At 37.9% G+C, this 57,671-nt stretch carries 48 protein-coding genes (2 of these 48 cut by a window edge); 7 read left to right on the top strand and 41 right to left on the bottom strand.

All coding sequences use genetic code 11. The annotated features are described in order from the left end of the window. From H8700_RS08335 to H8700_RS08410, 16 genes are all read right to left on the bottom strand, one after another. On the bottom strand, positions 1-498 hold the start of the coding sequence (locus H8700_RS08335; protein WP_249305037.1) for an efflux RND transporter permease subunit. 1,629 nt of this gene lie to the left of the window's left edge; only the first 498 of its 2,127 coding nucleotides appear in the window; its start codon is at positions 496-498; the stop codon falls past the left edge of the window. Positions 499-765: 267 nt separating this feature from the next. After that, the gene (gene htpG / locus H8700_RS08340; protein WP_249305039.1) at positions 766-2,850 is read right to left on the bottom strand and encodes a molecular chaperone HtpG; all 2,085 of its coding nucleotides are present in this window, start codon (positions 2,848-2,850) and stop codon (positions 766-768) included. Between the two features lie 426 nt (positions 2,851-3,276). Continuing rightward, entirely contained in the window at positions 3,277-4,206 is a 930-nt protein-coding gene (locus H8700_RS08345) for a calcium/sodium antiporter (protein WP_249305042.1), read from the bottom strand. 30 nt (positions 4,207-4,236) lie between these two features. Then, the gene (locus H8700_RS08350; protein ID WP_249305044.1) at positions 4,237-4,812 is read right to left on the bottom strand and encodes a manganese efflux pump MntP; all 576 of its coding nucleotides are present in this window, start codon (positions 4,810-4,812) and stop codon (positions 4,237-4,239) included. Positions 4,813-5,222: 410 nt separating this feature from the next. Beyond that, on the bottom strand, positions 5,223-7,640 hold the full coding sequence (gene leuS / locus H8700_RS08355; protein ID WP_334299645.1) for a leucine--tRNA ligase: 2,418 nt from the start codon (positions 7,638-7,640) through the stop codon (positions 5,223-5,225). A gap of 59 nt (positions 7,641-7,699) precedes the next feature. Next, positions 7,700-8,206, bottom strand: coding sequence for a phosphatase PAP2 family protein (locus H8700_RS08360; protein WP_249305046.1), 507 nt, complete (start codon positions 8,204-8,206; stop codon positions 7,700-7,702). Further along, positions 8,203-10,002: an aspartate--tRNA ligase gene (gene aspS, locus H8700_RS08365; protein ID WP_249305049.1), complete on the bottom strand. Its 1,800-nt coding sequence runs from the start codon at positions 10,000-10,002 to the stop codon at positions 8,203-8,205. The genes H8700_RS08360 and aspS overlap by 4 nt, the downstream gene beginning before the upstream one ends. A 182-nt stretch (positions 10,003-10,184) precedes the next feature. After that, positions 10,185-10,847, bottom strand: coding sequence for an HD-GYP domain-containing protein (locus H8700_RS08370; RefSeq protein ID WP_022140860.1), 663 nt, complete (start codon positions 10,845-10,847; stop codon positions 10,185-10,187). Positions 10,848-10,889: 42 nt separating this feature from the next. Beyond that, the gene (gene hemZ, locus H8700_RS08375; RefSeq protein ID WP_249305051.1) at positions 10,890-12,464 is read right to left on the bottom strand and encodes a coproporphyrinogen dehydrogenase HemZ; all 1,575 of its coding nucleotides are present in this window, start codon (positions 12,462-12,464) and stop codon (positions 10,890-10,892) included. Next, complete coding sequence (locus H8700_RS08380) at positions 12,457-13,098, bottom strand: MBL fold metallo-hydrolase (protein WP_022140858.1); 642 nt, start codon at positions 13,096-13,098, stop codon at positions 12,457-12,459. Before H8700_RS08380 ends, hemZ begins: the two co-directional genes overlap by 8 nt. Positions 13,099-13,223: 125 nt before the next feature. Then, on the bottom strand, positions 13,224-15,533 hold the full coding sequence (locus tag H8700_RS08385; RefSeq protein ID WP_334299646.1) for a RelA/SpoT family protein: 2,310 nt from the start codon (positions 15,531-15,533) through the stop codon (positions 13,224-13,226). A 41-nt stretch (positions 15,534-15,574) separates the two neighbouring features. Then, positions 15,575-16,516, bottom strand: coding sequence for a C39 family peptidase (locus H8700_RS12335; RefSeq protein WP_249305053.1), 942 nt, complete (start codon positions 16,514-16,516; stop codon positions 15,575-15,577). A gap of 24 nt (positions 16,517-16,540) precedes the next feature. Then, positions 16,541-16,714 carry a hypothetical protein gene (locus H8700_RS08395; RefSeq protein ID WP_022140855.1) on the bottom strand — a complete coding sequence of 58 codons (174 nt, stop codon included), beginning with the start codon at positions 16,712-16,714 and terminating at the stop codon, positions 16,541-16,543. Between the two features lie 109 nt (positions 16,715-16,823). Further along, positions 16,824-18,536 (bottom strand): CDP-glycerol glycerophosphotransferase family protein, encoded by a 1,713-nt coding sequence (locus H8700_RS08400; RefSeq protein ID WP_249305056.1) that lies wholly within the window; start codon positions 18,534-18,536, stop codon positions 16,824-16,826. Positions 18,537-18,744: 208 nt separating this feature from the next. Next, positions 18,745-20,637: a fibronectin type III domain-containing protein gene (locus H8700_RS08405; protein WP_249305059.1), complete on the bottom strand. Its 1,893-nt coding sequence runs from the start codon at positions 20,635-20,637 to the stop codon at positions 18,745-18,747. Between the two features lie 28 nt (positions 20,638-20,665). Continuing rightward, positions 20,666-21,907: a CDP-glycerol glycerophosphotransferase family protein gene (locus H8700_RS08410; RefSeq protein WP_249305061.1), complete on the bottom strand. Its 1,242-nt coding sequence runs from the start codon at positions 21,905-21,907 to the stop codon at positions 20,666-20,668. Positions 21,908-22,172: 265 nt separating this feature from the next. Here H8700_RS08410 and H8700_RS08415 point away from each other — a divergent pair, with 265 nt between their 5' ends. Next, on the top strand, positions 22,173-23,138 hold the full coding sequence (locus tag H8700_RS08415; protein ID WP_249305063.1) for a S8 family peptidase: 966 nt from the start codon (positions 22,173-22,175) through the stop codon (positions 23,136-23,138). A 17-nt stretch (positions 23,139-23,155) separates the two neighbouring features. Here the strand turns inward: H8700_RS08415 and H8700_RS08420 are convergent, their stop codons facing one another. The 6 genes from H8700_RS08420 to H8700_RS08445 form a co-directional block, all read right to left on the bottom strand. Further along, a complete protein-coding gene (locus tag H8700_RS08420; protein ID WP_249305065.1) occupies positions 23,156-24,238 on the bottom strand; it encodes a hypothetical protein in 1,083 nt (360 codons plus the stop codon). A gap of 156 nt (positions 24,239-24,394) precedes the next feature. Next, entirely contained in the window at positions 24,395-25,309 is a 915-nt protein-coding gene (locus H8700_RS08425; protein WP_249305067.1) for a chemotaxis protein, read from the bottom strand. Positions 25,310-25,546: 237 nt separating this feature from the next. Then, the gene (locus tag H8700_RS08430; protein ID WP_249305068.1) at positions 25,547-25,990 is read right to left on the bottom strand and encodes a GtrA family protein; all 444 of its coding nucleotides are present in this window, start codon (positions 25,988-25,990) and stop codon (positions 25,547-25,549) included. A 165-nt stretch (positions 25,991-26,155) separates the two neighbouring features. Further along, on the bottom strand, positions 26,156-26,401 hold the full coding sequence (locus H8700_RS08435) for a hypothetical protein (protein WP_249305069.1): 246 nt from the start codon (positions 26,399-26,401) through the stop codon (positions 26,156-26,158). Between the two features lie 55 nt (positions 26,402-26,456). Beyond that, on the bottom strand, positions 26,457-26,717 hold the full coding sequence (locus H8700_RS08440) for a hypothetical protein (protein WP_249305072.1): 261 nt from the start codon (positions 26,715-26,717) through the stop codon (positions 26,457-26,459). A gap of 55 nt (positions 26,718-26,772) precedes the next feature. Next, positions 26,773-27,681 carry an Rpn family recombination-promoting nuclease/putative transposase gene (locus H8700_RS08445; protein WP_249305076.1) on the bottom strand — a complete coding sequence of 303 codons (909 nt, stop codon included), beginning with the start codon at positions 27,679-27,681 and terminating at the stop codon, positions 26,773-26,775. Between the two features lie 1,199 nt (positions 27,682-28,880). Here H8700_RS08445 and H8700_RS08450 point away from each other — a divergent pair. The 6 genes from H8700_RS08450 (at position 28,881) to H8700_RS08475 (ending at position 35,488) form a co-directional block, all read left to right on the top strand. Beyond that, positions 28,881-30,476, top strand: coding sequence for a glycosyltransferase (locus H8700_RS08450; RefSeq protein WP_249305078.1), 1,596 nt, complete (start codon positions 28,881-28,883; stop codon positions 30,474-30,476). Continuing rightward, positions 30,477-31,580, top strand: a complete 1,104-nt coding sequence (glf, locus tag H8700_RS08455) for a UDP-galactopyranose mutase (protein WP_022140519.1) — start codon at positions 30,477-30,479, stop codon at positions 31,578-31,580. Positions 31,581-31,655: 75 nt separating this feature from the next. Next, entirely contained in the window at positions 31,656-32,363 is a 708-nt protein-coding gene (locus H8700_RS08460; protein ID WP_249305082.1) for an IspD/TarI family cytidylyltransferase, read from the top strand. Between the two features lie 6 nt (positions 32,364-32,369). After that, complete coding sequence (locus H8700_RS08465) at positions 32,370-33,458, top strand: glycosyltransferase family 2 protein (RefSeq protein ID WP_249305084.1); 1,089 nt, start codon at positions 32,370-32,372, stop codon at positions 33,456-33,458. Between the two features lie 15 nt (positions 33,459-33,473). After that, entirely contained in the window at positions 33,474-34,421 is a 948-nt protein-coding gene (locus H8700_RS08470; protein ID WP_022140522.1) for a LicD family protein, read from the top strand. A gap of 26 nt (positions 34,422-34,447) precedes the next feature. Further along, positions 34,448-35,488, top strand: coding sequence for an NAD-dependent epimerase/dehydratase family protein (locus H8700_RS08475; RefSeq protein ID WP_249305086.1), 1,041 nt, complete (start codon positions 34,448-34,450; stop codon positions 35,486-35,488). Between the two features lie 51 nt (positions 35,489-35,539). Here H8700_RS08475 and H8700_RS08480 read toward each other — a convergent pair whose 3' ends face one another. From H8700_RS08480 to H8700_RS08570, 19 genes are all read right to left on the bottom strand, one after another. Beyond that, positions 35,540-37,378, bottom strand: coding sequence for a glycosyltransferase family 2 protein (locus H8700_RS08480; protein WP_249305087.1), 1,839 nt, complete (start codon positions 37,376-37,378; stop codon positions 35,540-35,542). Between the two features lie 19 nt (positions 37,379-37,397). After that, positions 37,398-38,153, bottom strand: a complete 756-nt coding sequence (locus tag H8700_RS08485) for an ABC transporter ATP-binding protein (protein WP_022140525.1) — start codon at positions 38,151-38,153, stop codon at positions 37,398-37,400. 88 nt (positions 38,154-38,241) lie between these two features. Beyond that, entirely contained in the window at positions 38,242-39,033 is a 792-nt protein-coding gene (locus H8700_RS08490; RefSeq protein WP_022140526.1) for an ABC transporter permease, read from the bottom strand. Positions 39,034-39,312: 279 nt separating this feature from the next. Further along, positions 39,313-39,906, bottom strand: coding sequence for an HAD family hydrolase (locus H8700_RS08495; protein ID WP_249305089.1), 594 nt, complete (start codon positions 39,904-39,906; stop codon positions 39,313-39,315). Continuing rightward, entirely contained in the window at positions 39,884-40,924 is a 1,041-nt protein-coding gene (locus H8700_RS08500) for a glycosyltransferase family 2 protein (protein WP_249305092.1), read from the bottom strand. Before H8700_RS08500 ends, H8700_RS08495 begins: the two co-directional genes overlap by 23 nt. 53 nt (positions 40,925-40,977) lie before the next feature. After that, positions 40,978-42,186, bottom strand: coding sequence for a glycosyltransferase family 4 protein (locus H8700_RS08505; RefSeq protein ID WP_249305094.1), 1,209 nt, complete (start codon positions 42,184-42,186; stop codon positions 40,978-40,980). A gap of 89 nt (positions 42,187-42,275) precedes the next feature. After that, the gene (locus tag H8700_RS08510; protein ID WP_249305096.1) at positions 42,276-43,709 is read right to left on the bottom strand and encodes a sugar transferase; all 1,434 of its coding nucleotides are present in this window, start codon (positions 43,707-43,709) and stop codon (positions 42,276-42,278) included. A gap of 162 nt (positions 43,710-43,871) precedes the next feature. Further along, positions 43,872-45,497: a hydroxymethylglutaryl-CoA lyase-like TIM-barrel protein gene (locus H8700_RS08515; protein WP_249305098.1), complete on the bottom strand. Its 1,626-nt coding sequence runs from the start codon at positions 45,495-45,497 to the stop codon at positions 43,872-43,874. A 291-nt stretch (positions 45,498-45,788) separates the two neighbouring features. Then, the gene (locus tag H8700_RS08520) at positions 45,789-48,623 is read right to left on the bottom strand and encodes an ArnT family glycosyltransferase (protein WP_249305100.1); all 2,835 of its coding nucleotides are present in this window, start codon (positions 48,621-48,623) and stop codon (positions 45,789-45,791) included. 30 nt (positions 48,624-48,653) lie between these two features. Next, complete coding sequence (locus tag H8700_RS08525; protein ID WP_022141017.1) at positions 48,654-48,992, bottom strand: EamA family transporter; 339 nt, start codon at positions 48,990-48,992, stop codon at positions 48,654-48,656. Further along, a complete protein-coding gene (locus H8700_RS08530; protein ID WP_022141018.1) occupies positions 48,982-49,359 on the bottom strand; it encodes a hypothetical protein in 378 nt (125 codons plus the stop codon). Before H8700_RS08530 ends, H8700_RS08525 begins: the two co-directional genes overlap by 11 nt. A gap of 36 nt (positions 49,360-49,395) precedes the next feature. Then, on the bottom strand, positions 49,396-50,574 hold the full coding sequence (locus tag H8700_RS08535) for an ATP-grasp domain-containing protein (RefSeq protein ID WP_022141019.1): 1,179 nt from the start codon (positions 50,572-50,574) through the stop codon (positions 49,396-49,398). A gap of 20 nt (positions 50,575-50,594) precedes the next feature. Further along, positions 50,595-51,551 carry a glycosyltransferase family 2 protein gene (locus H8700_RS08540; protein WP_249305102.1) on the bottom strand — a complete coding sequence of 319 codons (957 nt, stop codon included), beginning with the start codon at positions 51,549-51,551 and terminating at the stop codon, positions 50,595-50,597. Beyond that, the gene (locus tag H8700_RS08545) at positions 51,551-52,450 is read right to left on the bottom strand and encodes an NAD-dependent epimerase/dehydratase family protein (protein WP_249305104.1); all 900 of its coding nucleotides are present in this window, start codon (positions 52,448-52,450) and stop codon (positions 51,551-51,553) included. The genes H8700_RS08540 and H8700_RS08545 overlap by 1 nt, the downstream gene beginning before the upstream one ends. A gap of 2 nt (positions 52,451-52,452) precedes the next feature. Continuing rightward, positions 52,453-53,409 carry an acyltransferase family protein gene (locus tag H8700_RS08550; RefSeq protein ID WP_249305106.1) on the bottom strand — a complete coding sequence of 319 codons (957 nt, stop codon included), beginning with the start codon at positions 53,407-53,409 and terminating at the stop codon, positions 52,453-52,455. Positions 53,410-53,422: 13 nt separating this feature from the next. Further along, on the bottom strand, positions 53,423-54,181 hold the full coding sequence (locus H8700_RS08555; protein WP_022141023.1) for a CDC27 family protein: 759 nt from the start codon (positions 54,179-54,181) through the stop codon (positions 53,423-53,425). Positions 54,182-54,201: 20 nt separating this feature from the next. Then, positions 54,202-55,329 carry a dTDP-4-amino-4,6-dideoxygalactose transaminase gene (gene rffA / locus H8700_RS08560; protein WP_022141024.1) on the bottom strand — a complete coding sequence of 376 codons (1,128 nt, stop codon included), beginning with the start codon at positions 55,327-55,329 and terminating at the stop codon, positions 54,202-54,204. A gap of 108 nt (positions 55,330-55,437) precedes the next feature. Continuing rightward, complete coding sequence (locus H8700_RS08565; RefSeq protein WP_249305107.1) at positions 55,438-56,487, bottom strand: acyltransferase family protein; 1,050 nt, start codon at positions 56,485-56,487, stop codon at positions 55,438-55,440. A gap of 52 nt (positions 56,488-56,539) precedes the next feature. Next, a protein-coding gene (locus H8700_RS08570) for a hypothetical protein (RefSeq protein ID WP_249305110.1) crosses the window boundary here: on the bottom strand, positions 56,540-57,671 show its 3' portion. 557 nt of this gene lie beyond the right edge of the window; only the last 1,132 of its 1,689 coding nucleotides appear in the window; the start codon falls outside the window, past its right edge; the stop codon is at positions 56,540-56,542.

Here is a 57,671-nt window from a genome sequence, read left to right on the forward strand (position 1 = left end):
AATGTCTGTTACGACACCGGACATTCCGCTGGCGTACACATTCGATGATACGGTAGAACGGATCTTTTCGATCGCTCCCATTGTTTCATCTGTTGATGTCGTTGAATCGAAAAAAGCGATCATCATCTTGGCATCACCGTTAAAGAAAGCTTTTCTTAAGTCCTCAGGAATCATTTCCGTTGGTACCGAGATGTCTAATGCATCATCATAGAATAATACATCCTTGACATGATCAATCTTTTCAAGCTTATTCTCAAGTTTGACGGCATCTTTCATATCCATGTCTTCGACAATGATCATGGAGAAAGCACCCATTCCAAACTCATCTACCATAATGTCCTGTCCTTTTACCGTTTCTAATGACTCCGGCAAATAACTGAGTACATCATAGTTGACACGGGTTGATACATAACCGAATGCTGCCGGTATCAGAAGCAATACCGTCAAAATTAAAATGATGTTCTTATGTTTTGTAATCCACTTACCTATACGAATCATTTTCTCTCTTCCCTTCGTTAATAATAAATTTTATCAAAATGACTAATGGTCATTTTTACTATAGCCTAGTATAGTAAAAAAATGACCATTAGTCAATAATTATTTTTTCAATTAAGATTTCTTTAAGATTTGTATGAAAAATCTTAAAAATCCAAAGCAATTTCGGTGAATATACCACTATTGCACAAGCAGTTTCCTATTCAAAAAAGGGCAAAGCCAACGCTTTGCCCCAACCGGCTGCTTATAAAAAGCAACTCTGCTTTCTATTTATTTTGCAAGTAACATCATGATCTCATTACTTCTTGCTACAAAATCTGTCATTTCCTGTGCAGATAATGGCTTATGTGCCAACATGGCAAGATCATAAAGCTGTTTACAGAACATATCAACATATTCACCATCTTTGTTTTCTAAGATATATTGTACAAGCTTATTTGATGAGTTTAAGACCAAAGTCTCTCCGCCGCCAAACATACTCATATCCATGCCACCCATTCCACCGGCACTATACATCTTCATCATATCCTGCATACGACGTGTTTCTTCGGAAAGTGTCATCATAGACGATACATTTTCATTCTTTAACTTCTCGACTTTGACTTCTAACTGTTCTTTGCCTAAAGCTTTCTTAAAGACTTCTGTCAATGTTTCTGTCTCTTTCTTGATTGTCTCTTCGTCAGCTTCCTGCGTCATTGTTTCTGAGAGATCCGCATCAATACGCTGGAATTTTACTTTTAGGTCACCCTGCTCTAACTGTGTGATAAACGGCTGGTCAATGCTGTGCTTTAAGATGATCGCATCGATATTCTGTTCTTTGAACATATTGATATACTGGCTCTGCTGCTGCATATCGGTTACATAATATACTATCGTAGGCTCTTCTTCCTTGTCAGCCTCTGCTTTTTCGCTGTTTTCGGAAGTATCGTCCTTTGCATCTTCCTCTTTCGTCTGCTCTTTGCCTTCGGCTTTCTTTCGCTCTTCCACATATTCCGGCAGAGTAATAAACTTATCTTCTAAGTTTCTAAAGATAATGAAATCTTCCATCTTCTCACGGAACTTCTGATCCTTTAAGCAGCCATATTTGATGAATGGACTGATATCATCCCAGTATTTCTCATAATTCTCACGTTCCACTTTATACATGCCTGATAATTTATCAGCAACTTTCTTCGTGATATAATCCGAGATTTTCTTTACAAAGCCATCATTCTGTAATGCGCTACGTGAAACGTTCAAAGGAAGATCAGGACAATCGATCACACCCTTTAAGAGCATTAAGAATTCCGGAATAACTTCTTTAATATTATCTGCAATAAATACCTGATTGTTGTATAACTTGATCACGCCTTCTAAGTTATCGTATTCGGTATTTACTTTAGGGAAATACAGGATACCTTTTAAGTTAAATGGGTAATCCATATTCAAATGGATCCAGAAAAGAGGTTCTTTGTAGTCATTGAATACTTTTCTGTAAAATTCTTTGTACTCATCATCTGTACAATCATTGGGATGTTTCATCCACAATGGCAATGTATCACTGATCGAAACCGGACGTTTGTTGATCTTAACTTTTTCTTTACGCGGAGATACTTCTACGACTTCTTTTTCTCCGTTTTCATTTTCACGTTCTTCGGTCTTTGCTTCTTCTACGATATTTTCAACGACAACATCATCTTCTCTAAGATCTGCAGCGTCAATCGTTTCGTATTCCTGCTCGGCATTTGCTTTTGATAAAAAGATCTCTACCGGCATGAATGAACAATATTTATTCAGCACTTCACGTACACGATATTCATTTGCAAATTCTACGCTGTCTTCTGACAGATATAATGTGATCGTTGTACCGATCGTGTCTTTCGAACCATCTGTGATCTCAAAGTTGATGCCGCCTTCTGATTCCCAATGAACTGCTTTTGCGCCATCCTGCCATGACAATGTATCGATCGTCACACGATCAGCTACCATAAATGCAGAGTAAAAACCAAGTCCAAAATGACCGATGATCTGCTCTTCATTTGTCTTATCTTTATACTTCTCTAAAAAGTCTGTTGCTCCGGAAAAAGCCACCTGATTAATGTACTCTTGCACTTCATCTTCTGTCATACCAATTCCGGTATCGGTAAAGCTGATCGACTTTCCTTCGGTATCTACAACAACCTGTATCTCAGCTTTAAAATCATCAGGAAGTGTATATTCTCCCATAATATCTAATTTTTTTAATTTTGTGATCGCATCACAGCCGTTTGAGATCAATTCACGGATAAAAATGTCATGATCCGAGTATAACCACTTCTTAATGATCGGAAACATATTTTCAGAATCAATTGATAAACTACCTGTTCTTGTTGACATATTCATCTCTCCTATCTTTTTGCTTCTTATTATAATGTGACAACATGTACTCTGAATCAAAAAGCTTTCGTTTTTCCTTTCCTAGTCTTGTGTGGTTTACCACCGGAACGGATATTCATTCGTATCATGTCTTTATGTTCTCTTTTTCGGATTTGTATTAGCAATCAACAAACTAGAGTGCTAATAACCCATGCAAAACATACTATAATACTCTTTTTCTAAAAAGTCAAGGGTATTTTAGCACTCTTTTTATCAGAGTGCTAAAATACCCTTATCATATAAAAGATTTCGTTCTTTCCTGTTTTATCTTAGAATTTCTTCTTTCGACCTCTACATCCATTTTTCATGCTTTTTTATATCACAAAAATCCAGCTATTCATTTACTTAAAAATCCGTTTTTTATAATAAGCTTCCTAACGATCTTTCCTAACGATTACAGATATATACCACATATCCTGCATACAGCACTAGCATAATGATTCCTTCGGTGCGGTTGATCGTCTTTTTGGTTGCTGCAAAGATCAGTACCAGAATGCTCATAATCACTAAAACGATTATGTCAATAATATTTTGCATCGAAAATGTGATCGGAGAAATTGCCGCAGCTACACCAAGGACCAGCAAAATATTAAAGATATTTGAACCGATCACATTACCAAGTGCCATATCCACCTCATCTTTTCTTGCGGCTACGATCGATGTCACAAGTTCAGGAAGACTTGTTCCAAATGCTACGATCGTAAGACCGATCAATGTATCTGTCATGCCGAAATTTTTAGCAATCGTTGAAGCACTGTCTACTACCATATCTCCGCCAAACTTGATTGCAATGATACCGCCTGCGATAAAAAGAAAACATTTCCAGACAGGAAGAATCTCATATTCTTCTTCATCGGACGCTGTCGCTCTCGCTTTTCTTGCTGATTGGATCATCCAGATCAAAAAGCAGGCAAAGAGAAATAACATTACAAACCCTTCCATATGACCGACTAACATTCCGGTAAATCCAAATCCTAACAGAAGTAATGCTGCTACAATAGAAAACGGAAATTCTTTCTTTAAAGTTTCTTTCTGAACCGCTAACGGACAAAATAATGTACAGGCACCACAAACCACCATCAGATTAAAAGTATTTGATCCAACTGCATTGCTGATAGCAAGTCCGTTCTTATGTGCCAGTGCAGCCGTAATACTAACAGAACATTCCGGAAGACTTGTCCCCATTGCGACAATCGTAAGTCCAATGATCATGGATGGCACACGAAGCTGTTTTGCAACACTCGAACTGCCTTCCACAAAAAAATCTGCTCCCTTGATCAACAATACAAATCCGATAATTAAAATAATATACTCCATATCAATCCTCCATTACTCTTTTTCTCTCTCTTAAAATGGCAACACGCCTAAATGTTCCAATAAAATCTTGATGCCAAGCACGATCAGGATCACACCGCCTACGATCTGCGCTTTTTTTTCATATTTATTTCCAAATCGAAAACCGATGCCGACTCCGGCAAAAGAAATCATAAATGTAGTACACCCGATCAATGCGATTGATGTCCAGATATTTACACCCGGCAGTAATGCAAAAGTAACACCGATCGCTAATGCATCAATGCTGGTTGCAATCGCCATCAAAAAAAGCTGTCCGATATCCAGCTGGTCTCCTTCTGTCTCAACTTCGTCTTTCTCCTTCAGACTTTCATAGATCATCTGTCCTCCAATAAAAACAAGAAGTCCGAATGCGATCCAATGGTCAAACTGCTCAATATACTTTTGAAAACGCGATCCGATAAACCAGCCAAGCCATGGCATCAATGCCTGAAAACCGCCAAAGAAAAGCGCGATCAGAAAAGCATTTTTCTTATTCAGCTTCGTCATTCCCAGTCCTTTACAGACTGATACGGCGAAAGCATCCATCGATAAACCGATTCCGATCAATAATAATTCGATAATACTCATAATCTTCCTCCGTTTTGTATAAATGTCCCATATACATCTTATGTCAAAAATCCTTTGATTTCGCTCCATAAAGTAAGAAAAACAGGTACAATTCCGTACCTGTTTTTCAAAAACCCAGCACAGAAAAATACTGTGCATGAGTCTTGTTATTTAAGATTAAGCCAGACCTTTCGGACGAGTTTGTTGACTTAGTCACGCTTCTTTCGTATTACGCTAACTACTCCCTCAATGCTTTTGTCAGTATAGCAATAATGAGAAATTTTGTCAACCAGCCACCCCTAAATTCCTCTTCCCCCTTGGCATCCTATCGTTTATAACTAATATCATGCGTCATATTTGTAAATATTGTATTCGCATTTTTGATTTGGTTTCCTTTTGGGGCACTGTTTCGATTGCTAGGTATTTCTTTCTTATTTTGCTACGATATTCACAATTCTTCCCGGAACATAAATCTCTTTGATAATATTGCCCGAAAGCTTATCACCTAATGCTTCTTTTGCTTTTGCAAGCACATCATCTTTTGGATCATCTTTACCGATTGAAATCGTTGCTTTTGTCTTACCATTGATCTGAACAGCAATCTCAACAGTAGATTCTACGGTCTTTGCTTCTTCATACTCCGGCCATGCTGTCTGATACAATCTGCCCTCTCCACCAAGAATAGACCAAAGTTCTTCTGTCATATGCGGAGCAACCGGATTTAATAATGTGATCAACGTCTTGTATTCACCCTTTGTTACGGAATTCTTTTTATAGAATTCATTGATCAGAGACATCATTGCTGCGATTGCTGTATTAAACTTCAGGTTTTCAAAGTCATTGCTTACTTTTTTGATCGTCTGGTGCATCTTTGTCTCTAAATCTTTGGAATATCCTTCGTCCTCTGTCATCATAGACTGTAATTTCCATACACGTTCTAAGAAACGACGGCATCCTTTTACACCATCTTCTGACCATGATGCACTCAGATCAAATGCTCCGATAAACATTTCATATGTTCTAAGCGTATCTGCACCATAATCATTGACAATATCATCCGGATTGACAACGTTACCACGGGATTTACTCATCTTCTCACCGTTTTCGCCAAGGATCATACCATGAGAAGTACGTTTCTGATAAGGTTCCGGTGTTGGAACGATCTTCTGGTCATAAAGGAATTTATGCCAGAAACGTGAATATAACAGATGAAGAGTTGTATGCTCCATACCACCGTTATACCAGTCTACCGGAAGCCAGTATTCCAATGCTTCTTTGCTTGCAAGTGCTTCTGTATTCTTGGGATCGGTATAGCGCAGGAAATACCATGAAGATCCTGCCCACTGAGGCATGGTATCTGTCTCTCTCTTAGCAGGACCGCCACAGCATGGACAAGTTGTGTTTACCCAGTCTGTCATCGCTGCGAGTGGAGATTCTCCATTGTCTGTCGGCATATAGCTCTCTACTTCCGGAAGAAGAAGCGGAAGTTCACTTTCATCTAACGGTACATAACCACATTTATCACAATGAACGATTGGAATCGGTTCACCCCAGTATCTCTGTCTTGAGAATACCCAGTCACGAAGCTTGTAATTGACTTTACGATTACCGATCTTGTTTTCTGTCAGGAAATCTTTTACTTTTTCTTTTGCTTCTTCTACACTAAGACCTGTCAGAAAACCGGAATTGATCATCTTACCGGTTGCAACATCGGTAAATGCTGCTTCATTGATATCGACAGGACCGTCTTTTCCTTCTACTACCTGGATCATTGGAAGATTAAACTTCTTAGCGAATTCCCAATCACGGTCATCATGTGCCGGAACTGCCATGATCGCACCTGTTCCGTATGTCATTAATACATAATCAGAGATCCAGATCGGAATTTCTGTATTGTTGATCGGATTGATCGCTGTCAGTCCGCCAAGGACAACACCGGTCTTGTCTTTTGCAAGCTCCGTACGTTCAAAGTCAGACTTCTTAGCAGCCATCTCACGATATGTCATGATTTCATCCCAATTAGTGATCTCATCTTTATATTTGTCGATCAGAGGATGCTCCGGAGAGACTACCATGTAAGTAGCACCAAATAATGTATCCGGTCTTGTTGTATAAACTCTTAACTTATCTTCTTTTCCGGCAATTGCAAAGTCAACTTCCGCACCTTCAGAGCGTCCGATCCAGTTGATCTGTGATGTCTTAACACGCTCGATATAATCTACATCTTTTAACCCTTCAATCAGTTTATCTGCATAATTTGTAATCTTTAACATCCACTCGCTCTTTACTTTACGAACGACAGGAGAACCGCAACGTTCACAGACACCATTGACTACTTCTTCGTTGGCCAGACCAACTTTACAAGATGTACACCAGTTGATCGGCATTTCCTTTTTATAAGCAAGTCCTGCTTTAAAAAGTTTCAAAAAGATCCACTGTGTCCATTTATAATATCCCGGATCTGTTGTATTGATCTCACGATCCCAGTCAAATGAATATCCTAAAGAATGAAGCTGCTCTTTAAAATGTGCTACATTGTTCTTTGTAATGATCTTTGGATGGATCTTATTCTTGATCGCATAATTCTCTGTTGGCAGACCAAAAGCATCCCATCCCATTGGATATAATACATTATATCCCTGCATGCGACGTTTTCTTGCTACGATATCCAAAGCAGTGTATGGTCTTGGATGACCTACATGAAGTCCCTGTCCTGATGGATATGGAAATTCTACCAAAGCATAAAACTTAGGCTTTGTATAATCGTTTTCTGTCTTGAATGCTTTTTCATCATCCCAGATCTTTTGCCACTTTTTTTCCACTGTATGGTGGTTGTACATTTCCATGATTCTTTCCTCCTGAATATATTCTATACTGCCTAAAAAGGTATTCTGTTTATAATGTCAGATCATAAGAGCCAAAATAATATATTTGCAACCGCACCGCAAAGTATACCGATCAGTCCACCTACAATCACGTCTTTCGGAAAATGAACTCCCGTGATCACGCGGATCGCCGCTAACAGACAGCCCATATATAAGATCAAAACACCGGTAAACGTATAATGATATAAAAGCGTTGTTCCGATCACAAAGATTGAAAACACATGACGGCTCGGAAATGACTTTCCAATCGTGTCTTTTGGTATCAACGGTTTGAAATCATATATTTCATATGGTCTTTTGGCATTGTAGCATTTTCGAAAAATGCTGACTGCAACAAAAGAGATTCCCGGTATAGCAAGATAAATGATAAGCTCCTGCCATAACCGTCCCCATATACAGCCTGCCGTGATAAACAGATAGCACGCTGCCGTAATGAAAGTAAACAGTTTTCCTAAATTGTTGACGATCACTACACCACTGGGCGTTGATCGAATAAAATCCATGCATTTTACATATGTTTCTTTCTTCATTCCTGCTCCTCTTTCGGAAGTACAACGTCAAGACTAAGCTCTTCTAATTGCTTATCATCTACAACATCCGGTGCATTCGTCATAAGACATGATGCATCTTTTACTTTTGGGAATGCAATGACATCACGGATACTGTCTTCTTTTGCCATTAACATCACAAGACGGTCCAGACCATATGCAAGTCCTGCATGTGGTGGTACTCCATACTTAAATGCATCTAAAAGGAAACCAAACTGTTCATGTGCTTTTTCATTTGTAAAGCCAAGTGCACGAAGCATTGTTTCCTGTACATCATCCTGATGGATTCGGATTGATCCACCACCGATCTCTGTACCATTTAAGATAATATCATATGCTCTTGCACGTACTTTTTCCGGATTCGATTCCAGATAAGGAATGTCTTCTTCAAAAGGCATGGTAAACGGATGATGCATTGCTAAATATCTGCCTTGTTCTTCCGAATATTCAAACTCAGGGAATTCCGTTACCCATAAGAATTTGTATTCGTCTTTCTTTAAGAGATCTAAGTTCTTAGCAATCTCTAAACGGAGATTTCCAAGCACATCCCAGACGATCTTATTCTTATCGGCTGCAAAGAGAAGCAGATCGCCGGCTTCTCCGTCCATCGCTTCTACCAAATGCTTTAACTCTTCTTCTGTCATGAATTTTGCAAAAGAAGATTTGTAGCTTCCATCTTCATTGATGCAAAGATAAGCAAGTCCTTTTGCACCAAAATCTTTTGCTGTCTTAACAAGAGCATCAATTTTCTTACGCGGCATTGCTCCCTGTCCTTTGGCATTGATACCACGAACAGATCCGCCATTTTCAAGTGCTCCGGTAAATACGCCAAAGCCACAGCCTTTAACAACATCTGACACATCTTTTAATTCCATGCCAAAACGCAGATCCGGCTTATCTGATCCGAAACGGTCCATTGCTTCCTGCCATGTCATACGCTGGATCGGAAGCTCGATATCTACATCTAATACTTCTTTGAAAAGCTTCTGTAACAGACGTTCGTTGACATCCATAACATCATCTTCATCTACAAAAGAAAGCTCCATATCGATCTGTGTAAATTCCGGCTGTCTGTCCGCACGAAGATCTTCGTCACGGAAACATCTTGCAATCTGGAAATAACGATCGTATCCTGAACACATCAACAACTGCTTAAAAAGCTGTGGTGACTGTGGAAGTGCATAGAAATGTCCCGGATGGATACGACTTGGTACAAGATAATCTCTTGCACCTTCCGGTGTACTCTTCTGTAAAATAGGAGTTTCTATCTCTAAAAAGCCCTCATCGGCAAGGAACTGTCTTACCAATGTCATGACTTTACTTTTCATCATAAGATTTCTTTGCAAATCAGGACGGCGAAGATCCAAATAACGATATTTCAAACGCAATTCTTCTTTTGTCTTACTGTCTGCTTCGATAGGAAATGGAGGAGTCTCTGATTCCGACAAGATACGGATGCTTTTTGCACGCACCTCGATCGCTCCTGTTTTTAATTTATCATTGACAGCTCCGGAACGTTTTGTAACTTCACCGGTTACTGCAATTACAAACTCACTTCTAAGCTTTTCTGCCTTTGCAAAACCTTCTTTATCAATCTCACCATCTTCAAAGATTACCTGCAAGATTCCCGAACGGTCACGCATATCGACAAAAATAATACCGCCCTTATTACGCTGTTTTTGTACCCAGCCCATTACAGTAACTTCACTGCCTACATTTGCCTCACTTAACTCCGCACAACGACATGTACGTTTCAGGCCCTTCATTGACTCAGCCATCTTATTCCTCCATTCTGCCGTTTCATATCTTTACGGCATGTTTGCTCTCTGTCACCCGATTTGACCTCAGGCGACACCAATCTATATTTTACAACGAAATACGAAATATAGCAAGATTGAGTTCTCTTCTGCACAAGTCCTGCTTTTACAAACCTTTGTCTTTTCCGACAAAAAACAATCTGTCAGTTCCCCGTATGCTGCATTTCTTTCACAAAAAGCTTTAGCGGTTCTAACTGTCTTTCATCTCTAATCTCCTTCAAGCTTGCAATCCCCTCCTGAAAGACATCTCTATGAACAACTCTTTGAAACGCTAAAAAAACATGCATATCATAATCTCCCACTTCATCGATCATAATCTCTAAAGCAGACTTCGGATCAAACGCATTGCGGTAAACCCTTTTGGAAGTCAATGCGATAAAGACATCACATACCCGTAAGATCCTTGCCATATACGGAATATCTTCTCCACGCAGATTATCGGGATATCCCGAACCGTCAAAATTTTCATGATGATGAAAAACAGCGTTTGCAAGTATTTCATCGTAACCGGCATCCCGCATCATCTCATAACTTTGTGCTGTATGCTGTCTGACATATTTCATCTGTTCTACGATCAGCCCATCCTGTGAATATAGATATTTCATTAATTTCAACTTACCGATATCATGTAATATTCCCGCAATTTCAATATTCCGGCAAAATTCTTCTTTTTCATTTAACTCTTTTGCAATCAATACAGCCAGATTGCTGACTTCTACTCCATGCTGCATTTCTTCACAGACCGTATCCCGCATCGCTTTTGGTATCTTTTCTATTTCCATTACATCACTTACATATCTTTCCATGAACACCCTCACAATCTAAGCATTCCTGACAGGTTTTGACTGTCACAAAAATACCCCTTTTTTTCTATCGATCATTTCTTCGATCCGATCAATATAATCCGTAATACTCTTCACATTTTCCACACGGCTTACGATCTTTTTATCAGGATGATAGATTTTAGTGGAAGCACCGGCCCCAACTGCTGCGATCGTTTGCATTTCCTCCATGATCAAAATGTTATATAAGCATTCTTTTCCTTCTCTTGCATAACCGATATTTTCCTGTCCCGTACTGCCATAATGACCTGCTGAATTCTTCTGGCGATACATATAATACGGTGCGTATCCTTCTTTTTGGGCAAAGCTTTGAGCCATCTCCAGCATTTTTTCCATTTGAAGGAAACGTTTTTTCTCTTCTTCATAAAGATCACCTGACTCTTCTAATACCGTTCTAAGCCTTGATGCTCTCTTGATCACCAGTGAATGTACCGTAACACTGTCAGGATCAAGCTTTTTGATCTGCTCTAAAGTATCCGCGAAATCCTTTGTCGTTTCTTTTGGAAGACCGATGATCAGATCCATATTGATATTGGAAAATCCCAATTCTCTTGCCAGATAGAATGCTTCCTTTGTCTGTTCCACCGTATGTCTTCTTCCGATCAGATCTAATGTCTTTTGCTGCATGGTCTGCGGATTGACTGAAATTCTTTCGACATGATACTTGCGTAATACGGCAAGCTTTTCTCTTGTAATGCTATCCGGCCGTCCGGCTTCTACCGTAAACTCATATTGATCGTCTGTCGGAAAACACTGCCTGATATGTGTAAGCACTTCTTCAAGCTGTTTTGCTGTCAATGTCGTAGGTGTCCCCCCACCCATATAGATGCTGGTCAGCTTACGGTTCTTACACTCTTTTGAAACTGCTGTAATCTCTTTTTTCAGTGCTTTCACATACGCATCCGCCAAATAACCGAATCTTTCGTATGGATAAGACGGAAATGAGCAATACAGACAAGTTGTCGGACAGAATGGTATCCCAATATATAAACTATATCCACCTTCAAAGGAAATGTCTTTTAATAATGCCGCTTCTTTGATTGCAATCTGAAGTCCGAGCTGAAGCTTTTCATTCGTACAGCAATACCATTTTCGCATCTGCTCTTCTACTTCCTGCTTCTCTTTGCCCTGTAGCAACTGATTCATCGGTATCTTTGTCGGACGCACACCTGTCATCGTTCCCCATGCAGGAATCCTTCTTTCTAATCCTGCGTCTGTCAAAATGTCTTCTGTCAGGTCACACAACATCAAAAAAAGAAGCCGTTTTAATTCGTTTTTATAATAAGTGCGGTATGGATGTGCCGACTTATCTTCATGCTTATGCCAGTCTTCATTACCGGATATTGCAACTTCTTTTTGTACAAAATACTCATTGCAATACAGACCAATCGTAATCTTTTCCATTCGAAAACATATACCGATCACAAGTTTCTCTTTTTTTTCAGAGAGGATTTCTTTCATCGAAGAAGCCGTAAGCTCCTGTCCTACTTCAACACTACTTCTCTGTCCTGAAAAAAAACTGTTGACCAATGCCTGTAGTTCATAATCAAAATCCAGCTCTGATAAAATGATCTTAATCATCGCTGCCTCCTGCATATGGATTATACATTTTCTCTTCTCCGATCGACGTTGTCATACCATGTCCCGGATATACTCTAACAGCCGGTGGCAGGATTAAAAGTTTTTCTCTGATCGAATGAATGATCTGACTCATGCTGCCGGTAGGAAAGTCCGTTCTTCCAACGGATTCCTGAAAAAGCGTATCTCCCGAAAAAAGAATGCCGGCCTTTGGGAAATAAAAGCACATGCCACCGATCGTATGTCCCGGTGTCAAAATACAGCGGACTGTCTGCCCCAGAAGCTCGATTTCCTGACCATCTTCTAAATATTCATCTACAGAAGTCGTACATGATGCACTCATTACAGAAGAAAGATTATTTGTTGTACTTTCAATAATAATCTTTTCTGCACGCGATGCCATTACTTTTGCACCGGTTGCTTTTTGCACATCCGATACTGCCTGAATATGATCAAAATGTCCATGTGTCAACAAGATTGCTGTCACCTTTAATTGCTTGTTCCGAATATATCGTAATATTTTTTCTGCTTCATCTCCCGGATCAACGATCACACACTCTTTTGTTTCTTTATCAAATAAAAAATAACAATTTGTCTGAACCGGTCCTACTACTCTGAAATCACATACTAAACTCATGTCACTCTCCATTTCTTCTTTCTTTCACATCAAACATTCTAAAAAGAATATATTCCTGCCATCTTCTTTTATATCGTCGTCTCTTTCAACCATATCTTCTATTAACCCTTAATATCCTCTGAGTTTTATGACTGCGTTCTCTGGATATCTTTGATACCGTCAATCTGCAGCAATTTCTTTGTCAGATCATGTAACGAATCTTTACTTCGGATTGCGAAGCCTACATTGATCGTAGCAATGCCCTGTTTGCTCGTTCTGCTGTTGATCGATTTTACATCAATCTTGTTTTCAGTAAGGATTTTTGTAATATCTAACAGAATACCCATTCTATCATATGCATAGATAATAATCTCTGTATCATATAATTCATCCGGCTTTCCATCAGCACTTGTCTCCCATTCGGCTTCAATAATACGCTGTCTATCCTGCTCTGACAGATTCATCATATTAATACAGTCTGTTCGATGAATAGATACGCCACGTCCTCTTGTAACAAAACCTATGATCTCATCACCCGGTACAGGACTACAACATTTTGAAAAACGAACTGACACGTCATCAATGCCTGCGACAACAATACCGCTTTTTGATTTGACTGCTGCAGGTTTGGTTGAACTGCCATTTTGTCCTTGTAACTGGTTTTCCTTATTGACAGCTTCCAAAATCTGTTTATCTGTTGTATGGACAGGATTTTTCTTACGGTAGGCATCCTGCAATTTATTCACAACCTGCCCTTCTTTTAAACCACCATGTCCGATTGCAGCAAGCACGGAATCCCAGTCACGAAATCCGTATTTTTTCAGGCAGGCATTCATATATTCTGTTTTTAACAGATCTGTCAAAGGAATCAGATGTGCTTTACAATAGCCTGTCAGCATTTCTTTTCCTTTCACAATATTTTCCTCTTTGAATTCAGAACGGAACCACTGATTGATCTTATTCTTAGCCTGTGTACTCTTAACAATTGAAAGCCAGTCACGGCTTGGTCCTCTCGAATTCTGTGATGTCATGATCTCGACACGGTCACCATTCTGGATCTTGTAATCGATCGGCACAAGATTTCCATTGACTCTGGCACCGACCATCTTATTACCAACAGCACTATGCACCGCATAAGCAAAATCGATCGGTGTTGAATCTGCCGGTAGGTTTTTGACATCACCATCTTTGGTAAAGCAATAGACATGATCGGAAAAGAGATCCAGATCACTCTTTAACAAACTTAAAAATTCTTTGTTATCAGACATGTCACGCTGCCATTCCAGAATACGACGCAGCCATGCTAACTTCTCTTCCTCACTGTCAGCAGTATTATGTCCGTATTGATTTTCTTTATATTTCCAGTGTGCAGCAATACCATATTCTGCGGTACGATGCATTTCATAAGTACGGATCTGTATTTCAAAAGGATGTCCCTGCGGTCCGATCAATGTTGTATGAAGGGACTGGTAATTATTCGGCTTTGGCATTGCAATATAATCTTTAAAATGGCCCGGGATCGGTTTATAGATCTCGTGGATCACACCAAGAGCTGTATAGCAGTCTCTTTCTGTCTCTACGATGATGCGGACAGCAAAAAGATCATAGATCTGCTCTAACTTTTTATTCTGTGTAACCATTTTTTTATAAATACTAAAGTAATGCTTTGCACGTCCATCGATCGTTGCTTTAATCCCTGCTTTTTCTATATGTGATTTTACTTCTGAAACAATCTTTCGGATAAATTCATCTCTGCGTTCCTGTCCCATAGCAATCTTGTTGACCAGATCATGATACATCTCCGGCTCAAGATAACGAAATGCCAGATCATCCAGTTCGACCTTTACTTTGGAAATTCCAAGACGGTCTGCGATCGGTGCATAAATATCCATTGTCTCTGTTGATTTTTCTTTCTGCTTTTCAGGCGTCTGGTATTGCATCGTCCGCATATTATGCAGGCGATCCGCAAGTTTGATCAGAATAACACGGATGTCTTTTGCCATTGCGAGGAACATTTTTCTAAGATTCTCTGCCTGCACTTCGACTTTATCTGCTACATAGTTTAACTGTGTTAATTTTGTAACACCATCAACAAGCAAAGCCACTTCGTCACTGAACTCTGCTGCGATTTCTTCACTTGTCATTATCGTATCTTCTACTACATCATGAAGCATACCGGCTACGATCGTTTCCTTGTCTAATTCTAATTCTGCAAGGATAATGCAGACACAGACCGGATGAATGATATAAGGCTCGCCCGATTTTCTTTTCTGACCGTCATGTGCTTTATATGCAATCTTATATGCCTTTTCGATCAGATGGACATCATCCGACGGATGATACTTTTTAACCATTGAGATCAATTTCTGAAATAAGACCTCCGGCTCTGTAAAATCCTCCGGGATCATACTTGTAGCAAGCTCTCCATTATCTATTTTCACTTCCGGTTCCATCATTTTGTCTTTCATATGCAGCCTCCATCCTGTGTAATTATTATTTATTTTCCATATGCCCATGCCGCTTTCGCCTGCTTTAAGACAACCTCAAAATCCCACTCTTTCTCAGAACGTGCAATACTGTTCGGATCATTTACCTGCAGCTTTCCGTCCTTAGAAATTCCTTTTAATACAATAAAATGACCATTGTCGGTAAAATCACCTGCACCCATACTGCATATTACCGGTTTCTTATTCTTTAACGCTTCCCTGACAGCACTTTCACTCAGACTGACTCTGCTTACCGACAATCCCAGCTTTTGTGCACCGGATGACATCAATGCCCATGCTGTTCCTGTATCCTGTGTATAATAGTCATGATTCATACAGAATTCTGCAATATCTGCCGGTGTCTTATCTGTCTTTTGGGTAATTCCTGTATAGACCATTGACATGCAGGTCGGACCGCATCCGTCAATGGCTATAATATCATTTCCATAATGAACATATCCCCAACGTTTATCCCATTGCTGAAACAATGGCACATCTTCTTTCAGCTCCTCCTCTGTGATCGATCCGGATGCTGTTTCATCATCTACATGCATCAGATAATCACTGACAAAGGAAACTGTTTCCTGATTCTTTGCTAAAAGCTCTAACAGGTTTTTCGGATAACTTTCAAGATTTAATAAAATATCCGAAATTTCTGAGTACTCTCCTTCTAATGCAACAAGCTTCTTATAAACACTTTCATATCCCTTCGGGACATCCACCTGCATCACAGTGGACTTTGGTGTCTGCGTTGCTTTACTGCCTTCTTTACTTCCACCTATCGGTCCTGTAAGCCAGCCGATCAGATAAAACACAAAAAATGCGATCACAATCGCTGCAAGTGCAAGCAGAGCTTTTATAATCCTTACTTTTCTTTTTCTCTTACGCATCCGAATTCTTCTGCGAAGATATCTGCGATATTCCATTTCCTCTTCCGGTGTTCTGTTTTCCACAATCTTCTCCCCATTCATTCCTTCTTATTCACAATCAATATCCATCAGCCTTTTCATCAGTAGATCAAACTCTTCTGAGGATATCTTTTCTTCTTCAAATGCATCGGTGATCAGTTCTTCTAACTCATCCCATACATATTTTCCTTTTTTCGCTTCCAGATCATCTAATTCCTTTTGAAACTGTTTTATTTCTGACATGCATTCTCCCCTTTTCCTTTTTGCATAAAAATTACCGTCTTCCAAAATAATTTCCACTTTTCATAATAATCTATCCTAAGTTGTCCGTCAACTCAATCCACTTTGTATTTCAGGAATTTGGCATTTTTTCCAAATCTAAAATCAGATCAACTGTTCTCTTAGTCGAATTGCCATCAAGAGCACCTAAGAAATACGAACAAAATGCCTGTAATTTCTGATCCGTATGATCGTCTTTTTCTTTCTGTTCTAATATCCATTGTGCCTGATCCGCTAACTCATCCATCGTTTGAACCTGCTTGCCGGGTACAAAAGTAGAAAAATCAAAGTAAATATCACGCTGTTTTTCATATTCTTTCAGATCAAACACATAAAAAAGCATTGGAATCTTTAACAAGGCTGCTTCGAAAATAGATGAACTGTAATCAGTGATCAATAAAGAAGTGATAAATAAAAGATCGTTGATATTTTCTTTGCCTGTAAAATCAAATACACGACTGCGATATTTCTCACTGCATTCTAATTGCTGCCTGACAAACGGATGCTGCTTGACTAAAAGAACCGTATCCGATGTAAGGCTTTCCATTAAACGGTCAATCACAAACCGGTCTTTCGGATAAAACGCTCTTGTCTTACCACTACCGCGAAATGTCGGTGCAAAAAGGATCACTTTCTTATTTTGCAATGCAGGATACTTTTCGTACAGCTCTTCGGTCACTTTCTGCTGATACGCTTTATCAAAGAAAACATCCGTGCGCGGGACACCGACCGGATAAACTTTTTGAGGTGTAATTCCAAACGCTTCGCTGTAAAAAGGAACCATCTGCCTGCTGCTGACCGGAACCAGGGAATAATTACGATGGTTTCTGGTATCCTGTGTCAGATGCGGGATCTTGTCCACTTCAGACAATCCAAACATCTTAAATGCACCACAGGCATGCCAAAGTTGAACTACCTTTGTATCTTTACGAATTGTCAATACATGGAGCTGTGGGTAAAAATCTTCCAGAACGATTACTTTTGCCTCTGCTGCTAAAAATGCTGCTCTTTTTATCGCATCAAATGGTAACTTCCGGATCGGACGTGTATCGATAAAGCTTTCTATTCTGACCGATGTCTGTTCTATTGCCTTGCGGACGCGGTCAAGATTTCCACCCTTTTCTAAACTGCGTTCTGACAGAAAAAGAATTCCCTGCGTTTTCTTTACCTTCCGGCACTGCTTTTCATAACATTTTTTAAAATACGAAGTCTTGATCTCACGTATACTGTAGCCATAGCCGGTATGTGCTTTCACTAAACCATGTGCATGATAAAAAATACCTTTCTTTCCTTTGATCTCTTCATCAATATAACGCGACTTTTTAATCCCTTTTACAGCTAAAAAGCCATCTATGATCCAGATTGGAAGTAAAAGCGTATAGCACACATATTGAAGTTTCTTAAAATTTCTTTTCCAAAAGCCTGTCTTCTTTTGTTTTTTTACAAACAGATCTGCTAAAAAGAACTCTTCCTTAGAAAGTGTCTGCCACTTTCCGTTGGCATCACAATAAATCAGTATAAAACTAACCTGCTCTTCTTCCTGCTTTTGAAATTCAAAAAAGACATCGGAAAGTGTGATCGTTCGTTCCACTTCAAATGCCATATGTCCATCTCGTCCGTGACAGACTGCATCCATCGGAAAATACCGCTTTTGGTCTGCATAAGTAAAAAGTGCAATAATACGCAGCTTTCCATTTGCGGTCAGAGAGTCTGTCTCTCCATGAAATTGCAAAAAAAGCTGTCTGTCTTTTATCTCTTTTTTGTCATATATAATCCAATCCTGCATGATACTCCTACCTCATTTTTTATTTTTCTACTGCTTTAGCATATGTAGAAACGTTATAACATTTATATCATAAATATACATTGTAGGAAAGAGCCAAAAAAGGACTGTCACAATTTTGCGACAGTCCTTTGATCAAATTCTTTTTCTATTCTTTTACCGTGATCTATTTTCACTAAGAAATTGCAATCCTTTTATACTGCTTCTTTCATTAAAACTTAGAAATCCTAAATGCACATACTCTGTCCATACGCTTTGTTGCGTTTGAAAAAGATACTGATTCGAAGTTGACATAAAGATAACTTCCATTTATTGCGATTTCTTCATTCATCGTAGGCATATCTACTGTCTTTTTACATTTGCCAAGTGAGATTGATTTTGCTTTGATCTTTGGCTTATAAATGCTAAGGACATGCAAAAATCCTCTCTGCTTTGCATCTGTCTGGCAGGAACGTGATAAGATCATCTTGCCTGATGATGTAAAGGCAATTCCCTGTACTCTTGTCGGCACTCTTGTAAGTGCTGTCCTTGACAATCCCGGATTAGAACTTGTCTTTCCGGTGATCGTATAAGCACCAAGATAACCTTTTTGCAATTCATTATAAGATGCCACCCAGAGTTTTTTCTTATAATAGGTCAATGTAGCCGCCTGATGTGTCAAGGTGACAATTGATTTGAATGCTGTTATTTCTGCCCACTCTTTCTTTTGCTTGGCAGCTGACTGAATCGCAGAAAATGGGATAGAACGTACTGTATATCCCTGTGTGATCCACACATTCGTACCATCAAAAGCAATACCGCCTGCATGTGTTTTATTCGGAAGAGCAATCGTTGTCAAAAGCTTTTTACCGTTTTTACTCAAAACATAAATAACAGAATTCTCTACCGCAGCTCTGTCATATGCTGTGATCAGACAATATGATTTTGCAAATGTAATTCCCTGTGGACACATTGTTTTAGACTGGAATCCTGCGATATTGGTGCTTGCCATACCCGGTGTTGCAAAGCTTTTACTGTAATTCAAACTTTTCTTCATTGTTTTGCAACCCTTATATGCTGCTGACTTTTTCAGTTTGCTCTTATTTCTGAACAAAGTAGCTTTTAAAGAAGAATGACCGATACGAAGCGTTGTTGCAGCTTTTGCTGCTGTCGGTGTACCAACCACATCTACCGAATTAATAATGCGGAATGATGCAATCTGGTAACTGTATGTTGTACCATTTGTCAGTCCCGTGTGAATGTACTTAACCTTTGATTTTCCTTTGATACGTGCAATGACCTGATAAGATGCACCATTATAACAATAAACATAATAACCGGATGCACCTGAAACTGCTTTCCATGTCAGACGTACACGCTCATCACCGCCTTTTACGGTAAGTGCAGGTGTAGCAGGTGTTGTTGTTGTTCTGACTTCTGCACTGAACGCACCACAGTTTGTATTTTCAAAAGAGTATGCACGTACTTTATAACGATATGTTGTAGCAGCTTTCAGATTAATATCTGTATAAGCAGTCTGCGCTACTGTTGTAACAAGTGCATATGCTCCGGAAGATCCTGCGCGATAGATCTGATAGCCTGTTGCGCCTTCTACCGGATTCCAGCTCAACTGAATACTCTTTGTCTGGTTCGCATCTACTTTCAGATTCGTAACAGCAGCCGGTAACGGATATACCAGCACAGGTGTTGTACAAAATCCCTGTTTCCTGGTCTTTTCATTATATGCACAAACCGTATAGTAACAACTTTCCGTCGCCTTTAAGTCTTTGCATATATACTTCTTCTCTGATGTTTTGCCAACATATGCATAAGTCTGTGTAGGTGTGTCGAATTTATAGATATAGAAAATGACATCATCACTTACAAAATAATTCCAGTTTAATGTAACCGAATCAACTGTCTTGTTTGCAACGATAAGATCCTTAACCTCCATTTTGCCATCCTGCTCAATCGCACTTCCGGTTGCCGGTATTGCAGTGACATCCTGATAACCTGCTGCACTTGCTTCTTTCGTTTTTACCGGCAGGCAGGCAAACTCACCTAACACCAAAGCTAACGTTAAGACAAATGCCCATATGCTTTTTTGACTTCTCCTTAATTTCATTTTGAAATTTCCTCCTTCTTTCCTTTTTTCAATGTGTTTCTTCCTTACAAATCGCCAGACAGTCTAAAATTCTTTCTGTGCAGCCATCTGCTATATCATCATAAGCACTTTGCTTTTCATGATCCTCATTATTTTGTTCATCCATGTACCACTCTGCTGCCTCTACAGTTTCGGCATCATTCGTATCATAGACATCTGCTCTGCCATATTCCATCTGAACAAATGCTTCTATTTTGCTATCTTCTTTGCCTGCTCCGGTAATTGCCTGCAGAAGCTCTTCCTCTGTCTTTGCAACGATCCCCGGCACTTTTGATTCATATTCAAAATAAAAACCTCTGTCATACTCCTGCAGATCATAGGCATACATTATGATCGGTTTACCAAGCAATGCATACTCTACTACCGTAGAGGAATAATCTGTCACTAATATGTCAGAAGTAAAAAAAAGATCAATAATCTGTGGATATCCTGTCAGATTCAGGCAAAACTCATCTTCCGGAATATTATCTGCCGGATATTTCGGATGCATTTTTATTCCGATCACCCAGTCTTTTCCTAACGTTTCTTTCAATCGTTCTACCGGAAAATGTTTCATAATATCCTGATTTTCCTGATCGGTCTTTCGAAAAGTCGGTGTATAAAGTAACAATTTCTTTCCTTTCAGATTAGGATATACCGCATAAAAATTTTGTATACATTCCTGCTTTGTCTTTTCCCTGTCATATACATCCATAATGGGAATTCCTGTTGCATAAATACGTTCTTTAGGGATTGCAAATGCTTCTTCATAGATAGGAACAACCTGCTTTGATGTCACAAAAAGATGTGTTACTCTGGTATTCGCTTTTTCAACCTGATGACGAATTTTTTCATCCGTTTCCACACTCAGACCAAATTTTTTAAATGCACCGGCACCGTGCCAAAGCTGTATAATCTTTGTTTTCTTAGATGGTATACAATAACCAAATGGCAAAAAATTGTCATTCAAAAAAATATATGCCGCTGTTGCCATATGGTAAGGAAATACAAAGAAAAAGCGAAATAATGCCACAATCTTTGCCCCAATTCCATTTCCGTTGCGGTCATGCTTTGCAAGCAATATAAAAAAATACGCATCTGATCTTCTTTCGATTCCGTCTTTGATTTCTTTTAAGTTTCCATTCAAACCATGATTATGTCCATTAAAAAGAATGACTTTCTTTTCTTTTACCGGAAATAACCTTGAAATATTAAAAATGAGTGCAAAAAAGAAATATCCTAACTTTTTCATATGCACTTTCCCTTCCTATATGTTTTATTATAGTTTCCCGATCCGCGAGCCGGCAATCTTTCCGATGAATTCTGACCATATATACTATACGTATACTTTCTTTTTCTTACAAATAGCCTTTTTCGCATTCTCATCTTGTCTATATTAGCACATTGGATTTAAAAAGTCACATTATATTCCCGATCTCATAAAATATTCTATAATAATTGCTCATTTTCCCACTGCTTATACGAGCATTTTCCTATTTTCTAAAAAGGAGGCTGTCATGAATCGAGCTTCTAAAATAATACAGCTTAATTATGCCCGCCGCTTTGGTCTGACCGGAAAAGGCATTGGAATTGCAATCTTCGATACCGGCATTGGATATCATCCCGATCTTTGCAATAACTATTCTTTTTCAAATCTGGTGGCATTTTATGATACGGTTTCCGGAAAAAAATCACCATATGATGACAACGGACATGGCACACACATTGCCGGTATCCTTGCCGGGAACGGAAAAACCTGTCATAACCTTTTCCAAGGCATTGCTCCGGGATGTCATTATCTGGTGATCAAAGTGTTAAATCATCGTGGCGAAGGCAATACCGAAAATGTCTTAACCGGAATACAATGGCTGTTAAGGCATCATCAGGAATACAAGATACGACTTGTCAATATTTCCGTTGGCAGTTCACGTGGAAAAAATTTTGGAGAAAACTCACCACTCGTACAGGGTGTAAACCGCTTATGGGAAGCCGGGCTTACCGTCTTTACCGCTGCCGGTAACCATGGTCCGTCTCCTTCTTCGATCGGAGCTCCTGGTAACAGCCGAAAGATCATTACCGTTGGTTCTTCCGATGTTCTTCCTGATTCAGAGGATACTGATTATTCCGGCAGAGGTCCTACTTCATCCTGTATCAAAAAGCCGGATATTGTTGCACCGGGGACAAATATTGTAAGCTGTTATCCAATGCCTTTTAAAAACCAGCCATCCACGGCACTGCTTCGAAAGACCATGCAGGATGCACCGGATTACTATAACGGTGCTGCCTACATCGCCCGAAGCGGCACATCCATGGCTACACCGATCGTATGTGGAGCTGCTGCCCTTCTATTGGAAAAAAATCCTTTTCTGACAAATAAAGAAATCAAGCTGGCACTTCGGAACAGTGCAAAAAATCTTGGGTATCCTCATGCCAGACAGGGCTGGGGACTATTGCAATGTAATACCCTTTTATCTTACCGATAAAAGGGTATTGTATTACGCTAAGAAAGATATAAACTGCTTTCCCGGTCTTCGGATATATAGATTATGGTATCTCCGGGTACAGCAAGTTTTTCTTGGGCTTTTAATATACTCTGCTGTTGGTTATGACACACAACAAGAGACTCTTTCGAATGGCTTACCAGACGATATATCTGTCGCGATGCATCATATTGTACGATACAGCTATGCTGATTTAAAACTTTGAAATCTTCCTGCATGACTCCCTGTGCCATCTGCATAGCTGTCTGATTGGTTCCGATCACAAAAGTGCCACCCTGACTAAGATCGACAGACAATTCCTGAAAGATTCCCCTCTTACCCTGAATCTGTCCCGGACATACCTTGCCCGTCTTCTCAGGCTGTTCCTCTTTTTGTTCCTTACTTTCTTTTTTGCTTTTCTTACGTTTTTTACGTTTCTTTTTGGAATGTTTACTTCTGTGAGAGCCTCTTCCTTTACCCTGACTCTGTCGCTCTTTACTTTCTTCTTTTTCAGGATCTTCAAAACCACGGATCAGCCATGCAAACAAAATGATTCCAAGCGCGATCGCACAAAACAATGTAAAGGCAAAAATGCCGACTAATAATGTAATATCCGGTACTTTTGTCCCCTTCGTTGCAAAACTCCCGGCAAATTGCAATATTTGATCAAAAGAACGGATCAAAAACAGATTTTCTATGATTGCAATTATCAGCAAAAGAACCGGCAAGACCATTCCCTTCTTTTTTGCAGCCACTAAGGTTAATAAAAAGGCGAAAAAGCAACAGATCACCGGGATAGCAATTGCTATCAGACTCCCGACTAACATCCGCCTGCCTGCCGCTTCATTTGCACTGTTATACGCCTGACAGACTTCCTGCCATGTCAGATCACCCTTTACGACATAATCTTTTTCTATCGTTCCTTTTTGCAAATAATGAACAGAAAGCTTTGTTACGGATGTTACAACATCCCATCCGGAAACTTCTACTGTCTGTGCATTACCGCCCTGTTCCACCTTAAAAAACGGAAGCAGCAAAGACAGCAAAGCTAACAGTAAGCAAAGTGCCGCAAGATTTTTCAATCGTCTTCCATAGTTTCTCATCAAATCCCTCCAATAACATTTCAAATTTAAGAAAAGTTCCGGTTTTACTCTTTCCTGACTGCTCTGACAGGAAATTGCTTCTGACCGGAACTTTATTATATTCTGACATTTCAAGCTATAAATAGCATATTATAAAATAACTTACCATTAAAATGCCTATGCACCATATTTTTCTCTTATAATACGATCCAATTCGTGGATAAACTCATTAAATTCATTCTTGGATAACTGTGCATCAGCACCTAACCGTTCCCCTTTACGATACATTTCCTCATTGATCAAAGAAGAAAAGATCACAACAGGAATATCCTTCAATTCAGGATCTGCTTTCATTAATTTCAGTAAACGATGTCCATCCATCTGCGGCATTTCAATATCGGTAATAACGCATCCTGCTTTTTCCTTTACCGTACCTTCTTCTTTGAATTTCTGTAAGATCTCCCAAAGTTCCAATCCGTTATTTGTCGGAATCAGATTTACATATCCGGCTTTTTGTAAACCTTCAAAGATCATTGTACTCAGTAATTGTGAATCTTCTGCATACAGGATCGGCACATTATTCACCGGTCTGTCACCCAGATTTCCTACGGATGCAAGATTGATTCCTACTTCCGGTGTGATGTCTGCAACGATCTTTTCAAAATCAAGCAGAATTACTAACTTACCATCAAAATTAACAATTCCGGTAGCAACACCTGAACTGGCGTTATTGATCAGGCTATCCGGCTTCACGATCGCTGACCAGTTAACACGATGGATGCCGACAACACCATGTACATGGAATCCTACCGTCAAACCATTAAAATTTGTGATCAGGAACATATCTTTTTCCTTTTCTGTACTCTCTGCCATACCAAGGCATTTTGCAAGATTAACTACAGAAATAGTCTCTCCCCTTGTGCTGAAAGCACCTTCTACATTCGGATGTGCATTTGGAATTGGTGTAAGTGCAGTATATGTAAGAATTTCACGAATCTTAGCCACATTAATACCGTAGTAATTTCCTCCTACTATGAATTCCAAAATTTCTAACTCATTTGTTCCGCTTTCCAGTAAAATATTTGTATCCATACGCTCCTCCATCTCGTATACCTGTCTCTTTATACGTATTTATTTTCTGACACGATGAATATGGATAAGAACCGTTTTTCCAATCCATATCAAAATTTAATCTCTTCTTTAGCTTTATATTTTACTATATCAACTATCACTTTGCAAGCATACACACTCCATTAAAACGACCTTTTTTTACAGTGCACTCCCTTAGCACGACCATTTTCGCTAAAATGCACAAGACGATGAAATCTTCTATATTGATTCCATCGTCTTGGTATCATTCTCACGAAATACAAATAATTTTGTACTGATATAATTTATAATTGATAAAATAACACAAACTGTTATTTTGGCTTCCAAGCCCTCTACACCAAACAACGGCTGATCCATTCCCATTGCATAAAGCTGTGGCTGTGCAACTACCTCTAACACTCCTGTAACACCTCTGGATGCCAGAAAAGTAATCAGCTCTTTGCATACGATCTTACGTTCAAAAGAAAGACTGTGAAAAACATATATCTTATTGGTTACAAAAGTATAAATCACCGTTATTGCCCATGACATGGCATTTGCAATGATCATTGGAACCAATGCAACTAAAACGGAATATGTAATCCAGTTGATCGCTGTAGCCGATACACCTACTGTTGTGTATAAAATAAACTCTCTGTATTTCGAACTGCTCTTTGCGTTCATTTCTTTTTCCTCACTAAAACAACTCGTCTAAAAAACAACAAATCGTATTATACACATTTCTAAAAAAAATGCAAGAGAAAAAATTTACAAAACACTCCTAAACCCTATAAAATGCTTCTTAAAACAGGAATAGCACAGCAAAATCCACGAACAGATCATTTCCCCTTAGCAGTCTATGCTCTCGAATTCCACTTCTACAAGTTCACTTGCAATCTGTTCAGCTTCCCAGTCCGGATGTGCCTGGATCAGATCGCGCATCTTTTGAATAACTGCCGTATCACAGCCAAGGATCTCCGCTACTTCTTTATTTGCTATTTCTTCATTCCTTTTCAGCATACGAATGCCTACAGATAATTCACCAATTTCCTTTCCAAGTTCAATATTCTCGCGGTCGCGTATAAACAGCTTCATATACCTTCGCCCCCACTCTTCACTCTCTTTTACCTCTGTGATCATTATATTCAAATCAAACTGCCGTTTTTTCTTTAGCAGCTGCTTCTACAAGTTCGCTTGCAATCTGTTCAGTTTCCCAGTCTGGATGTGCCTGGATCAGATCACGCATCTTTTGAATAACTGCCAGATCATAGCCAAGCACCTCCGCTACTTCTTCATTTGCTATTTCTTCGTTCCTTTTCAGCATACGAATGCCTACAGATAATTCACCAATTTCTTTTCCAATTTCCTTTCCAAGTTCAATATTCTCGCGGTCGCGTATAAACAGCTTCATATACCTTCGCCTCCACTCTTCACTCTCTTTTACCTCCGTGATCATTATATTTAAATCAGACTGTCGTTTTTTCTTCAGCATCTACTTCTACAAGTTCACTTGCAATCTGTTCAGTTTCCCAGTCCGGATGTGCCTGGATCAAATCACGCATCTTTTGAATAACTGCCAGATCATAGCCAAGCACCTCCGCTACTTCTTCATTTGCTATTTCTTCGTTCCTTTTCAGCATACGAATACCTACAGATAATTCACCAATTTCTTTTCCAATTTCTTTTCCAATTTTTTCACCAATTTCCTTTCCAAGTTCAATATTCTCGCGGTCGCGTATAAACAGCTTCATATACCTTCGCCTCCACTCTTCACTCTCTTTTATCTCTGTGATTTCTTCTTTGAGCGACTCTGTATATGTATCCGATATCTGTCCGTTTTTCAAGAATTCCATTAATGCCTGAAACCCATTTCCAAACTGATCCCTGTCTTTCCCATACGGATTGATAATAATCTTTATGGCATCATCCTCTAATAGAATGGACAGATCATCCACGCAGACATTTTCAAAACGATACAGACATCTTCCTTTTCCAAAAGGATCATAATTACAGATAAAGATCACATAGCTTTTCTTTAACTTACTGTACGATTCTCCTTTGTCTAAGACATTCAGGTCGATCATTCCCTGATAATAACGCGATCTTTTCGGAAGATTCTTCTCATTTGTCGTCTGGATCTCGATATTATATACACTTTCGGTATCATCCTCAACATATACATCCAGCCGGATGCTCTTTGCATCATATTGTAAATTGATTGCTTTTTGAAGTTCTGTATACCGGATGTCTTTTATCTTCTTTTGCAAAATGATCTCAAGCAGGTGCTTACACAACTCTTTGTTGCTCATTACTGCTCCAAACATAAAATCATCCCATATTTCCAGTTCTTCAATTCTTTTGTATTGTCTTGTCATACACTTCTCCATTTCCTGTTCTGGTAAAAGAATCCTCTTATCTCTCACAGGAAACAGTTGTTTCTGTCTGTATTATATATGGTATCAGACAACGATTCAACCGGATTTTGACAGAATGCCGGATTCTTTTTGTGGTTTATGATGCTATCATTTTGAAAGGGAATTATAAACAGATTCTTAGATAATATAGAAATGCAATTTTGAAACATTGCATTCATTATAGAATTTCTTTGATTTTGAAATAACTTCTTTCGTATAGCTTATATTATACAAATCCTGCCCAAAAAGGCTATTGACATTTTATCCAAATCGCTTTGCATTTTTACAGCATGTTGTCCTGTCACAAATCACTTTTTCCACTAAAATATTAAATAATGCCGGCAGAAAGATCAGACACGACATACCGATACCTAACAAAGAATAACTAATAAAGTAAAGTATTTCTTTTAAAAATTCAGAAGCAACCAGCTTTTGGTGCAATGATATATAACGAAATACCGCATAATTCCCGTCAGCAATGCATACCCCGAAAATACATAAATCATGCTTCCGACCAGAGTATATGCAGATGTCAGCTTATGATATCTACAATATACCGAAAAACTTACACCGGCAAAAAAGAATCTTGCAACGATCAGGAAATGATATAATACCTCGGTCTTATCCATTGGCACAAATACTGACAAAAGTGCAAATGGATCTCACATCACATAATAACTCAATGTATTAACAATATCATCGCCAAAACCTATATTAAAATCAAATATCGGAATTTGAAATGTATGTTCAATAAAAATTGACCGAATAATAGTTCTTAGATAATGTCCATAATACTTCAAAAATGTAAAATGCTGTGACAATCCATCCTTTGCACTATTTGCACTTACCTCTATGAATGACTTTCCCATAATAATAAAATACCAAAAGCATCTGTTAAAAGTGATCAAAAACATTCCTATATAATAGGTAATATTGCATGCGATTTAATTCTTCATTTTCTATGACATTTAAATATTTTTTCATGCTTCCTCTCCATTTCAAAATTAATCTAAAAAGGGTATAGCAAAGAATAAATACAAAAGCAAAAAATAAATACAAAAGCAATTTGACTTTCCATATTGCGTATAGTAAACTTGATTCTATGGGATTTCATATTAAGATTATTTCCTTAATAAACTGAAGAGAGGCGTGAATACGAAATGAACTTGTTTGGCATTTCCTTTCCAAACAAAATTGAAAATACAGATCAGCTATATTTTGATATACAACATGGTCATTTTAATCCATCAGACCATTCTCTTACAAAAGGAACAATATTAGGAACAAACACCTATTTTAACATTTTTTCTTTGCATCAATATCTAAAATATACTACTTTAGAGCAATTGATATTAGAGCTTTCCGGAAATGGAGCTTTTCATCTTAAAGTGATCCAACAAGACATTATCCATCCGGAAAATCAAACTATTTTATATACCGATTCTTGTATCTTATCAGCGAATCATTCGTTTTCCATACCCATCTGTTATCAATGTGATAATAAAGATTCTGTCCTGTTTTTTACTTTAGAAGCACTAGAAGACTCTTGTTATTTTTTTGGCGGTTTCTACAAAACAGAGCCTGCCATCCTGCCTTCTGTTTGCAAGCTTGCAATGGTAATATGTACCTATAACCGGGAAGAATATGTATATTCCAATCTAAAAACAATTTGCTCGGATATCTTTGATCGTCCTGATTCGCCAATCAAAGATGATTTAGAGATTTTTATTGTTGATAACGGAAAATCCCTTCAAAATCAATGGGGTGATCATCCTCAGATTCATTATTACCAAAATAAAAATCTGGGTGGAAGCGGTGGCTTTACCAGAGGAATGTTAGAAGTTTTGCAATCACAAACGCAATTTTCACATATCCTTTTATGTGATGACGATATCACGCTGGATGCTGATGTATTAGTAAAAAACATTCAATTTTTGAAAATACAAAAAAAAGAAGCCAAACATATTTATCTTGCCGGAAGTATGCTTTATATCGATCGTCCCTGTACACAACATGAGGCAGGTGCACGATGGGATGGCATAAACTACAAGCCGATTCCGGTCAAACCGCTTTTAGAACTAAATCACCCTGAGGACGTTTTAAAAAATGAAACAGAAGTTTCAGTTGATTATGCCGGATGGGGATATCTTTGTTTTCCGGTTTCTGAAATAAACGAAAACAATCTCCCACTTCCTCTTTTTGTAAAATGGGATGATACGGAATTTGCACTACGCAACCATGCACAATGCATCGCACTAAACGGAATTGGGTTTTGGCATCCGTCTTATCAAAGTAATTACAGCCCGACACTGACTTATTATGATATCCGCAATTCATTTGTGATCAATGCGTGTCTTGGTATTCCCAACCATTTTAAGAAAAGAAAACTCACCAAATTTTTCTTTGCCAATCTTGTTTATGGCAATCTGGCAATGGTCAAATGTATTTTATGGGCAATTAACGATTATTTATATGGAATCCGTTTTTTCCAGACAACAGATGGTCAGAAAAATCATCAAAAATTGCAAAACATGTTAAAAGCAATACAGACAATACCAAAACATACTAAAAAGGAAAAAGTGTTTTGTTCTTTCAAATCTCTTTTTTCCCTGAATTTTTGGCATTATACCTTTTACTGGTTTCGTCTTGTAATTCAATTTGTTTTTACACATAACAAAATAGATCAACAATTCAAACAACAACAGCTCCAGATTTGTAATATACACTTTTGGAAAGAACTACTAAAGGAGGACTAAATGAAAAAATACGATTATTTAATAGTTGGAAGCGGATTATGTGGTGCAGTTTTTGCTTATGAAGCTACGAAACGCGGAAAGAGATGCTTAGTGATAGATCGTCGTGATCACATTGGCGGCAATGTTTATACCAAAGAAATAGAAGGTATCAATGTACATTTATACGGCGCGCATATTATTCATACCGGCAGCAAAAAGGTATGGGATTATTTTCATCAATTTACAGATGTGAATCATTTTGTAAATTCACCGATCGCAAATTATAATGGTGAGATCTATAATCTTCCATTCAACATGAACACATTTAGCCGTTTGTGGGGCATTCGTACACCGGATGAAGCCAAAGCGATCATTAATAAACAGCGTTCTGTTATTAAAGGAGAGCCTAAAAATCTTGAAGAACAGGCAATCAGCATGGCGGGTACGGATATTTATGAAAAATTGATCAAAGGCTATACAGAAAAGCAATGGGGAAGACCTTGCCGCGAACTTCCATCTTTTATCATCAAGCGTATTCCAATGCGATTTACATATGATAATAATTATTTTGATATCCGTTATCAGGGTGTTCCGTATGGTGGATATACTCCGATCTTTGAAAAAATGCTGCAGGATTGTGATGTGATCTTGAACGTTGACTTTAATGAAGACCAGCAAAAATACAGAGATATGGCTGACAAAGTCTTCTATACCGGCATGGTAGATGCTTATTTTGACTATCAATTAGGAAAATTGCAATATCGCAGCCTTCGCTTTGAACACGAAGTTCTTGACACAGACAATTACCAGGGTGTTGCAGTTGTGAATTACACCGATGCCAAAACTCCATATACACGTCTCATCGAACATAAACATTTTGAATTCGGAACACAGGAAAAGACTGTGATCAGTCGTGAGTATCCTTCTGAATGGGATGGAAAAACCGAAGCTTACTATCCGATCAACGACGAAGAGAACCAGAATTTATATGAAAAATATGCTGAATTGGTCGCAAAAGAAGAAAATACGATTTTCTGCGGAAGATTAGCACAATACCGTTATTATGACATGTCACAAGCAATTGAAGCTTCTCTTGTTGAAGTAGAAAAAGAATTCGGAAACTAAAACATAAAAATTGGTGCCTCTGTATACCAGACACCAATAGAACTTGTAATACGGTGTACAGAAATGAGGTTTACAATGAATATAGCAATTATCATTGCAGGTGGACGCGGTCAGCGCATGCATCAGGACGTTCCAAAACAATTCTTAAATGTAAATGACAAACCGGTTATCATCTATACATTAGAAGCTTTTGAACGGCATCCCGGTATTGATGAGATCGGTGTTGTCTGCTTAGATGGATGGGACAATATATTACTGGCATACGCCAAACAATATCACATCACCAAACTAAAATGGATCGTTCCTTCCGGTCAGACCGGTCAAATGTCAATTTATAATGGAATTCAGGAAGCTTCTAAGAGATACCAAAGTTCTGACATTATTTTAGTGCATGATGCTGTTCGTCCAATGGTATCACAGGATATCATTTCTGATTGCATTATTACCTGTCAGGAATATGGTTCTGCCATTTCTGTCGGTGATGTAAATACAGTAATTTTAAAAAAAGCAGAAGATGCGGTGGATTCCTCTAAGCAGGTGATCATCCGTGAAGAACTTGCACAAACACAGACACCACAGGCGCTTCCTTTGAAAACATTTGTCTGGGCACACGAGGAAGCACAAAAAAGAGGAATTACAAATTCTGTTGCAACCTGTACACTTATGATCGAATTAGGACAATCTGTTCATTTTTCCAGTGGAAATGAAACGAATATCAAATTAACCACACAAGGAGATATGCGCCTATTCAAAGCACTTTTATCATTAGAAGAAAAGGAGTAACAACCCATGCCTAAAGTTAGTATAATCGTTCCTGTTTATAATACAGAAAAATATCTTGCACAATGTCTGGATAGTATCATCAATCAAAGTCTGAAAGACATTGAGATTCTGTGTGTTGATGATGGTTCAACAGATTCTTCACCGGAGATTTTAAAAGAATACGCAAAAAAAGATTCACGTATCCGGATCATCCAAAAGCCAAATGCCGGCTATGGAAACAGCATGAACCTCGGAATCAAAGAATTAACCGGAGAATATTTCGGACTTGTAGATTCCGATGACTGTATCGCTTCTAATATGTATGAAGTTTTATATAAAGAAGCTACGACTCACGATCTGGACTTTGTACGAAGCGACCATTATCGCTGGTATCCTGAACGGGATTCGAAAAAGCTAATCTATTGTTATGCTACTTCCGGTCTTTACAATGTAGTAAAACGTCCAATGGATAGTGATGATTTATTTGTCCGTGTCGTAACATGCACAGGATTATACAAAACTTCATTTATTCGTGAAAACCAGATTCAATACAACGAAACTCCGGGTGCTGCATTTCAGGATCAGGGCTTTTGGTTTCAGACAACAGCATTGGCAAACCGTATGATGTTTGTCAATCAGGCTTTTTATTATTATCGCTTTGATAATGAGAATTCATCGATCAATTCTTATAAAGTAATCTCAACGATGAACGCAGAATATGAATTAAATAAACAGATTGCTAAAAAACATGAAGACAAGCACGAAAAGATCATTGCCTTTTACTGGCGTGCACGATTTGCAATGACACTCTTCTCCTGCCGTCAAATGGGCGAAGATGTAACACCGGAAGCTGTAAAACCATTCTGTGATTCTTTTGCAAAAGCATCGCAAAGCGGTGAATTAGACACAGCTTTCTTTACCGAAGACCAGCTTTTAGCATTATCTTATGCGGTTTCCGGTCCCGAAAAATTCAGCAAAATGCAAAAAGGAAACCTGAAATGGAATGCTCTTCTTCGTAAATGCAAACACAGACCGGGACCACTCAGAAAAATCTTCTTCCATCTGAGAGCTTTTGGAGTAAAATTAACAATCGATAAATTATTAGGACGTATGTAAAACGGAGGTACTATTATGAAACAGTTTATTAAAAAAATCTTATGCAAAACACCGGCATATCGTGAACAAATCCGCACAAAAAACTTATTAAATGCTAAAATCACGGATATGGAAAAGAAAAATGAAATGATGTTTTGGTGGTCATTGCATCAGCCGGGTGAAACTATGACAGAAACACAGCTTCGTTTCTATAAAAATCTGCCAAAAGCTGAAGGACGCATTCGCGAGCATCAGTTAGATTATCTTGGCATTTTAGAAAAGGCAGTAAAAATTTTTGAAAAGAACAATCTGACTTATTGGCCAATGGGCGGTACCATGCTTGGTGTAGTCAGACATAATGCCTTTATCCCCTGGGATGATGATCTTGATATCAGTATGATGGCAGAAGATAAAGAAAAATTATTCGAGATTTTCGAAAAAGAAGAGGAATTTGTCATTGAAGAAGTATATTGGTCAGATGGTCTTTTACTTCGCTGCCCTCGTATTCGTTATAAAGACGAAAGTAAAAACGGATGCATTGATATTTTTCTTTGGGAACGTGCCGATAATGAACCAACCGGTGACCGCGAATTATGGGCAAAACGCCAGAAATACGTTCAGATGAAGGAACAGGCTTTCCAGAAATTAAAACCATCTTTACATAAAACATTATTTGCCGGAGAACCGATCACGGATTTACATGATAAGGAATTGATCGATAAATTATTTAATGACATCTACAAACAGCAAAGACAGGAATGTCAGAAAAGTGGAAATACCATCTATGGTCAGATCGATATGTGGTTTGAAGCAGGACGCTGGGTCGGTGTTTATGCCAAAGAAGATGTGCTTCCGTTTACTACAATGAAATTTGAAACTTTAGATATGCCACTTCCAAACCACTATGATAAATTCTTAACAGCACAATATGGTGACTGGCTTGCACTTCCTAGCAAAGTATCACCAAAGCATACCAGATTTTAATAAAAGTATTTCGGGAGGATTATGTTATGCCATACTGCGACAAAATTTTAGAAGCCTCTGAACCATTTATTGATCAGATTGTAAAAAGAGAAGATTTAAAAGAAAAACGTTTTCTGATCACAGGGGCAACCGGCATGATCGGTTCATCGGTTTTAGATCTTCTGCTCTTTTTAAACGAAAGAAAACAGTATGGCATAACCATATATGCAGCAGTCCGAAATGATTCCAAAATTAAAAAAAGATACGGAATATTTGCTCAAAAAGAGTATTTCCATATCCTTCCTTATGATGCTACGAAACCCATTGATTTTGAATATTCTGTTGATTATGTCATCCATGCAGCAAGTAATGCCGATCCTGCTGCCATCTCAAAAGAGCCGGTAGAAACACTGATGAGTAATGTCTTTGGCTTGGATCAAATCTTACAATACGCAAAAAGATCCTCAGTCCAAAAAACTCTATTTGTCTCATCCAGCGAGATCTATGGTACAAATTCTACTTCCAAACCTTTCTTAGAGGACGATTACGGAAACATTGACTTATTAAATCCCAGAGCAGCTTATCCTATGGGAAAACGGGCCTCAGAAACGCTCTGTGCCAGCTATGCAAATGAATATGATCTAAACATCGTCATTGCACGTCCGGGACATATCTATGGACCAACAATCACCGATACAGACTCGCGTGCTTCTGCCCAGTTTACAAGAAATGCTTTAAATCATCAGGATATCATTATGAAAAGTGCCGGAACACAACTTCGTTCTTATTGCTATGTCTATGACTGTGCTTCTGCATTATTAACGATATTATTAAATGGTCAGCCAACCTGTGCTTATAATATTTCAAATCGTCATTCTATCCTTTCAATCAGTGATATTGCCAAACTTTTTGCTAAAGCAGGCAATGTAGCATTAACTTTTGAAAATGCTTCTAAAAAAGAGCAAAAAAGTTATAACCTGATGAGCATGTCTGCATTAGATGCAACCAGACTGGAAAATCTCGGATGGCATGCGATCATGGATAGCAAAGACGGTGTTAAGGAAACACTACGTCTTCTAAAGGGCTAAAAAAGCAATCCTATAGATCCGGATACTGCTTTTAAAGGGCTAAAAACCATCCTACAGATCCAGATACTGCTTCCAAAAAGCCATGTTTGTAATCTCTTTGTAATTCTTCTGATAATCCTTTACTGCCTTATCAAAGTTCTGATCAAGCAGGCGGTTTACTTTATGGCACTGCCATAGCAACTCGAATAACTTTCGCCATTTTCTTTGTGTCACAAATCCTTTTTTACTTTCCGGATCATAATATACTACCTTTCTGACACGGAACAGATCTTTCGAACAACATCCCATTGGCAGCGGAACAAGCTTTCTTTTTCCCGGCAAAAGCCAGCCGTTTAATGTCAGAAAATCCATTTTAGAATGTGCTTTTACCTGATATAAAGAAACAGGCTCTTCTTTTCCTACTCTATCAGAAACAGTACCTTTCTGCTCTTTTTCCTTTATATCTTCTAAACAGTCACAATTTTGTAGGGTCTGACTCTGATCGGTCATTTGATAACCCATTTGCATAATTTGCTGATGGAGTTTCACCGGATCGGTTGTCTTATAAAAGTCTGTTCCCTTGCAAAAATCTTCTACCCCTTTTATCGTAAGCTTCCAGTCTTCATAGCGGTATTTGAGCAATTGAAAGACCAGATGACGCATCACTCTTTTCTTTGCCTGCTTTTTCGTATATTTACTGTTATGGATCGCATTTGCAGTCAAAAGATTTCTCATATCATAATATTCCACCGAAGAAGCCTTTCGATGTTCAAACGAATCATGCCACACACCAATTCCATTCATCGTCATGATCGGACGATCCAGACGGATCCCATACTCGATATCATCCATATGAATAAAAAACGGTAAGGGAAGCTGTACTTCCTTGATCGTTGCAACCGGAATACAGCAATACCACCATCCGTTATAATCAGATCGGAGTATCTCTTCATTTTGGCTCAACTGTGTAACATTACACATATCTAACCCCTGATGCATCGTTTGGACACGGTCAATATCCCAGATTTCCGCATTGGTATGCTGGATGTTTGGATGATCGGTCCGCAACAACGCTCCCCCGACAACAGAATCTTTGTATTTCTCATTTGTATATGCTAATAACAGCCAGGTCCGTTTGATTGTATCTGCATGGATCTTAATATCATCGTCCATCAAAAGAATGTGTGTAAATTCCGTCTTGTCTTCCATTGTTTCAATCATGCAGCGTGTAAAACCTCCGGTTCCACCGGCATTTTTGTTATAAAAGACCTTTACAGCATCAGAATACGTCTGCGTCGTATCTAGTGTATTACCATTGTCCGATACATATACTTTGACATGATGATAAAGAGGACTATGCACATCACAAAGGATCTGATCCGCTAACATCTTTAGCGTTCTTTGTACATATTCTTCTCTGCGATAGGTGCAGATACCGATTGCCAGTTCAATCTGCCGGATCGGCTTTTTCGTTGTCTGATACTGTATATTGGTAAGCAGACACTCTTCTTTTGCTATGATACGTGCAAAACACAGCACAGACTCTTTCTTGTTGACAAAAGAAAGCTTTGTCTCTTCCTGCATTAAAAGAGTAAAGCTTTCTTCTGTAATCTCTGTATGGATAAAGTCCTTTTTTTCTAACACAATTGTTTCGCTACCATCAAAGATGCATAATTCGATCTGCCCCTGCCCTTTTAAAAACAAATACATACTGATCTGCTCAATATCCGTATACTCTATCCATTTTCCGATCGAAAATGCATTAAAATAGGTCAATGTGGACGCAATGGTATCCTGCATCAGATGAAAAGCTCCATCGTCAAAAGTAACTTTTCCCTGTTGTGTCCGAAGATACATCTGCTCTACTGTACATATCTCTTTATCAGGATATACCATTTCTTGTAAGATCATTTTACCCTCTTTTCTAATGCTATTTCTTAGCGACCTTTTTTTCCATACTTTCCATATATGCATCACATACTTCGTCTACAGGTCCTACCTGCATAATATCACCTTTGTTGATCCAGACTGCATGATCACAAAGTTCTCTGACCTGATCGATACTGTGCGATACAAAGATCAAAGTCGTACCACCTGACATCATTTCATCCATTCGCTTCAAACATTTTTGCTGGAATGCATAATCACCGACTGCAAGAATCTCATCAACGATCAGAATATCCGGTCTTACGATCGTTGCGATTGCAAAGCCCAGACGTGCTCTCATACCGGAAGAAAAGTTCTTGATCGGAGAATCTAAGAAATCCTGTAATTCGGAAAATTCCACGATCTCATCAAAATGCTTGTGCATATAATCCATCGAATGGCCAAGCACGGTTCCATTCAAAAAAATATTTTCTCTTGCGGTCAGATTCTGATCAAAACCGGCACCAAGCTCCAAAAGAGGTGAGATCACACCATTGACAATAATCTCTCCTTTATATGGTTTTAAGATTCCACAGATTGCTTTTAAAAGAGTAGATTTACCGGATCCATTGCTTCCGACAAGCCCCCAGGCTTCTCCTCTTCGTATCTGAAAGGATGCATCTTTTACAGCTAAAAATTCCTGAAAAAGAAGTTCTCTTTTCAAGACTTTGATCACATATTCTTTGAGATTATCAATCTTTTCTGATGCAAGATTAAAACGGATCGTCACATTTCTTACATCGACTACCACGTCATTCATTCTTCTACCTCACTTGATTCTGTCTTCCATTCTTTTTAACATCTATCCTTCTTTTACTTCATATCCCTATCATAATATGTTCATTATCCTATATATATAAAATAAACCGATCCTGCGTCTTTAAAAATACCCATACACCAAGAATAAGAGCAAGACATGCATCAATACAGCCATATAAAACCATATGCATATCCGGTATACAGTTATATAATGTCAGACAACGTAACTGTGTCACATATGCATACATCGGATTGCAATGCGCTACTAAAAAGATCAGCTTTTCAGGAAGCTTTTCGATCGGATAAAACATCGGTGTCAGATACAGCCACGCCGTTGTGATCGCATTATAGATATACTGGATATCGCGGAAAAATACATTCGTTGCCGCTAAAAACATTCCCAGTCCAACACAGAATACATACAGCTGAATCAGAATCAATGGGAATAAAAGCAAATGCCATGAAAAAGTTGCTCCTGTGAACAGCATTACGATCAACAATGCACCGATTGAAAAAATACAATCGATCAGACCACTTGTGATCTTAGATACCGTGAAAACGTATTTTGGCAGATAGGTCTTCTTTAACAAAGAAGCACTGCCATTGATCGAATTGATTGCTCCATGTGTTGATATGTTCATATAATTAAAGAGCACCTGACCACTCATTAAATACACAGGATAGTTTGGAATCGTTGTACTTCGAAACATCTGTGAAAAGACAATTGCCATAATCGTCATGATAAAGAGAGGATTTAAGATACTCCATAGATATCCTAAGATACTTCTCCGATATTTTAATTTTAAATCCCTAAGAACAAGCTGTCCCATTAAATCTTTATATTTAATAAATCCCTGTATGCGGGCAAAAAACATTCTCATTTTCTTCCTCCTGTTGGATTTTGGAGTTATTTCTATAATTAAACTCACAAATCCGCTCTTACAGAGCTTTCCATTCTGCTACGCAGAATAATTTGTTCGTTAATTCGCCTGAAAAAGCAAACACCGGCTTCGCTGGCGGCTTGCTTTTCTTACGAGCTCATTATATCATGAATTCGTAACACAAGAGAACTTGTTTTCTTGTGCAGAATTCATGAACAACAAAATCATTGAGCACAAAGTGCGGCAAGCATGTAATGCTTGGATTTTGGAGTTATTATATCACAGCTTTGCTAACATTTCCAATAGCTGCTCCTGACTAATCACGCGTTTTGCGGCAATTCCGACATTTACGGCACCTTCTACATTCTCTGTCCTGTCATCGAAGAAGAGACACTCTGTCGGGTTCAATTGATATTTTTCTAAAAGATATTCATATATCGCAGCATCAGGCTTTGTTTCATGAATCTGATAAGAAACTACGGCACCATCCAAATCGCGCATAAAAGAAGCATCTTTAGTGTGCTTTTGAAAGAAATCTTTCGAATAATTCGATAACAGATAGATCCGATAACCTTTTTCTTTTAATTCATGTACTCTTTTCCATACTTTCGGTCTTGGCACATGCATATATTCTCCATGACGGATAAACCAGCCGATCGCATTGGCATGCTTGGGATATTTCTTAGCATATCCGGCAATAACTTCTTCGTTTGTCATCGTTCCTTTATCTAAGATTGCCCACAGCGGATCATAAAACATCAGGTCATCTAAAGCAAGTGCTTCTTCCCGACTCAGACCATAATCCATTAACATCTCTGTCGCACGATATTCCATTAAAACGTCTCCCAGATCAAAGATCAGATTTTTTATCATAATGTACTCCTTTCAAACCATATGCTCTCCGGCATGCGATCGAGGCGATCGTATAAATATGATAGTGACATTTTCTTAACAGCCGGACACTTTTATTTGCTACAGCATCATAAATTGCCGGGAACTCTTTTTTGAGCTTTTGATCAAGCTTTACGATCTGCTGTTTTCTTTCTTTATCCGGGCAGAAACTTAAATAAATCTTGATCTGACTGACGAAAAACTTCGCACATCCCTTTTGCATATATGCTTTGGTAGCTGTATCCACAATCGCTTCGTAAGAACGGTAACAATTCAACAAACTGTCTAATACTTTTTCATGTTGTGCACAATTTTTTTGCATATTACAGATATCCATACTCTGCGTGGTCATGCCCAGACGATAGCGATATACGGTTTCCTTTAAAAAAGCGGCTTTCCTGATCCATGGTACCGGAAACAGACAATATTGTGCATCGACATAGAAACAATGTTCTGAAAAACTGATCGGATTTTCTTTGAGCAGACTTGTACGATATGTGATCGAATGCATCACAAAATACTGTTTCTGACAGACATCTGACCATACATAACTGTTACCGCTTATACATTCCTTAGGTGACATAACAATGCGTTCTAACGTTTGTCCTGTCCGATCATCAAAAGTTTCATAATCACTGACAACAACATCGGCATCTGTTCTTTTCAAAAGATCGATCAAATGGTATAAACCTTCCTTGGCAACAAGATCATCTCCGTCAACTGTTTTAAAAAAGCGTCCGTTTGCTTCTTTGATCCCACGATTGACTGTCGATCCATGACCTCCGTTTTTTTTGTCGATCAAATGAAATATCTTTGGATATTTTGTTACATATTCCATTGCGATCGCATTGATCGCATCGCCTGATCCGTCATTGATCACTAAAACCTCCAGTTCCTCTTCGAGATCTCTGTATGCAAACGATTCCAGACATTTTGCCAAATATTTTTCAACATGATATGCTGCGATCGATATGGTTAAGAGCTTTTCCTTTTTATCCATGTTTGCTTCACCTTTTTACAATTTACTTTTGCTGTAATGCTGTTATTGTTGTACTACTCTGTTTTCTGTCCTTCTTTTCTCCCCTTTAACGTGCTTCTAAAGATATTCCGTCTATCCTGTCTTTCTGCTTCCCTTAATACTTCTTTGTAAATTCTTTTCCGTTCTTCCTTGACTACAGTATCACTGTACTCTTTCACTTTTTCCTGATTAAATACTCCAAACCTTTTCCTCTCAGACGGATCATTTGCAAGTTCCTGAATTGCCTGTGTCAATGCTTCTATGCTTTTGTCCTGCAACAAAATGCCACCTTTCTGATCCACGATCAGTTCCCTGCATCCCCGTATATCATAAGCGACCACAGGACATGCTAATGCCATTGCTTCCATAACTGCAACGGGCATTCCTTCCCGTAAAGATGGAAAGACAAAGATATCTGCTTTCTTTAATAAGGAAACAACATCGGTACGATATCCAAGAAAATGCACCTGCTTTTCAAGCTTCAACTCCCGTACTCTTTGCCGTAATGCTTCCATGCACTGTCCTTCGCCACAGATATAATAACCGATGTCCGGATTAGAAAGCTTTGCAAGTGCATCAAGAACCACTTTATGATTCTTTCCGGGTGCGAGTTCTCCTACGGTCAGCAACGTTACTTTTTCTTTCCACGAAGACTGCTCTGTTTTGCTGTCTTGATCCACATTTTGCTCTGCTTTTTTTAATAATTGCTCACAATCAATACCAACACCATGTATCCGGTATACCTTACCACGGACAGGAAACTTTTTTGCTCTTTGATAATCTTCTTCATTGATTGTAACAAGCCCATCCGTATATCGTGCCATAAAACGCTCGATCGGATAAAAGATCCAATGCTTTACAGAGGCACCGCTATAAAAATGAAAGCCATGTCCGGTATAGATCACTGTGGCTGTCTTTGTCTTCTTTGCTGCCATTCTCGCCAACACACCGGTCAAAGGCATATGACAATGTACAAGGTCGAACTGTTCCTTTTTCATCAATTCCTTTAGCATCCGGTATGCCTTCCGGTTTTCCTTACAAAATAACTTTCTGGCAAAAGGTATGGGATGACAAATCAGTCCAAGTGCTACTGCTCTGCTATTATCTTTTCCATAAACAATCTGATCAAAATTAGCTGCATAATGCACTTCATATCCCATATCCTGTAAAATATGAACTGCATCTGTTTCAAATTGTGGAACAAAGCCACTGACTCTTGTCACGAGCAAAGCCTTCTTTTTCATTGCAGTCTGCCTCCCTTCCTTTTTGCTCTCATTTCATACCCAATCTGCTTATAACAAAAGCTTTTACCTGCACTTTCACAAATAGCATTTTATTTGTCTTCTTCCTTCTTGGCAATCTGATTGATCTCTTTTACGATTTCTTCTACATCTGTCGTATCCACCTGCTCTTTTAATGCATTGGTCTGTTCCTGCTCAATCCCTTCTGTAGAAGCCGGTTTAAAGATTGTTTTTACTGTCATCAGGATCAGCTTCATATCTGTCCAAAACGAATAGTTTTCGATATAAAACAGATCTAACTTCAACTTATCATATGGTGTTGTATTATACTTTCCATAAACCTGCGCATATCCGGTCAAACCTGCTTTGACACGCATCCGAAATACAAATTCCGGCATTTCCTGTGAATATTCTTCTATCAGTTCCGGCCGCTCCGGTCTTGGTCCGACAAAAGACATATCCCCTTTTAGGATATTAAATAATTGCGGCAGTTCATCAATCCTTGCAGCGCGGATCACTCTGCCAACCGGTGTGATACGTTCATCGTGCTCTTTTGCAAGCTGCACGCCACCTTTTTTCTCTGCATCCACGATCATACTGCGAAATTTATAGATAGCAAATTCCTTACCACCTTTTGTACAACGCACCTGACTGTAAAAAACAGGTCCGTGGTCATAAAGTTTGATTGCCAATGCCGTCAGAAGCATAAAAGGGGAAGCTGCTATCAATAACAAAACCGATAAGATAATATCTAATGTCCTCTTTCCAAATTGCTGGTCAAAACTTAGTGTATATCCTCTTGAAAGCATAAAAGGCGTATCAAATACATGAATCCGATCGGCTCCCATCAGAATAATATCCGATATTTTGGGAATGACATAAGCTCTGACTTTTTTAGCATAACAATATTTTAAAACATCATTGCGTTCTACGGCAGGAATATCTCCTATGATCACAGCCTGAAAGTCCAGAATTCTTTTCTTGATCTGTTCCATTCCTTCATTGATATTTACCGCATCATAGATTGCATATTTATCTCTTCTGGCTTCTACTTTATAAACCAGATCTGCAGCAGGTCTTTCTCCATATACAAGTAATATCTTCCACGGCTGGAAGATCCGGTTATATAATTTGATCACGATCACATTCCAAATAGTGGATACTAACATTTCTGCCAGTAAAACAACAAAAAGATAGAATGGTGTAACAAACCGGAATGCTAACAGCGAAATTACAACATACATCACAACATTTGTCAGAAAAAGACTCAGATATTGTGATAATAAGACTTCGATTCTTCGAAAGCGACCGATTTTTAAACTTCCATACATATTGGAAAAGAAAAACAGCAGCACAGCATATAATGCCAGTACAACATAGTTACCTCTGCGATAAAAACGATATGTATACATCATATCTGCATAAAAATGATACCAACTATAAGAAAACAATGCCGTCATCATACAGACATTGATCATCGAGGCAAAAAAAAGTATGGTTCTCTTATAGGGATCAAAATTCTTCATAAGTAACTCCTTAAAACATCAAAAGCCTAAGAGCCGCTTATGCGACTTCTAGACTTTTCATGTAGCGTGATTCTCTTTTTCTGTTTACAGAAAGCAGTCTGTTTTCGATAAAATACAATTTCATTTTCCTAAAAAAATATATTTCATCAATTCTTCTGTTTCTTATCTGTCAAAAATACTTTCAGAAAGGAATGTAACTTTAACAGTATCTTTTGTCATTCGCTTAAAATCTGAGAAAATATCGTAGATTTCCTGATTCAGCTGCTCTCCTTTACCATCCGGGTTAAAGGTCGGTAAAAACGGATCTGCGTATGTCTCGTTATATTTCTCTTTGATACAATCAAATCCTGTTACGGCAATATCATGAACATGAATCTTTTCTAACAAACGCATACATGTAACGATTGCATTATCAAAATGCTCCCATCCACGTTTGATCACCCGATTAAAGTTAATGATATATTCGTTCTCATCCGGCTCTGTCTTGATATTAGATAACAAGATCTTAGGTGTCTTGTTAAAGATTTCAGCAAAAGATTCCTTGGCATAATCATAACGTACTGAACTGATAAAGAACAGATAATCAAAATCATATCCCTCGATCACGGAATTGATGCCGATCACGATCGGATGTCTTTTTGCAATATATTCTTTGACTTTTTTCTGATCATCTAATGATGACTTACCCGGTCCGATCAGAACAACTTCCTTTCCGGACATTACTTCCTGTAATGCCTCCAATGCTTTCTGATCATCTACAATACGATCCTGGTTTTCAAGGTATTTTTCTTCCAGAAGATCATAATCGTATTTCTTTCTGTCATCCGGAGATAATGATTCAATGATATTGTACATATCACGCGAATTCGTTCTATGATTCTTCTGCAAATATGCAATGTTATTAACATGTGTACAATACATACCCGCAATAAAATATGGTGTGGAATAACCCCAGTTATAGTTTTCCTGGAAATATTCCATATACATATCAATCGCATCCATGATCGCATTCATATCATAGTTACAATGATACTTTCTATTTAAGAAATTAACCATCAATTCTGTTGTGGCATTACCTGCACCACGTCCCATTCCACATAAGCTGGCATCTACGATCACACCACGTTTGGTCTCCTGTAACAACTTAACAAAATGCATCGAAAGTGCAAACGACAACTGCTGGTTGTTATGAGAATGAAAACCTAATTTGATCTCAGGATTTAGATGTTCATGTAATGTATTAACAATTCTTTCTAAGTCTTCCTCATACATAGCACCAAACGTGTCAACAACAGAAAGAGCAACCGGATTAACTTTATTGATCTCATTTGCAAGATCCAAAAGATCTTCTTCTTTATACGCTAATGTATTTGCTGCCTGATAAAATACTTTATATCCTTTTTCCTGAATCTTTCTACCGACTGCAATGCCCTCTTTATGTTTTCCGTATGGAAATACAACACGAACCGCATCAATTGATTTTCCATCATATTCCGGTAAAGTATCTACATCATAACGATCCCAGTCGATCATGACAACATAAGTAGATCGGTCATTTTTCCCGTCAAGATACTGCTCTACATCACTTGGAACATGGTAAAATGTTGTACCTTTTTCATGTTCAAAATCCTTTAACCATCCACACTCAATGATGTCCATGTTGGATTCTTGCAACTTTTTTAAAATTCCTTTGATCGCTGCAACACCAAAATGTGCATCTACAATATACGCACCATCACGTAATGTGCAATCTAACAGTTCCAGCTTTTTCGTATCGTTACTACTCATCTCATTTTCCCCTTTCTTATTCGCCTATATTGTATTGATATAACAATTTTTTCTGTAAAATAATGTCTCAATTTATGCATATACAAAGAAGTCTTTTCATTATAAAAACACAACTCAACTGCGCTAAAAGTATATACATAAATTTTCAAAATGTCAAACCAGAGCCACTTTTCTTTAACATATCTTCATATTCAAGAACTGCCTCCGACTTTTGAACTAACAGATTTTTTAGGATTTTAACAATCTCATATATATTTTGCTTCGTGACAAGCCTTATACAATACTAATTTTTTAATACTCAAAATCTTTCTGACTGGTCACTTCATATACGGTCATATAGCCATACATATTTTCGAATTTATATCTATTTGTAATATCATATCCACATTTCTGAATAGCCCCTAATGCCTCCTTTTCTTTGATTCTGGCAGGAACGATCAGATATACTCTGTTATTCGAGGATACAAAATACTTAAACTTCTCGCTTGTAAGATAGGTAGTTGTGATCGTCGTTACATTGACATATTCTTTATCAGTCCCCTGATCATTATACGTTCTGCATTGTTTGTCAGGATCCCAGTAAATTTTATATTGACGATGATAGCTTCCTGAAATATGAAGTTCATATTCCAGCATATCTAATACATAAAAACGTTCATTTTTCGGTGAGATCGTTTTTAACATCTGATCGATCAGATCATCTTCATAAAAATACTCCAGATTATGCACATAAAGATCACTTTCTGATGGTTTGCCATCATCTTCTGCACGAAGAACCATCGTATCTCTGTCATCGTTTGGCATTGCATGTTTATATAATTTCACTTTACCTGTTTTGATCGGTTCCGACAGGATCACGACAAACGGATCGATCGAAACAAATGTCTGTACCGCCAAAAGGATGACCACAAGAAACGCTATAACTTTTTGCAATACGCTCTTTTTGCGAATACACCCTAACATAAAAGCAAATAAAAATGTAAACAACACATTAAAGATCGCTGTGTAACGAGGACACTCTGCATCACCATTATAAATACAGAACAGAATAAATACAAATAATGATCCTATCACAAGAGCCGTCAGCATTCTTAAGCCATCCTGGGTTAAGATCTGAACATTCTTTGCTTTTTTGATCGCACATATACCAATGATCAATATAATAGCAGGAATCAGCCAGCGGAATCCAAAAATAAAACTTTGGAATATGATGTTTAGCATTCCCACACCGGTTTTTAATTTGATAGCGGTATCACTGACATACGTTCCAAGAAAACTTTGTATGGTAAAATAATCTCCCACCACAAAAAAGATCATATATGTGAGAACAGGACTGATATATGTCAGAACCTTTCCCGGTTTGAACCATACACAAAAACTTTTGATCAAGCCGTATTCTTCAATATCCGACAATTCATATAATACCATAACGGCCAATACAAATACATAAAATACCATTCCTGTGATCTTTGTATAAGTCAGTAAAAATCCACAAAAGCCAATCATCATCGGGTTTCTTTTATAAATAGCATACATAAGCCATATACCAAAAAAGACCAGATGAATATCCATGCATAAATACGACATCATACCGACAGAGTATGGGCATAATACCAGATATGCACAAACTAAAGCCGAGATCAATGGTGTTATCTTAACATACAATCCCTTTAACATATTATATAGCAGAAACAGCGTGATCACAGTTATAAAAATATTTGCCAAATATACGCTGCGTATGCTTGCCGGTGCAATAAATTCAAACGGAGCTAAGAACAGGGCAAGACCATGAATCCATTTCCAGCATACAAAATTGCCCAGATAACTCAACAGTCCCATATTGAACTGTTTGGCACCTTCCATTAAACTTCCGTAATACAAACTTGCATCGTATTTCGGCACCACATTAAATTGTACAATTTGTAATACAATACATATCACTACAACAATCAAAAACGGAATATGCTGCATCGGTTTCACAATCTTATGAAACTTCGCATGTAAGATCCACATGATCAGACAATAAACTGCGATCAGATTACTCAGGATCACAAACAAACTATTACCAATCCTAAGATCAAGTATCGTTCTTGTAAAAAGTGCTGTATCCAGAAAAACAGAAACAATACCAAAGATCAGACAGTTTGCTTTGACTTCTTTATGGAACATTTCCCAGAAATCTTTGTCTTTATTTCTATATCTTTTTGCTACAAAATATACAATATAGATCAAAAGCAATACCAATAAAAGATCATAATTTACAAATCCCCATATCGTAGACCATGTAGTCGCATCAGAATACGTCAGTTCGTTATTTTCGATCTGCCATTGCTTAATCTGTACATTTGCAAAATTCTTATAAAGATATCCTGATAAACCGCTAAGAACATTTAATTTTTTTACAAAACCGTCATCTGTCAGATCTGATTTTTCAATCGTATCGGATGTTGCACTGACAACATCTTTCTGCATTAATTTTTTCTTTCCTGTGGAATAAGACGCATAAACTTTTACAGAGCTGCTGCTTCCAACGATAGAACAGGATTCTTTTCCCTGTATCTCTCCGGTATTAATACATCCGACGATATAACCATCTTTGAAGTTACCGGCTATGCCACCGCTTCTCATCCCCTTCACATGCACATTACTATAACAATTTATAATACAGGCTTTATCGCCAACGGCTGTTCCGGCTATTCCTCCGGACAAATCTCCCTTAATATCTCCATTAGCCAGTTTTATGTTCGCAACACAGCCACCTAAAGAAGAAAAGAAACCATATGCAATGTCCTTTTTCTTATTCTGAATAACCAGATTTTCTATGGAATGTCCACCACCATCATACGTTCCCATAAAATGGCATCCGCCGACACCTATTGGAGTCCATTCTTTTTTTTGTAAATCAATATCTGCCGTCTGGGAAAAATATACATTCTCATATTCTTTTCCATTATTTACATTATCTCTAAAACGACATAAATCCTCATATGATCCGATTTGGTAAGGATCGTCCTTTGTGCCGGCTCCCTGAAATCCTGCTTCAGAGGCAGCACTGACTGATACACAAAATCCCAAACAGATCAACATGAGGAATACGGCTTTTATCATTTTTTGAATATACTTCATGCCTTCTTTCCTTTCATCACAATGTATATATTACAAGTTGGAAACAACGATTCCACATAAAATACATGCTAAACCAAGTAATTTTTTCTTACCAACTCTTTCTTTCAAAAAGATATATCCCAAAACGGTTACAAATATATATCCGGCTGATTCTAATACAGGACCTATTGACAATGGCACAAATTTATATGCATAAATTGTTACAAAACTTGACAACAGGAAAATAGAATATGCCACGATCACACGAATATTAAGATATTCTCTGATCGGGTTCTCATATTTAATATTTGCACTTTTCTTTAAAATAATCTGTGACACAGAAGAAATAAATACAGAAAAAAGAAAAATACCATAATAACTAATGTTCATTTGTATTCACCTCATTATCCGATACAACAAAATAAATGCCGACGATAATAATGACCGCACCAATTATTTTTGTGATCGTAATACTTTCTCCAAATATTAAAAAGCCCCACATCATGCCCCAGACAACCGTAATCGCTTTATTTGCAAATGCAGAAACTAATGATATTCTTTTTATGATCTGTTGCCAGACAATTGCATAAAATGCAAGGTTGGCAAGCACGATCATATAATACATAATAAATTTAGGTGATAAAAATGCTTCCTTTGCAGCCAGCTTCGAGCAAATCCCTCCGGCTGCATACAGAAACAACAAAAGATGTAATACAATATATACTTTAATTTTTGAACGACTCATTTTTTCTTTCATAATATAAACTCCACTATTTCTACAGAATTATATTGCTTACTCCATCTCAATTTCAATACGATCCTGTAACGTTGCGATCGCAGAAAGCATTTCTTCATAGTTATCATATTTATAATATAAATAAACAATTCTCTGATTCATATAATCATCAATCGTTCCACCCGGCTGAACCATCTCAATTCTCTTAAAGACATGTGATTCCACATCTTCAGGAATCTTATAACTTACCACTTTACCGTTTCTAGGGGCAAAGACACCAAAATGACCGCAATATTTCAATTCCGGCTCACCGATCGGAATATCAGAAATACTTTCTCCTAACGCATTTCTGATATAAGCTTCATGCCAAGGAAAACCGGTAAACATCTCAGATAATGTTAAGAACTGGTTACCAAAGCATCTTCTCATCATCTCTATGATATATGGCTGTCCGTCACGCACAATATACTGTAAGCACAAAATACCATCTTTCAGGTCAAGATCCTCTACGATCGACTCAATGATAGAAATAAGCTGTCCTTTGATCTGATCAATTCCTTCCGCAGGTAATGTCTCTGCCTGGATCAAATATGGATTTACAATAGAAAGACAGTTATTACTTGTATAAACTTTTACTTTTCTGTCAATAACAAATGCCGTGAAAGACTGCTGCTTACCAATAATATAAGGTTCCACAATAATCTTTTTATCTCTTGATTTATTATATGCATTTTCAATTGCTTCTACTGCTTCTTCTACGTTATCCGCACGCAGAATTCCTTTACCACCGGTTAAATCATTCGCTTTTACAATAATTGGATATTCGCATTCTTTTGCATAATTTAATGCTTCTTCCTTCTTAGTAAAACTTAACGATCTCGGTGAAGGAATATCTTTCTCAATACAATATTTCTTAAAAAGATCCTTATGATGCATGATCATTGCATTTTCATAAGTATCATGACCCGGCCAGCCCATTTTTTCTGCGACATACGCAGATGTGAGTACACCAAAATCATTCGCACAGCTGATAATTCTCCAAATATCATTTTCCTGACAGATTTTTAAGATTGCTTCTTTATCCGAATAATCTGCCGGAATATATTCATCAGCATATTGATGTCCGACCAGGTTTGGCATATTTCCGGTTGTCACAACATAATAACCTAATTCTTTTGCCTTTTTAATAATTGGTACTTCACAGAAACTACCATTTAAAATTAATACCTTTTTCATTGTAACTCTCCTTTGTTCTATCATTTATTGTTCTTTTTTTCTTCATCCTCATCAATATTGATCATATCTTTTAATGCAAACTGTGGTGCGTTGTTGATACAGATATAGATACGTCCGATATATTCTCCTATCAGTCCTAAGAAGAACATCATCAAACCACCGATCAGCAGCAGCACTGCCATGTTAGAGCTATATCCTGCTAACACTTCCGGATGCAGGATCTTTCGTATAATAACATAAATTCCAAAAATAAAGCCGATCATTGCACAGATCATACCTGCAAACGTAGACATGCGTAACGGCTTTTCTGAAAATGCAGTAAAACCATTCATCCACAAACCAAATAACTTTTTAAAGTTATAACCGGAACGACCTTCTGCTCTTTCCTGATGGTCAATCTCGACATTAGCCATATTTCTTGTAACACGTAAGATCAATCCATGTACAAATGGATATGCATTCTTATATTTGATCACTTCATCTAAGACAAAACGACGAAATACATAAAAGCTGTTCAAATCAATATCTTTTGGTTTTCCAACCAGAAAGTCAGACATCAATGAGCTGACCTTCGATCCGAAATTACGGAATAAAGAATGTTTCTTCTTGGAATACTTCGCAGATACCAGATCATATCCTTCTTTTAGTTTATCAATCAAACGGAACATCTCTTCCGGCGGATTCTGTCCATCATCATCCAGACACATGACAATATCTCCGGTCACATAATTAAATCCAGCCATCAAGGCAGAATGCTGACCAAAGTTTCTTGAGAAAGACAACACTTTGATCTTTTTATTCTCCTTTGCCAATTTTCGGAGTACATCTATCGTGCCATCTTTGGAATAGTCATTCACACAGACCACTTCATAATCATATCCACCATGATTCTGAACTGTCGTAATCACTCGTCCGATGACATCTGCTACGGTATGCTCTGAATTATAGCATGGAATTACAAATGATATCTTTTCCATTATTTTTCTCCTCCATTTATCACTTCTGCATAATCCAAAATGGCATCCTCAATCGAAATAACAGGTTTATATCCAAGATCTTTGCATATCTTATCAATAGATACATCCCAGACATAGTCATCCATTTTGTCTTCTGTTCCGCTAAATGTAATTTCAGAATCGGACTTCAAAATCTCTTTGCATTTGCATGCAAGATCATAATTAGAGATCAAGTTATAACTTCCAAGATTATAAACTCCGGTTGCATCCGAACAGATAGCCAGATAAAGAGCCTGTGCAATATCTTTTGCATGAACATAAGTCTGCTTTCTGCTTCCTTTTCCGCTTAAAACGATCGGCTTGTTCTCCAGACATGCTCTGACAAATGTCGGAAAGATCGTCTTTTCATTCATTCCTTCTCCTACAGGTGCTGAAATACGGAATGAAATTGTCTTTAATCCATGGTGTCTGTGTGCGTAGTCTGCCAACATCTCCTGTGCTACTTTTGTTGTGTGGTAAACAGTTGGTGGACACAATGGATGTTCTTCTGTGATCGGATGCTGAATCGGTTTCCCGATTACCGGAAGGCTTGACAACTCAGCCAGTCTTTCAATTCCATTCGCTTCACACATTTCCAACAGACGCTGCATACCACTGCAATTGTGTACCACAATTTCAACACCATAAGGCTCTTTACGCATATCTGCCGCCAAATGGATCACCGCATCTATTTTTACGGAAACCTTGTTTGGAATTTCAAAAATATCATCTGATGACATATCACAGCAAACATACTCGTCTACTTTTGAAGTTGCCTCTGCTCTTCTTCCCATACCAATGACATACATTCCTTTATCTTTTAAATAACGACAGACATGTGTGCCTATAAATCCATTGGAACCTGTCACTAAAACATTCATAATCATTCTCCTTTTCTGTTTCTCTCTTTTTTCTTTGTAAAAAACTGTTTACTGTTTATGATAAAATGTAATACATATGCTGCTGCAAACACACTGATATATGCTACAGGTATATTAACCGGAAAGCATAATCTTTCACAAAACGGCAATACAATCATCTGTACAATATATACTTCTAACGTAATCTCACTTAACATTTTCACAATATGACATTGACACAATTTTCGGAATTTTGCTTCTGTTTCCATCGACATACCAAAACGCATCATTGCATATACAAAGATCACAACCATAAATTGTGTTAAAAACTGTAATGGCAAAAATGCCGGATAAATCAAAAAGATAACACGTAATGCTCCCCATAGAACAACAGCCATTGCCGCAAGAACGAAAAATCGAATTTTTTTATCATGCGAATAGGTCTTTTTTCTCATATAAGCTCCCATTAACATAATAAAGAAATAATAGATCCATTTAAACAATGACAGATCTTTTCCCTCTACGGAAAAAGAATGTATGTCCATGCATGTAAAATATACTACAAAGTATACTACAACTACAGCAAACATGCTACCTGACACAATTACATCTTTTTGTTTTTTTACAATAAAATAATATAAGATATAAAAAACAACAATAGCGGCAACAAACCACCACTTGGTAGGATAAATAAATAATTCTACAAAATCACAGATATTTCCTACTACCGTTTCACCACACAATAACAGAATAACTGCTCCCGCAAAAACAGTCGGATAGATTCTTTTTATCTTCCCCCAATACCAGGAAGCAAAATCCGTTTTTATATTTACAAGCAAAAAACCACTGATACAAAAAAACAATCCATTACCGAATGATCCGCCTAATGCCATAAATTCACTTGGATACATGTTGCCCAGATGTGAATTTGTGATCAATATGGATGCCAGTGCCTTTAATAAATATATAAAACCAAACATACTTTCCTCATTTCTATTGTGCTGCTAAAACATCCAGTCTCTGTCGTGCTAAAATCCCTCTGTCTGAATTGTTGTCAAGCAAAGCAACTTTTTCAAAATAGTATTTTGCTTCATCAATATTATTTTGCTGCTCATAACATCTGCCTATAAAATACAAGATACTTTGGTCATTATTATCCAGAGAATCTGCTTCTAATAATTTTTTTAAGGCTTTATCATAATTGCCCCAGTTGTATTGCTGGCGACCCTTCACAAAAAGATCGTTTGCCTGACGACCCTTTGTCTTTTCTTCGTTTTTTCCACCAAGTGCAACAAATAACTGTTTTCCTTCTGAATACTCAAAATTTGATTTTGTAAAATCCTTTAGTAATGATTTTGCCTTCTTTTTATCATCATTCTGGTAAAATTCATATGCACTTTTGATCAAATTATCGCGTGCATACAGATTCTTTCCTGCTTTATCAATGATCTTCTTATCTTCATCCAGTTTCTTTTCCGACTCTTCCTGTTTTTTCGTAAGCGACTCGTTTTCCTTTTTCAAGGTATCATTTTGTGCCACTACTTTCTTATACTCACTGACTTCATAAGAATCCTTTGCAAAAGGATGACCAATAGCAAAAATTCCAACAATCCCCACTAACATACCCAACAGAAAAAACAGTACATTCTTTTTACCGGAACTGTTTTTTCTCTCTATTCTGCTTCTTTCCGAAAGTGGAAGCCGCGAAAGATCCACATCTTTTTCACTGTCCATATTTTCAGACCTATCCATCCTTTTCCTCCATCGTCATTCTATTTATAAAATGTATGGATCAAATCCATAACTTTCTTGGCATCCTGTTCATCCAGCTCATAATACATCGGAAGACGTATAATTCTTTCACTTTCTTTTGTTGTATACTTATCTTCACCATGAAATCTTCCATACTCTTTTCCTGCCGGTGCAGTATGCAAAGGTATATAATGGAACACCGCCGTCACACCATTCTCTTTCAAGTAAGAGATCAATGCACTTCTTTCTTCGAGATCTTTTGCCTTAATATAGAACATATGAGCATTATGTTCACAATACTCCGGTACATATGGAAGTTCTATCTTTCCGGCTTCTTTTAAGTCTTTTAATCCTTCATAATATCTGTTCCAGCTTTGTAATCTGTTCTCATTGATCTCGTCTGCCTTCTGCAGCTGTGCCCACAGATATGCCGCATTCATATCGCTCGGTAAATAAGACGAGCCTGCTTCTACCCAGGTATATTTATCAATCTGTCCTCTAAAGAACTTGCTACGGTTCGTTCCTTTTTCACGGATGATTTCTGCAAGCTCTGCATTTTTGCCATCACGGATCAATAAAGCTCCGCCTTCACCCATACTATAGTTCTTAGTCTCATGAAAACTGTAGCATCCGTAATCACCGATCGTACCTAGAGCCTTTCCTTTATATGTACTCATAACACCCTGTGCAGCATCTTCTACTACATATAAATTATGCTTTTTGGCAATTTCCATGATCTTGTCCATCTCACAGGATACTCCTGCATAATGAACCGGCACGATTGCTTTTGTCTTTTCTGTAATAGCATCTTCGATCAGATTTTCATCAATATTCATTGTCTTTGGATTGATATCAACAAAAACAGCCGTTGCTCCTCTTAAAACAAAAGCATCGGCAGTAGATACAAATGTATACGCCGGCATGATCACCTCATCTCCGGGCTGAATATCAAGCAGTAATGCAGCCAATTCTGTTGCATGTGTACACGAAGTTGTCAACAAAACCTTAGCAGCACCGGTCTTGTCCTCAAACCATTTATTACATTTCTTAGTGAACTGTCCATCTCCGCAAATCTTCTGAGCCTTTACAGCTTCTTCAATATATTTAATTTCTTCTCCTACATAAGGTGGTTTATTAAAACTTATCATTTTCTACTCCTTTATATATCTTTCTACATCCGACAGATACTATAATCACAATTTATTATTATATCTCATTTCAAATAGTATGTCAATCAAGCCACATTCTGTCCTATGTTAAGCTTTCTCTCCTTCTTTGCAAATCTTTTCAGTTTTTTTTACAAGATAATTTTCAATTTTTTTGCATTGTAACAAACGATATAATCCATCAAGTACGGCTGATAACACAAAATCGGTGATCACTAATACCAGTAAGATCAATGCCGGATATTTCCAGCGATAAGTAAATGCTCTGCAATAGTAATAAAAAATAAAACTATGTGTCAGAAACATATAATATGAATGTTCACCGAGAATTCTCAAAATAGCCCGTAAACCAGGGATTCTGCATAAGAGCAGTGTTAAAAACGCAATGCAGAATGTCAAAACCGTATCAAGCAGCCAATACCCGCCCACACCATATCTTATATAGATCACCGGTGGAATCAGTGCAAGCATGATACAATAGAGCACAGTCTTCTTAGGCATTGTCTTTTTACTTAATTTTTCAAAGAACTTTGTTTTTGCCAAAAGAACACCTAATACAACTGTAAGCATCCACCAGCGATACGAATCCGTATCTGTCACTCCCAGACAGCCCGGAATAAAAATTCCTAACACGATCGTTCCGATTGCTCCAAACTTATCATATATTTTAATCGCTGCATAGATAATGAACGGCAGTATAAGAGCTAATGACATATACCACCAGGTTCCGTTCAATGTCGGCGTTCCAAACAGATTAGCAAGTCCTAATGCATCGATCACAGCAAAATACAGATTACTCTGCCACGCTTTTCCGTAAGTGGCTTTCCAGTTTCCCGTCACAACAGCTGCAATCGCCGCAAAAATGTAAATAAAGAAAAAAGGCATCCATATTTTGATGATTCTTCCGGCAAGATTACTGTCACCTGATTTTTCCTGTTGTTTTGTGATACCATATGCACTGGCAAAAACAAAAATAGCAACACATACTTTACCGGCAGATGCGATCATCAATAATATATTTTGTGGAACAAATGGGTGTACATTCATGTCCTTTAATACTCCCGCGTCTCCGAAAAGATGATGCACAAACATCAGAATGATAGCTACTCCTTTAAATACATTTGTCTGTTTTTTTGTCATTTTATCCCCTTTTCCGCAATATCTCCTATCGCTTTCTTCTCCTGTTTTTGTTTTATTTCACCGTAAAACAATATACTTCATAATTATAGCAGGTATCTACTAACTTCGCTTTGATTTTCTTACGATAATTTTCCTGCAGATACTTTGTCAGGATCTCTACCGTACCATTGCCATGCTGTGTCACATAATACAGATTTTCGCGGCTCTTGGCTAATGCTCTGACCGGATTTTCCACATCGTAGTTATAAAGTATCTGCTGATACATCGGTGTCGGACAGATCCAGCCGCCAAGCGGCACATAGTTACTTGCACTTCCTTTGAGGACATAAAAAACCTCTCTCGGAAGATCAATGCTCCGGCAATCGATCAGATATAGATTATCCGATGCTTTTGCTATATCATTCAGCAGTCTTTCACATCTTTCCTGCTCCTCTAAATAATTTGTCGCCGTCTGCTGTTTATTAATAACAGGATATTGTACAAAGCAACAAATCGTGGCAGCAAGCAGAAATCCGGATCCCCAGATCAACGCTGATTTTTTTCCGGTCAGCATATTATCCAGTAAAAGTGTCAAAAGCATGATCGTTGACATAAACCATATTGCAAAATAGGTTCTTTGCGGAATTCGTCCGTTGCACAAAAGATACCAGTATTCAGCTACAACAGCACCCCACATCAGCACAACATACCATTTACGATACCCTTTTAATCCAATCAATGCGATCACACTTAATGCCATTGCAAAATAGACACAAAAGAAACCATCTCCGGATTCGACGATCTTTGCTCCTATTTCCTGTATGATCTTTAGATCCAAATGCAATTTTCTTTTCGAATCATTGTAGCGGCTGATCTTCTTTAGATTTTCGATCGTATATTTATCATTGTCTGCATAATTCCAGTTAGCAAGCATTTTGACATCATTTTCTGAAAACCCAATACTTTTATAAAACTCTTCATTTTCTTTATATTCTGGAAGTTCATAATCAAGAATAGAAGCTCTGCATACATTATATTCTGTATATTCTTTCCAGTCCTTTGCTTCGTAAACTTTATGATCAATAAAATGAGAAAGTAAAAGGCAGAAAATCAACGTAAAAGAACTCAAAAACAACCTTCTCTGTCTTTTGTACCAATGTTCTTTTTTAAAAAATCCTTCCTCCAAACAGTAACGCAGCAATAAG

This window comes from Jutongia hominis (genome assembly GCF_014384965.1).
In the GTDB taxonomy this organism is placed as follows: Bacteria; Bacillota; Clostridia; order Lachnospirales; family Lachnospiraceae; genus Butyribacter; species Butyribacter hominis.

Excerpts from the sequence above, each read along its gene's own strand:
- H8700_RS08415 (WP_249305063.1), top strand. The coding sequence starts at position 22,173 with ATGAATCGAGCTTCTAAAATAATACAGCTTAATTATGCCCGCCGCTTT.
- H8700_RS08530 (WP_022141018.1), bottom strand. The coding sequence starts at position 49,359 with ATGAAAGAAAAAATGAGTCGTTCAAAAATTAAAGTATATATTGTATTA.
- H8700_RS08525 (WP_022141017.1), bottom strand. The coding sequence starts at position 48,992 with ATGAACATTAGTTATTATGGTATTTTTCTTTTTTCTGTATTTATTTCT.
- H8700_RS08555 (WP_022141023.1), bottom strand. The coding sequence starts at position 54,181 with ATGGATAGGTCTGAAAATATGGACAGTGAAAAAGATGTGGATCTTTCG.
- H8700_RS08425 (WP_249305067.1), bottom strand. The coding sequence starts at position 25,309 with ATGGATACAAATATTTTACTGGAAAGCGGAACAAATGAGTTAGAAATT.
- H8700_RS08400 (WP_249305056.1), bottom strand. The coding sequence starts at position 18,536 with ATGCAGGATTGGATTATATATGACAAAAAAGAGATAAAAGACAGACAG.
- H8700_RS08430 (WP_249305068.1), bottom strand. The coding sequence starts at position 25,990 with ATGAACGCAAAGAGCAGTTCGAAATACAGAGAGTTTATTTTATACACA.
- H8700_RS08440 (WP_249305072.1), bottom strand. The coding sequence starts at position 26,717 with ATGAAGCTGTTTATACGCGACCGCGAGAATATTGAACTTGGAAAGGAA.
- H8700_RS08345 (WP_249305042.1), bottom strand. The coding sequence starts at position 4,206 with ATGGAGTATATTATTTTAATTATCGGATTTGTATTGTTGATCAAGGGA.
- H8700_RS08370 (WP_022140860.1), bottom strand. The coding sequence starts at position 10,847 with ATGGAAAGATATGTAAGTGATGTAATGGAAATAGAAAAGATACCAAAA.
- H8700_RS08405 (WP_249305059.1), bottom strand. The coding sequence starts at position 20,637 with ATGAAATTAAGGAGAAGTCAAAAAAGCATATGGGCATTTGTCTTAACG.
- H8700_RS08435 (WP_249305069.1), bottom strand. The coding sequence starts at position 26,401 with ATGAAGCTGTTTATACGCGACCGCGAGAATATTGAACTTGGAAAGGAA.
- H8700_RS08535 (WP_022141019.1), bottom strand. The coding sequence starts at position 50,574 with ATGAAAAAGGTATTAATTTTAAATGGTAGTTTCTGTGAAGTACCAATT.
- H8700_RS08495 (WP_249305089.1), bottom strand. The coding sequence starts at position 39,906 with ATGATAAAAAATCTGATCTTTGATCTGGGAGACGTTTTAATGGAATAT.
- H8700_RS08565 (WP_249305107.1), bottom strand. The coding sequence starts at position 56,487 with ATGACAAAAAAACAGACAAATGTATTTAAAGGAGTAGCTATCATTCTG.
- glf (WP_022140519.1), top strand. The coding sequence starts at position 30,477 with ATGAAAAAATACGATTATTTAATAGTTGGAAGCGGATTATGTGGTGCA.
- rffA (WP_022141024.1), bottom strand. The coding sequence starts at position 55,329 with ATGATAAGTTTTAATAAACCACCTTATGTAGGAGAAGAAATTAAATAT.
- H8700_RS08505 (WP_249305094.1), bottom strand. The coding sequence starts at position 42,186 with ATGAAAAAGAAGGCTTTGCTCGTGACAAGAGTCAGTGGCTTTGTTCCA.
- H8700_RS08445 (WP_249305076.1), bottom strand. The coding sequence starts at position 27,681 with ATGACAAGACAATACAAAAGAATTGAAGAACTGGAAATATGGGATGAT.
- H8700_RS08545 (WP_249305104.1), bottom strand. The coding sequence starts at position 52,450 with ATGAATGTTTTAGTGACAGGTTCCAATGGATTTATAGGCACACATGTC.
- H8700_RS08520 (WP_249305100.1), bottom strand. The coding sequence starts at position 48,623 with ATGAAGTATATTCAAAAAATGATAAAAGCCGTATTCCTCATGTTGATC.
- H8700_RS08380 (WP_022140858.1), bottom strand. The coding sequence starts at position 13,098 with ATGAGTTTAGTATGTGATTTCAGAGTAGTAGGACCGGTTCAGACAAAT.
- H8700_RS08475 (WP_249305086.1), top strand. The coding sequence starts at position 34,448 with ATGCCATACTGCGACAAAATTTTAGAAGCCTCTGAACCATTTATTGAT.
- H8700_RS08515 (WP_249305098.1), bottom strand. The coding sequence starts at position 45,497 with ATGAGTAGTAACGATACGAAAAAGCTGGAACTGTTAGATTGCACATTA.
- H8700_RS08395 (WP_022140855.1), bottom strand. The coding sequence starts at position 16,714 with ATGTCAGAAATAAAACAGTTTCAAAAGGAATTAGATGATCTGGAAGCG.
- H8700_RS08480 (WP_249305087.1), bottom strand. The coding sequence starts at position 37,378 with ATGATCTTACAAGAAATGGTATATCCTGATAAAGAGATATGTACAGTA.
- H8700_RS08540 (WP_249305102.1), bottom strand. The coding sequence starts at position 51,551 with ATGGAAAAGATATCATTTGTAATTCCATGCTATAATTCAGAGCATACC.
- H8700_RS08470 (WP_022140522.1), top strand. The coding sequence starts at position 33,474 with ATGAAACAGTTTATTAAAAAAATCTTATGCAAAACACCGGCATATCGT.
- H8700_RS08550 (WP_249305106.1), bottom strand. The coding sequence starts at position 53,409 with ATGTTTGGTTTTATATATTTATTAAAGGCACTGGCATCCATATTGATC.
- H8700_RS08350 (WP_249305044.1), bottom strand. The coding sequence starts at position 4,812 with ATGAGTATTATCGAATTATTATTGATCGGAATCGGTTTATCGATGGAT.
- hemZ (WP_249305051.1), bottom strand. The coding sequence starts at position 12,464 with ATGATTAAGATCATTTTATCAGAGCTGGATTTTGATTATGAACTACAG.
- H8700_RS08420 (WP_249305065.1), bottom strand. The coding sequence starts at position 24,238 with ATGAGAAACTATGGAAGACGATTGAAAAATCTTGCGGCACTTTGCTTA.
- H8700_RS08360 (WP_249305046.1), bottom strand. The coding sequence starts at position 8,206 with ATGAAGAAAGAAACATATGTAAAATGCATGGATTTTATTCGATCAACG.
- H8700_RS08450 (WP_249305078.1), top strand. The coding sequence starts at position 28,881 with ATGAACTTGTTTGGCATTTCCTTTCCAAACAAAATTGAAAATACAGAT.
- H8700_RS08410 (WP_249305061.1), bottom strand. The coding sequence starts at position 21,907 with ATGAAAAAGTTAGGATATTTCTTTTTTGCACTCATTTTTAATATTTCA.
- H8700_RS08465 (WP_249305084.1), top strand. The coding sequence starts at position 32,370 with ATGCCTAAAGTTAGTATAATCGTTCCTGTTTATAATACAGAAAAATAT.
- H8700_RS08385 (WP_334299646.1), bottom strand. The coding sequence starts at position 15,533 with ATGATGGAACCGGAAGTGAAAATAGATAATGGAGAGCTTGCTACAAGT.
- H8700_RS08490 (WP_022140526.1), bottom strand. The coding sequence starts at position 39,033 with ATGAGAATGTTTTTTGCCCGCATACAGGGATTTATTAAATATAAAGAT.
- htpG (WP_249305039.1), bottom strand. The coding sequence starts at position 2,850 with ATGTCAACAAGAACAGGTAGTTTATCAATTGATTCTGAAAATATGTTT.
- H8700_RS08510 (WP_249305096.1), bottom strand. The coding sequence starts at position 43,709 with ATGAAGAATTTTGATCCCTATAAGAGAACCATACTTTTTTTTGCCTCG.
- H8700_RS08500 (WP_249305092.1), bottom strand. The coding sequence starts at position 40,924 with ATGGATAAAAAGGAAAAGCTCTTAACCATATCGATCGCAGCATATCAT.
- aspS (WP_249305049.1), bottom strand. The coding sequence starts at position 10,002 with ATGGCTGAGTCAATGAAGGGCCTGAAACGTACATGTCGTTGTGCGGAG.
- H8700_RS08485 (WP_022140525.1), bottom strand. The coding sequence starts at position 38,153 with ATGAATGACGTGGTAGTCGATGTAAGAAATGTGACGATCCGTTTTAAT.
- H8700_RS08460 (WP_249305082.1), top strand. The coding sequence starts at position 31,656 with ATGAATATAGCAATTATCATTGCAGGTGGACGCGGTCAGCGCATGCAT.